This window comes from Pseudomonas sp. TE12234 (assembly GCF_054061835.1).
This window is the reverse complement of record NZ_JBSSEP010000004.1, coordinates 279,330-333,462: the sequence shown is the minus strand read 5'-3', so window position 1 is coordinate 333,462 and position 54,133 is coordinate 279,330. Positions and strand designations below refer to the sequence as shown.

Here is a 54,133-nt window from a genome sequence, read left to right as displayed (position 1 = left end):
GCCTGCTCACGATTGCCTTTAGGCCGACACCACTTTCTTCTCCTGCTGACGCAACGCCGCCAGATCGCGATAGCCACTGCCCGGATGGATATCGGGCAATCGCGGCCCTTCACCAAACAGCTTCTCGCGCAAGGTGCCGGGGGCGTATTCGGTCTTGTAGACCCCGCGTTTCTGCAACTCGGGCACCAGCAGTTCCACGGCATCGATGAAGGTTTCGTGGGTCAGGGCGTAAGCCAGGTTGAATCCGTCCACATCGGTCTCTTCGACCCAGTCCTGCAACAGGTCGGCGACGGTTTCCGGGCTGCCGACGAACAACGGGCCAAAGCCGCCGATGCCCACCCAGTCGGCCAGTTCGTTAGGCGTCCAGACTTTGTTCGGGTCGGCGGTGGAAAACGCTTCCACCGCGGATTGAATGGCGTTGGTGTGCACATGCTTGAGCGGTTCGTCGGGTTTGAACTGGCTGAAATCGATGCCGGTCCAGCCGGAAATCAAGGCCATGGCGCCTTCGTAGCTGACCCAGCTTTTGTACTCTTCAAACTTGGCCCTGGCCTTGGCGTCGGTCTCGCCGAGGATCACCGTCTGCAGGTTGAAAATCAGGATCTTCTTCGGATCGCGCCCTGCCTCGGCCGCACGCCGGCGGATATCGGCCACGGTTTTCTTCAACAGGACTTTCGACGGCGCGGCGACGAACACGCACTCGGCATGTTCAGCGGCGAACTGCTTGCCGCGACTCGATGCGCCGGCCTGATACAGCACCGGCGTCCGTTGCGGTGAAGGCTCGCAGAGGTGAATGCCCGGCACCTGGAAGTGTTTGCCGACGTGCCGGATTTCATGGATCTTGCCCGGATCGCTGAACACCCGCCGCGCACGATCGCGCAGGATGGCGCCCTCTTCCCAGCTGCCTTCCCACAGCTTGTAGCAAACCTCCAGGTATTCCTCGGCGAAGTCGTAACGGGCGTCGTGTTCGGTCTGGGTTTTCTGCCCGAGGTTCTTCGCGCCGCTCTCCAGGTACGACGTGACGATGTTCCAGCCCGCGCGCCCCTTGGTCAGGTGATCGAGGGTCGACAGGCGGCGGGCGAACGGATACGGATGTTCGAAGGACAGCGACGCGGTCAGGCCAAAGCCCAGATGCTCGGTCACCAGCGCCATCGGCGGGATCAGTTGCAGCGGATCGTTGACCGGCACTTGGGCGGCCTGGCGAATCGCCGCATCACCATTGCCGTTGTACACGTCATAGATACCCAGTACGTCAGCGATGAACAAACCGTCGAACTTGCCGCGCTCGAGGATTTTCGCCAGGTCGGTCCAGTACTCCAGGTCCTTGTACTGCCATGAGCGGTCCCGTGGGTGTGCCCACAATCCCGGCGACTGATGGCCGACGCAGTTCATGTCAAAGGCGTTGAGACGAATTTCACGGGCCATCAAACGACTCCCTCTGCGGCGGTTGGAAAACTGGGGGGATGAATGCCATTGAGGCGGAAGTTGCCGATGAGCTGGAGTTTCCAGCGCAGAGGGTCGTGCAGCGAGCCGGGAAGCGCGGTGCGCAAGCCCGTGAGTTCGAACTCAGCGTTGCTCGCGGTGCTCAAGGCCTCGGCGCTGGCCAGGTGGGACTCGGCAACGGCGATGCTGATTTCAATGGCATCCGTGTAACTGGCAAGAAATTCTTCGGCCCGTTCCAGCAACGCGGCGGCGACTTCGATGCGGATGTGCACATCGCCGAAACGGCTGATGAGCAAAGGATCGTCCGTTGGCTGATCGTGCTGGCGGACGAAACCCAGGGTCGCATCGAGCAGGCTGCGGGCGTTGTGCAGGTCGTGCTGACTTTTGGCCAGGGGGTGTGCGGTAGCAATCGATTGGGTCAAGGCGTTCATGCTGTGCTCCTCAGTTCCAGGCGTGGCGCGCAGGTTTCACGCCGTTGAGCAGGTAGTTGCCGATCAAGTGGTATTTCCAGCGCGCCGGGTCGTGCAGGGTGTGGGTCCGGGCGTTGCGCCAGTGACGGTCGAGGTTGTATTTGCCGAGCACCGAGCGGGTCCCGGCCAGTTCTAACAGCTTGCTGCTGGCGAGCAAGGCGATCTCGGCGGACAGCACTTTGGCCTGGGCCACCACCACCGAAGCGTGGGCCACGGTGTCTTCATTGGCGTCGAGCAGCGCGGCATCGATGGCCTGGCCGGCTTTTTTCAGGATCGCTTCAGTGCCATGCACGCGCCATTCGAGATCGCCGATCGCGGCGATGCTGAACGGGTCCTGCCAGCCGTGATCCCGGCCGCTGTCGATCCAGGGACGCGCCTCACGGGCGTAGCGCTTGGTTTCTTCCAGGGCGCCGACGGCGATGCCGGTGTCGACGGCAGCCTGGATGATTTGCGAGATCGGGCCGTCGGCGGTGGGTTCGTCGAAGGCTTTATGGGCCGGGATCACCGCGCTGAGCGGGACCTTCACCGCGTTCAGGGTCACACCGCCGCTGGCGGTGGTGCGCTGGCCGAAACCGTCCCAGCTGTCGATCACGCTCAAGCCGGGGTTGTCACGTTCGATGAAGGCGATGAACGCCTGATTCTGCTCGTTGACCGCCACCGCCGGCACGATGTGCGCGAACAGCGCACCGGTGCAGTAGAACTTCTCGCCGTCGATTTGCGCACTGTCATCGTTGAAACGAATCCGGGTTTCGAAGGCGCCGGCGTTTTTGCTCTTGGCTTCGGAAAAGGCATTGCCGAAACGGTAACCCTGCAGGACCTTGCCGAAGTAGTAATGCTTCTGCTCTTCGCTGGCGGTTTGCAGCAGGATGTCGAGCACGCCGAGGTGGTTTTGCGGGATCTGGCCGAGGGAGGAATCGGCGGCGGAAATGATCTTGATCACTTCGGCCACGGTCACGTAGGAGACGCCGGCGCCACCGTAGGCCTTTGGCACCGTGATGCCCCACAGACCGCTGGCGGAGAACTCGTCGAGTTCGGCGACCGGCAAACGCCGCTCGCGATCGCGCACGCTGGCCTCGACGGCGAAACGCGCGGCGAGCCTGTGGGCGACGGCAATCGCCTCGGCGTCCGAGCCGATCACATGGGCGGGGCTCACATTGGCAGAGCGGGGGGATTGGGCTGAGGCTGTCATGGGCCGACTCCAGGTTCTGGGTGAATGCACCAGAGCTTTTGCAGGAGTCGTGCCTGAAAATTAAGTCTTTATTTATCAGTGAGTTAAATAAAAAACAGAAAACATATAACCATTTGAGAACAGCAAAATGTGTATCCGCTGTTGATCGGCAAACAGTTCAGATCACCACATTGCGCACAAAACGCACCGCCACCGGCCCCTCGTTGCGATAGGAATGCGGCTGGTTGCTGGCGAACATGAAAAACTCCCCGGCGCTGATGCGATGCGGCACGTCACCGACCATCAGGGTCAGGCAGCCTTCGAAGACGTAGAACTGCTCGCTCCAGCCATCTGCATCCGGCTCCGAGGGGTAGTGTTCGCCCGGTTCAAGGCGCCATTCCCAGAGTTCGACTTCGCGGGTGGCGTTGGCCTTGGCCAGCAGCACTGCCTTGCTGCCGGGGATCGTGCCTGCCCAGGCCAGTTCGTTGATGCGGCTGTGATCGCGGACGTCCGGGGCCTGGATCAGGTCGCTGAAGGCCACGTCCAGTGCTTCGGCCACGCGATCGAGGGTAGTCAGGCTGACATTCTTTTCGCCGGCTTCGATGGCCACCAGCATGCGGCGGCTGACGCCGGACTTTTCCGCCAGGGCGGTCTGGCTCATGTCGGCGGCATGGCGCAGGCGTCGGATATTCTGGCTGACGTGCTGCAGGACCGAAGCCCGAGGCGTGGAATCTTTGTGCACTATATTGCTCACTTGGTGGTGTTGCGCAGTATACTGCCCAACTTCGGGCGCATTGTGCGTCCCCCTTCAGGTAGTGCGCAAGATCATGACGTCGCTGAACGCTCCTCAAGCCCCTTCCCGTTTCCTGCGGCTCAGCAAGGCCGAGTGCGTGCTGGTGCTGATCACCATGGTCTGGGGCGGGACCTTTTTGCTGGTTCAGCATGCGATGACGGCCAGCGGACCGATGTTTTTCGTCGGCCTGCGCTTTGCCGCCGCCGCGAGCATCGTTGCCCTCTTCTCCTGGCGCACCCTGCGCGACCTGACCCTGTTCGAGTTAAAGGCCGGCACCTTCATCGGCGTGGCGATCATGCTCGGTTATGGCTTGCAGACGGTTGGCTTGCAAAGCATTCCCAGCAGCCAGTCGGCGTTCATCACGGCGCTGTACGTGCCCTTCGTGCCCCTGCTGCAATGGCTGGTGCTGGGGCGGCGTCCGGGGCTGATGCCGAGCATCGGGATCATGCTGGCCTTTACCGGCCTGATGCTGCTGTCCGGCCCGTCCGGAGCTTCGTTGCACTTCAGTCCTGGTGAAATCGCTACCTTGATCAGCGCCATAGCCATCGCCGCGGAAATCATCTTGATCAGCAACTTTGCCGGCCAGGTCGATGTGAAGCGAGTGACCGTGGTGCAACTGGCCGTCACTTCGCTGCTGTCGTTCCTGATGGTGGTGCCGACCCAGGAACGGATTCCGGATTTCTCCTGGCTGCTGCTGTGCAGTGCCTTGGGCCTGGGTATGGCCAGTGCCGCGATTCAGGTGGCGATGAACTGGGCGCAGAAGAGTGTTTCGCCCACCCGGGCCACGCTGATTTATGCCGGTGAGCCGGTGTGGGCCGGGATTGTCGGGCGGATCGCCGGGGAACGCTTGCCGGCAATTGCGCTGCTGGGGGCGGGATTGATCGTCGCGGCGGTGATTGTCAGTGAGCTGAAGACAAAAGGTAAGGTCGCTGCGGCTGAAGAATCCCTGGAGCGGGAAACCCAAGGTTAAGCGCTGAAATCTGCGGTGTTTGATAATCGCCATCGCAGCAAGTCCGCTCCCGCGGGATTTCGGCACGGCCAAACTGTGGGGGCGTGGCTTGCTCCTGGCGGCGTTCCGACGATGGCGCTCCATCAAACGACTTGATCTTCAGGCCGCCCCGCCCTTGGCCTGCTGTTCCAGATGCACCTGCAGATCCGGGTCGATGTTCAGCGCCGCCGCCAGTTCGTCCAGGTAATTGCGCTCGGCGTCCTGCTGATCGTCGACCAGCATCACGCTGGCCAGGTACATTTCCGCCGCCATGCCGGGGTCGGTGGCCGACTGTGCCACTTCGGACGCATTGAGCGGTTTGGCAACTTCGGCATCAAGCCACTGCTGCAGTTGCGGGTCATCGGTGTGACGGCCGATTTCGGCGCTGATCATCTGTTTTTCGGCATCGTCGATCTGCCCGTCAGCCTTGGCTGCCGCTATCAATGCGCGAAGGATCGCGTGGCTGTGCGCCTCGACTTCCGGACCCGCCAACAAGTCCACCGTGCGGGGTGCCTGTTGCGGCGCGGCGGCCTGGCTGCGTTGCCAGGCTTGATAGGCCTGAAATGCCATCATTCCCAACGAAGCGAGGGCGGCATAGTTAGTGCCACCACCGGAACGCGAGGGGGCCGCACCGCCCATTGGCGAACCGCCGCCGAGCAGGCCACCCAGCAAACCACCCAGCCCTCCCAAGCCACCGCCGCCTGCACTGGCTGCGCCACCACCCCCCAGCAGGCCGCCGAGCAATCCGCCGAGATCCCCAAGCCCACCTTGAGCCGACGCCCCACCCGCGCCCTGTTGCGACATCGAGCCCTGGCCGGCCCGCAGTAATTGTTCGAGCAGATCGCTGGTGTTCATGACGGCGTCCTCATTAATGGGAGTGATCCAGTCAGGCAACGATAGTCCTCGCACCCGATTGCGCCACCACCGTTTGGCCGACACGTCGCCACTGGGTAGCGCAGATTTATCCGCTGTATTTTTTTACGGCGCGGCTAAGATTCATGAGTGGTGAACCTTATTCCCGGATACCCGGTCGATACCTGCAACCCGACCCCGGTTTGCCGCCGCCCGCTAGATGAGGGTGATGACTGGCTTGCTTCACTTTCTGGAGAACGCCCCGTGATATCGACTCTACACATCGCCAGGCTCAAAGCCTGGGGAGCCCATGGCTTTACCGCCACTGGCGTAGTCACTGCCTTCCTCGCGACCCTCGCCCTGCTCGATAACCAGCCGACCCACTGCCTGCTGTGGCTGGGCGTGGCCCTGATCGTCGATGGCCTCGACGGTGCCCTGGCGCGCAAGGTCAATGTGCAGTCGGTGCTGCCGAGTTTCGACGGCTCGATCCTCGACCTGGTGATCGACTACCTGACGTATGTCTTCATCCCGGCGCTGTTCGTCTATCGCTACATTCCGCTGCCCGATTACACCCTGCTGCTGACCGTGTCGCTGATCCTGGTGTCATCGCTGTTCTGCTTCTGCAACGTCAACATGAAAAGCAAGGACAACTACTTTCAGGGCTTCCCTGCCGCCTGGAACGTGGTTGCCCTGTGCCTGTACATCATTGCGCCGTCACCGTGGGTGACCTTCCTTACCGTGATCGGCCTGGCGCTGCTGACCCTGACACGGATGAAATTCCTGCACCCGTTCCGCGTGCGCCGCTTCATGCCGGTCAATATCGCCGTGACGGCCATCTGGTTGCTGTGCAGCTTGTCCCTGGTGCTCAACCACCCGGTCATCAATCCGATGGTCATGGGGCTTTGGCTGTTGATGTCGGCGTACTTTCTCGGGATCTGCCTGTGGCGCACGGCGCTGGAGTGGTTCGACGGCTCGCGGCTCAAGTAGCGCCATGCCCATTCATATCGTGCGCCTGGGCGCCCCGCGCCAACCTGGAGAAGGCCTGCGCCTGGGTACCGTGCGCCGGCCACCGCGGGGCGTACCCAAGGCCGAATTCGCCAGCCGGGATTTCTATGATGTCTGGCAGCCGTTGCTGTCTCCGAGCGCGGAACTGGTGCACGAAGCCAAGGCTGCCGAGGACGAGAAGGCCTGGCACGCCTTCAAACGCAAGTTCAAGGCCGAAATGAACCATCCAGCGCCCAGCCAGTTGCTCGATCTGCTGGCCGCCCTCTCCCATCACACCTCGCTGGCCGTCGGCTGTTACTGCGAGGACGAAGCCCATTGTCATCGTTCGGTATTGCGCGAGTTGCTGGTGGCTCGGGGGGCGAAAGTCATCTAGTCCCCGGACAATCAGTGCAAATACCCTGTGGGAGCAAGCTCACTCCCACAGGGGGTGATGGGTTGTCGACTTAACGCCTGGTGATTACTACCTCCAGATACTCACCCGGCACCACCAGCGACTTTTCCCCTGCCCGGTTCGACCGGTTGATCAGTTCGGTCAGGTCATGTTCCAGGGCCTTGGCACCTTCGGGTGGCAGCGCGGCAAAGGCTTTGTGCATCGGCCCGTACCACGTGCGGAAGGTGTCGATGAAATGCGCCGCCGAGCGATAGCGGAAGTTGAACGTGCGGCGCGTCACCTGAAGCAGGAAGTCGCGCTCGTCGAAGTGCGCGCGCAACCAGGCTTCGGTGCCCCACTGCGACGGCGGCAGCGCGCCGGGCGGTGGCGGCAGGTGTTTACCCAGCGTCTTGAACATCTGGCCGACGAAGCCTTCCGGTGTCCAGTTGGCGAGACCAATCCGGCCTCCTGGCCGACAGACCCGCGCCAGTTCCGCGGCGGCCTTGGGCTGGTCTGGCGCAAACATCACGCCAAAGGTCGAAAGCACAGCGTCAAAACTGGCGTCCTCGAAGGGCAACGCTTCGGCGTCAGCCACTTGAAAGACGACATTGTCATTCAGGCGCTCTGCCCTGACCCGGTCTTCACCGCGTTCAAGCAATGCGGCGACATAGTCCGTCGAGCGCACGATGCAGCCGCGACGCGCCGCCGCCAGCGTGGCATTACCATTACCGGCCGCCACGTCGAGCACCAACTCGTCGCACAGCAGGTCACAAGCTTCGGCCAGTTGCTCACCGACAATCTGCAGGGTGGTACCGATCACGGCGTAGTCGCCACTGGCCCAGGCGGCCATTTGACGGTTTTTCAGGGCAACAAGATCAATGGGTGTACTCATGGATTCCGCTCCGTTGCGGTCAGGAACGCAGCCCGGCTTATTCGGCCGTGGTGGGATCGATGATGTGGGTGACTTCGGAAATTCGATTGGCCGGGAAACCACTCTGCCTGGCGTGCTCCCTGATCAGCTCTTCGCTCGGCGAGATGTACACGCAATAGAGCTTGTCACCGGTGACATAGCTCTGCAGCCACTGCACCTCCGGCAAGTCGCGCAACGTCCGGCAGGACTTTTGCGAAGCGGCTTTCAAATCCCTTTGTGACAGTGTCCCAACACCTTGAATTTCGCGTTCTATGACGAACTTAGGCATGGCAACCTCTCATTCTTGTTATGGATGGCAGGGCCGAGCCCTGTGTGACAACTATCGCGCCGGGCAACGGCGGCGTCCTGCCCGATCGTCGGCCAAGACTGTCCGATCGTCCGGAGGTTTCATGCTTCGCCGCGACAGGCCCACAATCAGCTTTTGACCCACGATCGGCATGGGAAAACCCATCATGGATGCCCTGTCACAAACCCTGCGTGTCGTGCGCCTGGTGGGCGCGATTTTCATCAACGCCCGGTTCACCGCGCCCTGGTGCTACCAGTCGCCGAGCGCGGACAGCGCCGCGCCCTTCCTGGAGCCCAACGCCGAACGGGTGGTGATCTTTCACTTGATCACCGAAGGCGAGTGCTACGTCGAACTGGGCAATGACCCGCCGTTGCGGCTGACGGCCGGCGATGTCGTGGTATTCCCCCAGGGCGATGCCCATCGCATGTGCTCGCAGCCCGGCCTTGCGCCAGCCAGCGGCGCCCGACTGGATGCAGTGCTGGCGCGCCGCCCCCGGCAGTTGAGCTATGGCGGGGGCGGCGCGGTCACGCGCCTGGTGTGCGGCTATTTGGCGTGCGACACGCGGTTGGCGGGAATGCTGCTGACGGGGTTGCCGTCCGTGGTGCGGGTCAATGTACGCGGCTCGGCGGCCGGTATCTGGCTGGAATCTTCGGTGCGTTACGCCCTGGCCGAAGCCCGTTCACCCAGGCCTGGCGGCGAAGGCGTGCTGGCGAAACTGGCCGAGGTGTTGTTCATCGAAGTACTGCGCCTGTACATGCAGGAACAAGGCAAGGGCCGGACCGGTTGGCTGGCCGGCGTGAGCGATCGCATCGTCGGCGCCGCCCTCAACGCGCTGCACGGCAAACCCTGTCACTGCTGGACCCTGGAAGAGCTGGCACGCACCGCCGGCACATCCCGATCGGTACTCGCCGAACGCTTCCAGCAACTGGTCGGGATTTCGCCGATGCAGTACCTGACGCAATGGCGCATGTTGCTGGCGGCCAATCTGTTGCGCAGCAGTAACAGTTCTCTGCTGCGGATCGCCGAAGAGGTGGGATACCAGACGGATACGGCGTTCAGCCGGGCATTCAGGCGTGAATTTGGATCGCCGCCAGCGGCGTGGCGGCGAAGTCAGGAGAATCGGACGGCTCATTGAGCTGTGGATATTACGCCGCAGGCGCAGTTGCCTTCGACTCCTCCAACAACTGCTGGATCATCTTCTCCTGGGTCTCATAGCTGCCCTCACCAAAGTGCGTGTACCGCACCTGCCCCTTGGCATCGATCAGGTAGTGCGCCGGCCAGTACTGGTTGTCGAAGTTGCGCCAGATCGCGTAGTTGTTGTCGATCGCCACCGGGTAGGTGATGCCGTATTCCTTCACCTTGTCCCTGACGTTGTCGATGATGCGTTCGAAGCCGTACTCAGGCGTGTGCACGCCAATCACCACCAGACCGTCCTTCTCGTATTTCTTCGCCCAATCCTTCACGTACGGCAGGGTGTGCTTGCAGTTGATGCAGTCGAAGGTCCAGAAATCCACCAGCACCACTTTGCCCTTGAGCGACTCGTTGCTCAGCGCGGGCGAGTTGATCCATGCCACGGCCCCGGACAGCGACGGCATGGCGCCTTTGGCATTGTCCATGGACGACTCGGCCTTGACCTTGCTGACCAGGTAGTCGACGACCTTTGGCACGGTTTCCAGCAAGCCTTTCTCGACGCTGCTGACCCCTTCCGACGAGGCATTGGCCAGCAGCACGTCATCGGCGCCGGTAGAGATCATCACGGCACCGGCCAGCACCGCCACTCCGGCGCCTCGACGCAGCCAACCGGTTACGGGAATCGAGGGTTTCAGGCGATTGACCAGACCGCGACCGGCGAAGATCAAGGTGCCGAGGGACAACGCACTGCCCGTGCCATAGGCCACCAGCAACAGGCTGGTCGCGGCATTCGCGCCTTGCAGCATGGCGCTGGTGAGAATCACCCCAAGGATCGGCCCGGCGCAGGGTGCCCACAGCAGGCCGGTGGCGACACCGATCATGATCGAGCTCAACGGGCCGGACATTTTGCGGCTGGCCGGGTCGATGCGATTGCCCAGCAGAACGAAGGGCCGTGCCAGCCAATCGCCGACCCGCGCGGAAATCAGCGACAGGGCGAACAGCGCCATCACGATCAGCGCCACTTGGCGGCCGGTGCTGCTGGCCTTGATCACCCATTCACTGCTGACCACCGCCAGGCTGGAAATCAGGGCGAAGGTCAGCACCATGCCAGCCAGGGTCAGGATGATCGACGAGCGCGATCGATGGGCACCGGCGAACAGGAACGGCACGACCGGCAGGATGCAGGGGCTGAGCACGGTCAACAGGCCGCCCAGGAAAGCGATGAGTAACATGGGATCACCTTGAAAATGAGGGTGGCGGTGCACAGACGTTCCCCTGTAGGCGCTGGCTTGCCAGCGCCTACAGGGGATCGTGTTATTCATCAAACTGTCTGGCTATCCTGCTGCTTACCTTGGGGCGTGTGGCTATAACCGTTTTCGGCAACGACTCGTCCCTGCGGCGTACGCCTATAGCCGTCCTCGGCAAGAAAGGCCTTGCCGCCCTTCTGCGCCACGGGCGTCAGTTGAAAGCAGGTGCTGCTGCCGCAGGCGCTTTGTTCTACGGCAGCGTTGGCGTGGGCAGCGGCGCCTGCAACGGAAAAGGCAACGGCGGTCAAGTAGCGGCTGAGATGTTTCATGGTGTTCTTCCTGTATTCAAAGGGGATGGCGGATGGGTAATGGCTGATCGCAGGACTCAGTTGTCCGCGTTGCAGCTGTCAGAAAACTTGCGGTAGTCCAGGACCCGGGTTTTGCTCTGGGAGTCCAGGTAGGTCAGTTGGGCATTCACAATCCCGCAGGACGGCGTGGCGTCCTGTTTCGACGACACCACTTTCTTGATGTCCAGTTGCGTGCCGTAGGTATAGGTTTTAGCGCTGACATCGGCTTCGGCGCGGGCCGACAAGGTGCAGATATTCAGGGCGGCAAACAGGCAAGCGGCGTAGACGGCTTTGGTGTTCATGGCGTTTTCCTCAAGGTTTCAACGGACAGGTCGTTGGTTGGCTAGAGGCGGTTGGGTGTGCCTCGTTGGAACCTATTAGAAGCCCCCGAGGTATCCCGTATGTGTCGGGAAAAAGCGCGGGTAAATCGGTAAGTATCAAAGCCGGGCCGGGATACACAGGGATACAAAACCCCTGAAAATTCGCTTTTTTGCGTCTGTGTGTATCCACCGACTGGCCAGATACACTGCAATACAAAGGGCCAAGGGCGAGCAGACCAGGGCTCGATAGACTGTGCGACACCCCCCCCACTGACAGAGGCAAGTCCCCATGGAACACGTCGATCACATTCTCATCGTTGACGATGACCGCGAGATCCGCGAACTGGTCGGCAACTACCTCAAGAAGAACGGCCTGCGCACCACGGTCGTGGCCGATGGTCGACAAATGCGAACTTTCCTCGAATCCACCCCGGTAGACCTGATCGTGCTGGACATCATGATGCCGGGCGACGACGGCCTGATGCTCTGCCGCGAGCTGCGCTCCGGCAAACACAAGGCCACTCCGGTCTTGATGCTTACCGCCCGCAACGATGAAACCGATCGCATCATCGGCCTGGAAATGGGTGCCGACGATTACCTGGTCAAGCCGTTCGCCGCCCGTGAACTGCTGGCGCGGATCAACGCCGTGCTGCGCCGCACACGGATGCTGCCGCCGAACCTGGTGGTCACCGAAACCAGTCGCCTGCTGGCCTTCGGGCGCTGGCGCCTGGACACCTCGGCCCGCCACCTGCTGGACGGCGACGGCACCCTGGTCGCGCTCAGTGGCGCGGAATATCGCCTGCTGCGAGTGTTCCTCGACCATCCGCAGCGGGTGCTCAACCGCGACCAGTTGCTGAACCTGACCCAGGGCCGCGATGCCGACCTGTTCGATCGCTCCATCGACCTGCTGGTGAGCCGCCTGCGCCAGCGCCTGCTGGACGATGCCCGCGAACCGGCCTACATCAAGACCGTGCGCAGCGAGGGCTACGTGTTTTCCCTGCCGGTGGAAATCGTCGGTGCGCCCTCATGAGTCTCTCGATGCGCTGGCCCCGCACCCTGGCTTCGCGGCTGTCGCTGATTTTCCTGATCGGCCTGATCCTCGCCCAGGCCCTGTCATTCGGTGCGCAGTACTACGAGCGCTATGAAAGCTCGAAAAACACCATGCTCGGCAACCTGGAAACCGACGTCTCGACCTCCATCGCCATCCTCGACCGCTTGCCGGCCAACGAGCGCGCGGGCTGGCTGCAACAGCTGCAACGGGCCAACTACGGCTATCTGCTCAGTGACGGCGAGAATGGCACGCCCATGGACATGGACATGCCGGAGGCGCCGATTGCGATGGCCTCGATCAAGGACGCCATCGGCAAGGATTACCCGATGACCTTCACCGACATTCCCGGGCCGAAAAAACACTTTCAGGTGCACCTGAAACTCTCGGACGGCAGCCCGCTGACCATCGATGTGCGGCCTGCGATGGTGCCGCTGTCGCCCTGGTTGCCCTTCGTGCTGCTTGGACAACTGGCGCTGATGCTGGCCTGCACCTGGCTGGCCGTGCGGATCGCCATTCGCCCCCTGAGCCGCCTCGCCGAAGCCGTCGACACCCTCGACCCCAACGCCCACCCGGTGCTGCTCGACGAAAAAGGCCCGACTGAAGTGGCGCACGCGGCCAAGGCCTTCAACGCCATGCAGGCGCGCATTGCCGCCTACCTGAAGGAGCGCATGCAACTGTTGGCGGCGATCTCCCATGATCTGCAAACGCCGATCACCCGGATGAAACTGCGCGCCGAATTCATGGACGATTCCGCCGAAAAAGACAAACTCTGGAACGACCTCGGCGAGATGGAACACCTGGTGCGCGAAGGCGTGGCCTACGCGCGCAGCATCCATGGCTCCACCGAAGAAAGCCGCCGCACCGACCTGGACTCGTTTCTCGACAGCCTGGTCTTCGACTATCAGGACATGGGCAAGCAGGTTCAGCTCAGCGGCAAGAGCACCACCGTCATCGACACCCGCCCCCATGCCTTGCGCCGGGTGCTGGTCAACCTCACGGACAACGCCCTCAAATTCGCAGGCTCGGCGGAGTTGCTGGTGGAAAAGCAGTCCGACGGCAGCGTGTCGGTGAAAGTCATGGACCGTGGCCCCGGGATCGCCGAAGAGCAGCTGGCCCAGGTCATGGAGCCGTTCTACCGCGTGGAAAATTCACGCAACCGCAGCACGGGCGGCACTGGCCTGGGGCTGGCGATTGCAAAGCAACTGGCGTTGGCGATCGGGGGATCGCTGACGTTGAGTAACCGTGAGGGCGGAGGCTTGTGTGCGCAGCTGAAGTTGCCGGCTCGCTCGGCTTGAAAGACCGGGGTTTGGGATCAATCCGCAACCCCGGCCATAGGCTCAGCGTTAAATGACGAACCGCGACACCAGCGCATTCAGATTCACCGCCAGGCGTGACAGTTCATGGGAGGCGGCGCTGGTCTGGTCGGCTCCTGCGGCGGACTGGGTGGCGAGATCGCGAATGTTCACCAGGTTGCGGTCGACTTCGCGCGAGACCTGGGCCTGTTCTTCGGAGGCGCTGGCAATGACCAGGTTGCGCTCGTTGATCAAATGGATCGACTGCGTGATCTGTTCCAGTGCGACACCGGCGGCACGCGCCATTTCCAGGGTGCTTTGGGTACGTTGATTGCTTTGCTGCATCGACGCCACGGCTTCACCGGTACCGTTCTGGATGCCGGCGACCATTTTCTCGATTTCCTGGGTCGATTGCGCCGTGCGATGGGCCAGCGCCCGCACCTCGTCCGCGACCACGGCAAAGCCGCGTCCGGCTTCACCGGCACGGGCGGCTTCGATCGCGGCGTTCAGCGCCAACAGGTTGGTTTGCTCGGCGATGGCGCGGATCACATCCAGCACCTTGCCGATGTCGCGTCCCTGAGCGGCGAGGCCTTCGATCATCAACGAGGTGGTGTGCACGTCGTGGGTCATGGTCTGGATCGCGTCGACGGTCTCCACCACACGGTTGCGACCTTCGCGGGCGGCCTGGGTCGACTGGTTCGACGCTTCGGAGGTCGATACCGCATTGCGCGCCACTTCTTCCACGGCGGCGGTCATTTCGTTGACGGCCGTCGCCGCCTGTTCGATTTCGTTGTTCTGTTGCTGCAGCCCGCGGGAAGCGTCTTGCGTCACGGCGCTGAGCTCTTCGGCGGCGGCCCCCAACTGCGTGGCGGAACCGGCGATCTGTTCGATGGTTTTGCGCAGATTGGCCTGCATGTTCGCCAAGGCACCGAGTAACCGCCCCGGCTCGTCCTGGCCATCGGCCTCGATGGTTTCGCTTAGATTGCCGTCAGCAATGGTCTGCGCTGCCTGCAATGCACGGTTCAGCGGCGTGACGATGCTGCGGGTCAGCAGCCAGGCCAACAGAATGGTCATCAGCGCGGCCATCACGGCGGCGACCACAATGCCGAGAATGGCGCTGCTGTAGTTGTCGCCCGCTTCGGCCGAGGCGGTTTTGGCATAGCCGGTGTTGAGTGCCACCAACTTGTTGAGCTGCTCGCCCATCTGATCGGTACCGTCCTTGATCCGCGTATTGATCAGCGCGCGCATTTCATCGAGCTTGTTCTGCCGCGATAACTCCAGCATCTGCTCCTGGTCGCGCATGTAGCTGTCCAGGGTGGCGGTGAACGACTTGTACAGCTGCGCCTCTTCGGGCTGGAATGGCAACGCGGCATAGCTGGCCTGGGCGCTGCGCACCTTGTCCACCAGCACACCGATACGCGTCTGTGCTTCCTGCAACGCCGCCGGATCACGGTTGACCAATACGCGGAACGACAGGATGCGCATGCGCAGTACGTTTTCCGTCATGTTGCCGAGATAACCGACGCTGGGCAGTTGATTGGTTTCCATGTCCAGGGAAGCCTGGCGGATGATGCTCATGCGATTCACCGCAAACACCCCCAGCACGATGACCAGCAGGGCAATGAAGGCAAAACCCAGGAAAGCTCGAGGCGCGATACTCAGATTACGCAATGACATAGGATGACTCTCGGGTGGTGGTGGCTACGAGCATCCTTGCGTGATCACTGAATGGCAGACAGGCGCAGGCCCTTTCAGCGGGGCGCTATTGTTGTCGTGGGTTTGTGTGCGCCTGCTCTTTGTATCGGCCAGGCTTGAGGTTTATTTCGGGGATCGAGCAAAAAAATTTCAACGACTTACAAGTGTTTCATCACTGAAACACCTGGGGCAAAGTGACAGCATCGCCCCGGAAAACTCCGCACTCTCGACTATCCTTGAAGATGTCCGGCCCAGGGCGCGTACCAATGAATTTCGCCTGTCCCCGGCTTCAGCCGGATGGCCGTCAACACTCAACGGTGCTGCATCCAAGGCTGAGGGAGCTACGTATCATGCCCAGGTCGAACTCGCCCGCTGACGCCACGCCCTTACTGGTCGCCCATGCAACGTTACGTACCGGTGAAGCCCGTATTCCCGGTCATTACTCCAGGCAACTGGATGTATGGGTGGTCGACCATGCACAAGGCGCCATGCCCCTCGTCGAATGCCGGCAAATTCCCGAGATTCTGACCAAGACACACGCTCGAGTGGAGGAAGATGACGACACGCCGTTCGTCATGATGGAAGCGGTCAGCCAATACCCGCTCGAACTGCTCACCAAAACCCTTGCTGCGCCTGAGCAAGACGATCCCTCGCTGGATTATCTGCTTGAGTTGATCACCAAGACCAACGCTGTCGCGGAGAAGGATGACACTACAGACTCGACGCTGGACCCTGAATGCGTCGATGTCTCGGCGCCGGACGTGCCACGCTGATGCTGCTTTTAGTGACCAATCAACGGGACATTACGACGGACTTTGTCGTGCTCGAATCAAGGCGGCGGGGCATCGATTTTTTCCGGCTCAACACCGAACTGCTGCCCTCCATGGCGTGCAGCTTTTCGGATCGCATCCTCGACGACTGGACGCTGACACTCGATGGCAGGACGGTCTGCGGCTCGCAGGTTTCGGGCGCTTACTTCAGGCGGCCGGGCAAGCCTCGGATTTGTGAAAACATCATCGACGATGCCGCACGCCGCTACGCGGAGTCGGAGTGGGCCAGCTTGCTGAAAAGCCTGTATACCCGCCTTGAGGGGCGCTGGCTGAACTCGCCGACTCAAATTGTCCTGGCGGAGGACAAGCCGCGACAGTTGCTGCTTGCCCATCGCCTCGGGTTTGACGTGCCGGCGGCTCGTATCACCAACGACCTGCAAACGGCGCAACAGATCACCAAGCACTTCAACGCCATTGCCAAGCCCCTTAGAGAATCCCTGCTGACGGGCGAGCGCGAGAGCGTGATGTTCACCACTCGCCTTGATGGTCTCTGTGCGGCGGATGCCCCCGCCCTGGCCCTGGCGCCGATCATCGTCCAACAAGAGATCGCCAAGCAGTACGACGTACGTGTGACCGTGGTTGGACAGCGGGTATTTGCCGTTGCGATCGGGTCCCAGGCGCATGCCGAGACGACGGTGGATTGGCGTCGCGGCTCCCATGCCGACCTCAAGCATGAACTCATCCAGTTGCCGGAACGCCTGCAACAGCAGTGCATCGAGCTGACCCGTGCCTTGGGTTTACGCTTTGGGGCGATTGATTTGATCTGTGATCAGGATGATCGATTCTGGTTTCTGGAAATCAACCCCAATGGCCAGTGGGCCTGGCTGGAAAACATGACCGGCGCGCCGATCACCAGTGCCATTGTGGACGAGCTTCAAGGGATGGGTCGTCCATGGACTTGATAGAACTGATCTGGCCTGCAATGGAGCCGCTCACTTCGCAAGAGCTCAAGCTGCAGGACGCCCGGCATAAGCAGGACATCGCCAAAATCAATATCGCCCGCTGGTCAGTCGACACCGACGCCGCCCTGGAGGAAGCGCGGCGCCTGGATGACGCCGAATCGGACCGCCGGAAAACGGCAGACAGCAAGGCCAGCATCTATCTGGCGGCCGTGACGGCGCTTACACCGGTGCTGGCTTCTCTGCTGCCGAGCATCTGGAGCGACAAATCAACGATCAGCTTCAGCGTCTGTTCGCTGGCCATCTTCTTTTTGGCCACGTTGTACCTGTTCAGGGCCGGCATATGGGCCTTCGAAACGCTCAGGGTTTCAACCTCCAGCCGTGTCGATGCAACGGACCTGGCCAGCCTGTGGAGCGCGGCCACCCCCAAGCCCGAACTGGTCAAGAAGCTGCTTATCGCCGTCAGGTACAACCACGCCGGGGCCAATCGCAAAGTGTCCTGCATCAAAATGACCCACGCCTTTCTGCTCAGGGCATTTTTGGCGTTCATCCTCCTGCTGATCGTCCAGGTGGCGTGGACACCGGCGGGCCAACTGATTGCGCTGGTGATCGCGACGGTGCGTTGCTTCAACTGAAGCGCCCTGGCCGTCTGCTAAACGACGGGACCCTACTGCCTCACGCCCACCACCCCTTCCCCATGCAGCTGACGGATCAACGCCAGGCCGTCATCGAAGAAGGTCGACGACACGGACCCACCCGCCTCCAGCGCCAGCCCCCGCAATTGCGCACGGCCGTCCAGCTCTGGACATTCGTCGATGCGTTGCAACAAGCGCCAGGCCAACGGGCTCAGTTCGGAGAACTTCACCTGCCAGTCTTCGGCCCGCCGCACCAGCAGCAATGTCGGCTGAGCTGGCGCGGCGTCCGGCTGATAATCCGGCCCCAGCAAGTGCACCGGCCAGGCATAAGCCAACGGCCAGGCCAGCGGCGAAACGCGCAACGGGCGACTCGGCAACTGCTCGGCGTCGCCCGCTGGCAACAGCTCGGCTTCGGATTGTTGCAGCGCCATTTCGACCCATTCGTAGTGCGCCAGCTCGACCATGAACGGCGGCCAGGAACCTTCGGCCAATGTCTGCGGTGCAGACGCCAGGAACTCGACAAATTCCTCGGCGATTTCACCGAATTTCGGCGTGTGGGCACGGTAGTCGCGCAGAAAAATCCGCACCAGCGCACGCCACTGTTCATCACCGAGGATTTGCACCAGTACCCGGAAGGTGCCGCTGATCAATGACGACAGGTTGGCGAACACCAGGTCGCGGTAAATCCGTGCCCGCGCCGGGTCCATTTCCGCGGGCGGCGCGCAGTGCTCCGGGTCGCGCAGATAACGGCCCATGCTGCTTTGTTGTTCGTGCAACGAGCGATTAGCCACGGCTCACCTCCCTGGCCTGCAAACGGCGAATGGTCTGCAACTCGGCGACCAGTTCGCTGAACGCCGGAAAATTGAAATCCCGCTCCAGCAATGTCGGCTGGGCGCCGAACCGGGCATAGGCCTCGGCCAGCAACGACCACACCGCCGGTTTGACCGACGCACCGTGGGTATCGATTTTCAAGGTGTTGGACTCATCGAAATGCCCGGCGATGTGCATGGCCACCACCCGGTCCGAATCGATACCGGCGAGAAAGGTGTGTGGATCGAAACCGTGGTTGATCGAGTTGACGTACACATTGTTGACGTCCAGCAGCAGGTCGCAATCGGCTTCGCGCAACACGGCGTTGGTGAACATCACCTCGTCCATGTCCTGCTGTGGCGCGGCGTAATAGGAGACGTTTTCCACCGCCAGGCGCCGGCCCAGAATGTCCTGGGCCTGACGAATGCGCGCGGCGACGTGGTGCACCGCCTCTTCGGTAAACGGCAAGGGCAACAGGTCGTACAGATGACCGTCATCGCTGCAATAGCTCAGGTGCTCGCTGTACAGCGGCACGTTGTAACGGTCGAGAAAAATCCGCACTTCTTGCAGAAAGCCGACGTCCAGCGGCGACGGCCCGCCCAGGGACAACGACAACCCGTGGCAGGACAGCGGATAGCGCTCGGCCAGGACTCGCAGCGCCGCGCCATGGGCGCCGCCGATGCCGATCCAGTTTTCCGGTGCGACTTCGAGAAAGTCGAACTGGCCCGCCGGGGCAGCCTGGAGGTCCTTGAGCAGACCGCGACGCAAGCCGAGCCCGGCGCTGGCCTTCGCTGAAATGATGGGGGTTTGCATGGTGGCGATTCCTGGGGTTGTCAGTACGCAATCACAGTTAATCGAATCGATGTATCGGGTCTGTGTTGCGTACCGACGGAAAACGGCAGTGCTTGTATCGCCAGCGGGTCTGTACACACTTCGGTACAAACCCGTCGGTCAGGGTCAAGCCAGGTCGTACTTCTCACGCACCAGATGACCGATGCCAATGCGATCGAGCACCTCCATCGGGCACAGGAACGTCACCCGCACCGTGCCCGGCAGGCGGCTGATGTCGATCGAACCGGTGAGGGTGGCGCGGTTGAGCACTTCGTCATACGGCAGGCCCGTGACCTGTGCGGCACGCGTCAAGCCGTTCTCTACCGCCAGGTTGAGATTTTCGCCGCTGCCGATAAAGGTGACCGGACCGCTCTGCTCGATCTCGTGCTGGCCCCAACGGGCGCCCAGCTCACGGACCTTCGCCCGTTGTTCAGCGTTCATTGGCCGCGCCATCGGCGGCAAGTCGTCGAGGTTCTGCAGGAGGATCGGCCCGTCCAGCGTCAGGTTTTTCACCACCTCGACCACCACTTCGGTTTCCCCGGAGCAATCGGTGGCATGCCCGGCGATTTCGCCGTTGCCCTGCTGGGCGTGCATGTCGCCCATGTACACCCCGGCCCCGGGGACTTTCACCGGACAGATCAATACGCAGCCCTCGCGGATCGAATTGGTGTCCATGTGCCCGTCGGTCTTGGCCGCATGCAGTTCTTCACGGGTCATGCCGAAACGGTGCGGTGCGTTGATCAGATACTGGCCGAAATCGGCACAGTTGTGGGAATCAGGCAAATCGCGGGACGGCATAGTGCCGATGTTGCCGAGGAACGGTCGCATGTGCGCGGCGACGCCAGGCATGTCGGCACGGGCCAGGGACAGGATCGAATGCTGGGCGGCGAATTCCGGCAGCGCTGACATTTCGGATGCCTGGCCGGCCAGTTGATTGGCGATGTCCTGGTTGACCGTCAGGCTGACCTGATTCTGCGCATCGAACACGATCACATAGCCGTGGCTGAAGCGAAACGCGCTGACTTCGGCGCCGCAGTGGTTACAGCGAATCGAGTCTTCGCCGATGCCGTCGACATGGCTGGCCGGATGTTCGGTGCCGCACTTGGCGCAGAACTTGGAGACGAACGGATCGCCGTTGTAACGACCCTCAACAAAGGTCATGACCCCGGACGAAGTCGCCAGCGAGGTCACGCGCATGCTCTTGATCTTGATGGCGACCGCATCGCCGACTTGCGCACCGGCGATGGCCACCGGTTGCGTGACTTCATGGCCGCCTTCAAAGGCCGGGGTGATCATCGGCCCCCAGCAACCCGGCGGCGTTCCGGTGATCAGGGTGCCGCCGTCGGCCAAAGGCCCCAGCATCGGCAGGCTGGGGCCGATGATGCCGTGGGTGTAATGATCGACCCGCAGGCGATCGACCGGCGTGGCGTTGAGATTGACTTGCGACACAAGCGTTGTCATTGGGTCCCCTTGACCGCATCAGGCGCGGAACAGTGTCAGGAGCGAACGGCCGCCGGTTGCGACGGCCAAGGAAAGGGTCTTGGCCGCCAAGGTTCAGGGCGCCAAAACGGCCTGCACAGTTCAGCGCAGATTTGTATCTGCTCTGTGTTCGGCGGTGGCCCTGAATTGAGGGGGACTGTATCGGGAAGGCCGTTAGATACAGTGGGATACATGCGCAGGCAGTGCTGGCCAAAATGTCTCTGGGAGCGGCGGTGCGACCATTCGGCTTGCCCGCGATGAGGCCGGCAGATCTGGCCCATCTGTTGTCTGACACTGCGCTTTCGCCGGCAAGCCCGCTCCCACAGGTACCTTCGTCGCCAGCAAAGGCGGCTTTCGACCCGCGAACTAAACTTATTTCACTCAGGACATGCAAATCGTCCTGTTCATCCCCCACGACCACCGCCCAGTCGCGCGAGTCCTACACACCCGGCCTCTGGACCGTGATCCTTTCTGAAGGAGCACACGTGATGGACGAGGCCAGACTCAATGACTTCATGGGCAAACTGGTGAATGACATGGGCGGCGCGGCGATGCTCGCCAACGTCATTCTCGGCGAAGAACTCGGGCTGTACCGGGCCATGGCCGACAGTCAGCCAGTCACCCCTGAAACACTCGCCGGCAAGACCGGCTGCAACCCACGCCTGGTGCGCGAATGGCTCAGCGCCCACGCCGCCTCCGGCTATATGGAACACATCGACGGGCAGTTCCGCCTGCCCGAAGAACAGGCCCTGGCGCTGGCCATCGAGGACTCGCCGGTCTACATCGCCGGTGGTATCGGGGTGGTCGCGTCGTTTTTCCATGACAAGGACAAACTGGTCAACGCCATGCGCGGCGACGGCGCCCTGCCCTGGGGCGATCACCATCCCTGCATGTTCAGCGGCACGGAGCGGTTCTTCCGCCCAGGCTACAAGGCCCATCTGATCGCCGAATGGCTGCCGGCACTTGAAGGCGTGGTGGCCAAGCTGGAAGCCGGCGCGAAAGTCGCGGACATCGGCTGCGGGCATGGCGCCTCCACCGTGATCATGGCCCAGGCCTTCCCCGAGTCGCGATTTGTCGGGTTCGACTACCATGCGCCGTCTGTCGCCGTCGCCACCCAGCGTGCCGAAGAAGGTGGCGTGGCCGGACGGGCGCGATTCTTCCAGGGCACGGCAAAGAGCTACCCCGGCAACGACTATGACCTGGTCTGCTATTTCGATTGCCTGCATGACATGGGCGACCCGGTCGGCGCGGCCAGACACGCCTACGAGTCGCTGAAACCGGACGGCACGGTGCTGTTGGTCGAGCCATTCGCCAACGACACGCTCGATGAAAACATCAACCCGGTCGGACGTTTGTTCTATGCCGCCTCGACTTTCATCTGCACGCCGAACTCGCTGTCCCAGGAAGTCGGCCTCGGCCTCGGTGCCCAGGCGGGCGAAGCGCGGTTGCGCAAGGTGTTCACCGAAGCCGGGTTCTCCAGTTTCCGCCGGGCGACGCAAACGCCGTTCAACCTGATTCTTGAAGCACGCAAGTAAACCCGGCTGCCTTTGGTAGGAGCCCGCTTGCTCGCGATGGTGTATCAGATACATTGATGTCGACTGACACACCATCGCGAGCAAGCTCGCTCCTACAGGTTTCCCGACATGTTCGACAGCCTTATCCACGAACAACTCGACCGTCTCCAACAGCTTATGGCCGACGAACCGTTCGTGGTCCTGACCGGTGCCGGGATCAGCACCCCGTCGGGTATCCCGGACTATCGCGACAATCAGGGCGTACGCCGTGGCCGGCAGCCGATGATGTATCAGGAATTTCTTTCGGCACCCGAGTCCCGCCGACGTTATTGGGCGCGGGCGATGCTCGGCTGGCCACGGGTGCGCCAGGCGCGGCCGAACGTGGCTCACGACACCCTGGCCCGCTTGCAGAGTACCCGGCAGATCAGCGGCCTGATCACCCAGAACGTCGACACCCTGCACGATCAGGCCGGCAGCCATGACGTGATCGAACTGCACGGCAGCCTGCAACGGGTGCTGTGCCTGGACTGCGCGAAACGCAGCGAACGGGATTCGATCCAGCAACTGATGGAAGCGCAAAACCCCTATCTGGCCGGTGTGGATGCCGTACAGGCGCCGGATGGCGATACCTTGCTGGATACCGCCTTCGAAGCCCGCTTTCAGGTGCCGCGTTGCCCGTACTGCGCCGGTGAACGGATGAAACCGGACGTGGTGTTCTTTGGCGAAAACGTTGCACAGGAAACCGCCGCCAAAGCGATGGCTGCGGTGGAAAAGGCCGCCGGGCTATTGGTCGTCGGCTCGTCGTTGATGGCCTATTCGGCATTTCGCCTGTGCCGCACGGTGGTGGATCAGGGCAAGCCGTTGCTGGCGATCAACCTGGGCAAGACCCGGGCCGATGACCTGCTGGATTTGAAGATAGAGATGTCCTGCGAGCAGCTGTTGCCGTTATTGGCGCAGCGCCTCACTCACCACTGATGCGACCCAATCCTCGTAGGAGCGAGCCTGCTCGCGATGGACGTCAACGATGACGCGGGCTATCTGAATGCCCGCGGTGTCCTGGTGTCCATCGCGAGCAGGGTGATCAATGTCCGACTGCCTGCCAACCCAGGCTTTCTTCTTTAAGCACATCAAACAACGCCTGCGCCGCCGCCGACAGCTCCCCTCCCGGCAACGTCAGCACGCCCAGCGCCCGCTCCACCACCGGGTCGCGCAAGGTGATACAACGCGCGCCCAGTTCGCGCATCTGCCCGGCGCACAAGGCCGGCACCGCGCTCACGCCCAGCCCGCTGGCGACCATCCGACCGACCGTCGACAACTGATGGCTTTCAAACTCCACCGGCAATTTCATGCCCCGCGCCTGCAAGTGTTCCTCCAGCATCACCCGCACCGTCGAGGGGCGCTGCAAGGTAATGAACGGTTCCTTGAGCAAGGTCAGCCAGTCGATGTCATTGAGTATGGCCAGCGGCGAGTCATGGGGCACGACCGCCACAAAGCGGTCAACGTACAGCGGCGTGAAATGCAGCGACGAACTCTGGGTCGGCTCAAACGCCACCCCCAATTCCACCTGGCGATCACGAACCATTTCCAGCACCTGCTCGTTGATCACGTCGTTCACCGTGACGTTGACTTTCGGGTAGCGCGCGCGGAAGGTCTTGAGGATCGGTGGCAGCAGGTTGCCGGCGAACGACGGCATCGCCGCCAGGGTCACGCGTCCGCGCTGGAGGGTGAAGCGCTGGCGCAATTCATCTTCGACATTGTCCCAGTCCGCGATCAATCGACGGGCCAGCGGCACCAGCGCTTCGCCTTCGGCGGTCAGCGCGACGTTGCGCGTGTTGCGGGTGAACAAGCGCCCGCCCAGGCCCTCCTCCAGCGCCTTGATGGTCAGGCTCAAGGCCGACTGTGACAGGTGCAGGCGTTCGCAGGCCACGGCGAAGCTCAGGCTTTGGGCCACCGCCAGGAAGGCGCGGATCTGCTTGACGGTCATAGGTCGCTTCGCTCCGTTTGCAAGCGGCAAATTTCAAGCCGCGGGGTAAAATCAACAGCCAAGGAACTGTAGATACTCTGTTCCCGGTCAAGCTTTCAGCAGGTGCTTATCGCTGGCAAGCCGGCGCGTACAGGATGACTGTTTAATGAAATTAATCAATTAATCCAGCCAAAAAAACAACTTAACAAATCAATCTTGCAGCGAGACACTCCATCCCATACGGCTAGCCAGCCGCCCACAAAGAATAAAAGAGGTGCATATGGCAGGTTTCGACAAGCGCGTGAGTTCCTACGAGGAAGCTCTGGCAGGTCTTGAAGACGGCATGACCGTGATCGCCGGCGGCTTCGGCCTGTGCGGGATCCCGGAAAACCTGATCGCCGAGATCAAGCGCAAGGGCACACGCGACCTCACCGTCGTCTCCAACAACTGCGGCGTCGACGGTTTCGGGCTCGGCGTATTGCTGACCGACCGCCAGATCAGCAAAGTCGTGGCCTCCTACGTCGGCGAAAACAAGCTGTTCGAAGAACAACTGCTCAAGGGCGAAATCGAAGTCATCCTGACCCCGCAAGGCACCCTCGCCGAAAAAATGCGCGCAGGCGGCGCCGGCATCCCCGCGTTCTTCACCGCCACGGGTGTCGGCACTCCGGTTGCCGAAGGCAAGGAAGTGCGCGAATTCCATGGCCGCAAGTACTTGATGGAAGAATCCATCACCGGTGACTTCGCCATTGTCAAAGGCTGGAAAGCCGACCATTTCGGCAACGTGATCTACCGCCACACCGCCCAGAACTTCAACCCGCTGGCCGCCACCGCCGGCAAGATCACCGTGGTCGAAGTCGAGGAAATCGTCGAGCCCGGCGAGCTGGAGCCGTCGCAGATCCACACCCCTGGCATCTACGTCGACCGGATCATTTGCGGCACGTTCGAGAAGCGCATCGAACAGCGCACCGTGCGTAAGTGATCCCCTGCCCCCGGACCGAATGAAGGAATAACAACAATGGCACTTTCCCGCGAACAAATGGCTCAACGCGTCGCCCGCGAAATGCAGGACGGCTTCTACGTGAACCTGGGCATCGGCATTCCGACCCTGGTCGCCAACTACATCCCCGAAGGCATGGAAGTCATGCTGCAGTCGGAAAACGGCCTGCTCGGCATGGGTCCTTTTCCCACTGAAGAAACCATCGATGCCGACATGATCAACGCCGGCAAACAAACCGTGACCGCCCGCATCGGCGCTTCGATCTTTTCCTCGGCCGAGTCCTTCGCGATGATCCGCGGTGGCCATGTCGACCTGACGGTGCTGGGCGCCTTCGAAGTCGACGTACACGGCAACATCGCCTCCTGGATGATTCCCGGCAAACTGGTCAAGGGCATGGGCGGCGCCATGGACCTGGTGGCCGGTGCAGAAAACATCATCGTCATCATGACCCACGCGTCCAAGGACGGTGAGTCCAAGCTGTTGTCCCAATGCAGCCTGCCGCTGACCGGCGCCGGTTGCATCAAGCGCGTGCTGACCGACCTGGCCTACCTGGAAATCGAAAATGGCGCTTTTGTCCTCAAGGAACGCGCTCCAGGCGTCAGCGTCGAAGAGATCGTTGCCAAAACCGCCGGTAAACTGATCGTGCCGGACCACGTTCCGGAAATGCAGTTCGCTGACCAGTGAGGAATCATCCCATGCAAGAAGTCGTCATTGTTGCCGCCACACGCACCGCCATCGGCAGTTTCCAGGGTTCCCTGGCAAACGTCTCCGCCGTTGACTTGGGCGCGGCGGTGATCCGTCAGTTGCTGGCGCAAACCGGTCTGGACCCTGCCGAAGTCGATGAAGTGATCATGGGCCAGGTGTTGACCGCCGGCGCCGGGCAAAACCCTGCGCGCCAGGCGTCGATCAAGGCCGGCCTGCCCTTCGCCGTGCCCGCCATGACCCTTAACAAGGTCTGCGGCTCCGGCCTCAAGGCCCTGCATCTGGGCGCCCAGGCCATCCGTTGCGGCGACGCCGAGGTGATCATCGCTGGCGGCCAGGAAAACATGAGCCTGTCCAACTACGTCATGCCCGGCGCTCGCACCGGCCTGCGCATGGGTAACGCGCAGCTCGTCGACACCATGATCAGTGACGGTCTGTGGGATGCGTTCAACGATTACCACATGGGCATCACCGCCGAAAACCTGGCCGAGAAGTACAGCCTGACCCGCGAGCAGCAAGATGCATTCGCCGCCGCTTCTCAGCAGAAAGCCACCGCTGCCATCGAAGGCGGGCGTTTTGTCGATGAGATCACGCCGATCCTGATTCCCCAGCGCAAGGGCGATCCGCTGTCCTTCGCCACCGATGAGCAGCCACGGGCCGGCACCACCGCCGAATCCCTGGGCAAGCTCAAACCCGCCTTCAAAAAGGACGGTTCGGTGACCGCCGGTAACGCTTCGTCGCTCAACGACGGTGCCGCCGCCGTGATCCTGATGAGCGCTGAAAAAGCCAAGGCCCTGGGCCTGCCGGTGCTGGCGAAAATCGCGGCCTACGCTAACGCTGGCGTGGACCCGGCGATCATGGGCATCGGCCCGGTGTCGGCGACCCGTCGTTGCCTGGACAAAGCCGGCTGGTCCATCGACCAGCTTGACCTGATCGAAGCCAACGAAGCCTTCGCCGCGCAATCCCTGGCAGTGGCCAAGGACCTGGAATGGGACCTGAACAAGGTCAACGTCAACGGCGGCGCCATCGCTTTGGGCCATCCGATCGGTGCGTCGGGTTGCCGGGTACTGGTGACGCTGCTGCACGAAATGATCAAGCGTGACGCCAAGAAAGGCCTCGCCACCCTGTGCATCGGTGGTGGTCAGGGCGTGGCTCTGGCGATCGAACGGGCGTAAAGCGTTCAACAGGCTGCGCGGGGACCCACGAAGAACCGTTGCAGCCTGGTAAAACACCCGGTGTGACTCAGGTCGCACCGGGTTCTTTTTGCCCGGGTTTCAGGCAAATCTGACCAGGTTCAAGATCGGCAAAGGTCCGCCCGGAAACTGCGCCAGCCTGGCCCCGACACTCAGCGTCCCCAGATCGATCCCGAAAAACCCCACTCGCTCGATCAAGTCCACCACCTGCGCTTTGGCGTCGGCATCGTCACCCGAGACAAACAGCACTCGCCGTCCGCCCTCTGCTGCCGGATCACGCTCAAGCAATCCCGCCGCCAGGTGATTGAAAGCCTTGACCACCCGCGCACCGGGCACCCACTCGGCGAACACTTCGCTGGACATACGGCCTTGCAGATCTATTGCCTTGAACGTTGGTGCCTCTATCGAGTTGTTGGCATCGATCACGATCCGCCCGTCAAACGCCGGCAGACCCGCCAGCGCGGCAGGCAATTTCGACCAGTTCACGGCTACCAGCACGATAGGCTGGGCGGCCGCCTCTTCACGGGTGCCGGCGCGAGCGGTCGGTCCGAGTTCTGCCACCAGTGACGCCAGGCTTTCAGGGCCGCGACTGTTGGCGATGACCAGTTCAATGCCTTGACGCGACAGTGCTCTGGCAAATGCTGCGCCGATTGCGCCGGCGCCGATGATTCCGATGGTGCTCATGGTTTTTCACTCCGAGGGGTGGTGGTTGGAGTGAATACTGCACTTGCCATTAGCGCTTGATTAGCCGGTAATAAATTGAATGATCTTCAAGCATTGCTATCAGGTGTCGCCCCATGGAAACCCTCGCCAACCTTGAATCCTTTGTGCGCAGCGCCGAAACGGGGAGTTTTTCCGCCGCCGCGCGGTTGCTCGCACTGACGCCTGCGGCGGTCAGCCGCAATGTGGCAATACTCGAGCGCAACATCGGCGTACGGCTGTTTCAGCGCTCGACGCGCAAATTGTCCCTCACGCAAGCCGGCGAACGTTTTCTGGCCGACATCGGCGGTAATCTGGAGGCACTGCAAACGGCGATCAGCGCCGTGAGCAGCGACCGTGGCGAACCCGCCGGCGTGCTCAAGGTGAGCCTGCCGCCGACGTTTGGCATCAGCCATGTGTTGCCATTGCTTCCAGCCTTTCTCGCGCGTTACCCATTAATCCGCCCCGAATGGCACTTCGAAAATCGCCAGGTGGACTTGATCGCTGAAGGCTATGACGCCGCCATCGGTGGGGCCTTCGAGCTAACGCCAGGGGTCGTGTCAAGGAAACTCGCGGTGGCGGATATTGTGGCCGTGGCCTCCCCTGCGTACCTGGCAGGGCAACCCCTGCCGGGCCACCCTTCAGAGTTGTCACGACTCAATGGCATCGTGATGCGCGGCAGCCGCACCGGACGCATTCGCCAATGGCTCATGCAAGATGGCGCCGGCAATGCAGCCACAGCCAGCCTGAACGAGAACATCGTGCTCAATGACCCGGCGGCCATGCGCGAAGCGGCAATTCTTGGCTTGGGCGTCACCCTGCTGATCCTGCCCGACGTACAAGCGCCTATTCAGCGCGGCGAACTGGTACGCGTGCTGCCGGACTGGCATGCCGATGCGGGGGCTATTTCACTGTATTACCCGAGCCGGACGCTGATGCCGGCCAAGACGCGGGTGTTCATTGACTACATGGTCGAGGCGTTTCACCGCGACAGCGTGTGAGGGTTCATCGCCAGGACCATAGAACCTTTGTTCACTGTCGGCACAACGTTGCTGTCACTCACCCCAGAAACTGCAGGATCAACCAGGCGTTCGCCCCGCTGATCAGCACAAACAACTCCCACGCCAAGTCGGGTTGTTGGCGATGAAGTGGCTGCCTCCGATTAGGGTGTTGATGAGGGTAAAGCTTTCGCTGGCAAGCCAACTCCTAAAGGGGTGTGAGAGGGTCAGATGAAAAGTTGTATACAATAATTCTAACTCTATAGAGCAATCCACTGTTCGCAATGCTAACGTTGCCGCCTGAAACAGATTGGAGATGTGCGTGTGCTGATGCTCAAACTGCTGGTCATTCCGGGATTTCTGCTGCTCATTTCCCTGGCCGGTAAACGCTGGGGGCCGAGCGTGGCCGGTTGGCTGTCCGGATTGCCGGTGGTGGTCGGGCCGATTCTGTTCTTCCTCGCCATCGAACAAGGGATCGCCTTCGCTGCGCAATCGGCCACGGCGGCCCTGTCGGCGATGTTCGCGATGATCGCCTTCTGTGTGACCTACGCACAGGTTGCCCAACGCACGGGATGGCCGCTGGCGCTAGGGGCTTCGCTGCTGGTGTGGGCCACGGCGGCGGTGCTGCTGTCGTTGATCCCGCCGTCGCTGCCATTGTCAGTGATCGCCGCCGCAACGGCACTGCTGGCCGCGCCCTACCTGTTCCCGTCGGTACAGCCGATCGTGTCAGGCCCGGCACCGAAGTCCGACAAACTGCTGCTGCGCATGATGGCCGGCGCCTTGCTGACTCTTGCGGTCACCTTGCTCGCCAGCACCGTGGGCGATCGCTGGAGCGGCTTGCTCGCCGTGTTCCCGGTGCTGGGCAGCGTGATGGCGGTGTTTTCCCAGCAAACCCGTGGTCCGGCGTTTACCGCTGCCCTGCTGCGGGCGACGGCAACCGGGATGTACTCGTTCTCGGCCTTTTGCCTGGTCCTGGCGCTGGCATTGCCTGAACTCGGGATGCACGCATTCACCCTTGGAGTGGCGGTATCGGTGGCGATGCTGGGGGTGACCAAACGCTTGCTGGCGCGGCCCGTCGGCCCGATGGCGGCGGAGGCTGGACGAACCGCGATCAAGCGCTAAGCTGCATCTGGTCATCGGGCAAGGAAGTCGCCCGTTCAACGACCTGAAGGAACAGACATGACCACGTCTCGCGTCCGTACTGCTCACGCCGCCACAGCGGTCGGCGTGATTGCGATCTTCCTCTGGTCCTGCCTGGCGTTGTTGACCACCCTCACCGAAGGCATCCCCCCCTTTGAATTGCTGACACTGAGTTTCGCCGTGGCCTTTGCCGCGAGCCTGATGATTCTCGGCCGTCGGGGCCTCAGTGGTTTCAGGAGCTGGCGCCAACCCTGGGCTGTATGGGCGACGGGCTTTGTCGGCATTTTCGTTTATCACGCGCTGTATTTTTTCGCGCTCAAATCCGCGCCAGCGGCCGAAGCCAGTCTGATCAACTACCTGTGGCCACTGTTGCTGGTGCTGCTCTCGGCGTTTGCCGCCGGAGAAAAACTGCACAAGCGACAGGTGCTCGGCGCGGTGCTGGGCCTGGCCGGCACGGCCTTCATCATGCAACAACGCGGCACGGAGACGTCCGCCGCCACGCCCTTCGCCGGCTACCTGGCGGCGTTCGGCTGTGCAGTAATCTGGGCCGGATACTCCGTGTTCAATCGACGATTCAGCGAAGTGCCCAGCAGCACCATCGGCGGCATCTGCGGCATGTCCGCAGCAGCGGGGCTGGTTTGCCATTGGGTGCTGGAAACCACTATTTGGCCGAATGCGAGCCAATGGACAGCCATTATCGTCCTCGGCCTGGGGCCGGCGGGGCTGGCGTTCTTTGCCTGGGACCACGCGACCAAACACGGCAGTCTGGCCACGCTGGGGGCGCTGTCTTACCTGGCGCCGCTGATTTCCACCGTGCTGCTGATTCTGATCGGGCGCAGCCATGCCAGCCCGATCCTGATGATCCCCGCCTTACTGATCATTGCTGGCGCGGTGATCGCCACGTCGCAACCCCTCGGCAAATCCCCTGCAACACCTTCGATGGTTTCGCACGACTAGAGCAAAAACCTCGTACGTCATTCGAACGGGTTTCATCCAACATCAGCCTCAGTTCACAACCCACCACTGACTGAGGCCTACACCATGAAATTCTTTTTCCACCCTTCGCCCAACCCGATGAAAGTCGCCCTGCTGCTCGAAGAACTGCAAACGCCTTATGAATTGATCGGCGTCGATACCTTCAAGGGCGAGCAACATCTGGCGGACTTTCTGGCGATCAACCCGAACGCCAAGGTGCCAGCCCTGGTCGATGGCGACGCCACGGTTTTCGACTCGCAAGCGATCCTGCTGCACCTGGCGCAAAAACATCAGCGCTTCCTGCCCACCACCGCTGCCGGCAATGCCGAACTGCTGTCGTGGCTGATGTTCATCGCCACCGGCCTCTCGCCGTTCTCCGGCCAGGCCGTGCACTTTCTGCACCACGCACCGGAAGACTTGCCTTACGCGAAAAACCGCTACCTCAAGGAAGTCGAGCGTCACTACCGCGTGCTCGACCAGCGCCTGGCCAATCACCCGTACCTGGCCGGCGACACCTACAGCATCGCCGACATGGCACTCTGGGGCTGGGCCAATTACGCGCCGTACATCCTGGGCGAAAACGGCCTGGCCGCCTACCCGAACGTCAAGCGCCTGTTCGATGAAATCAGCGCCCGCCCCGCAGCCCAACGTGCTCACGGCCTGAAAGCTCAACTGGTGCTGAAAGCTGAATTCGACGAAGAAACCCGCCGCAACCTGTTCCCGCAGAACCAGGCTCAATAACCCGATCCCCTCTGGAGGTGATCAAAAGCTATCCGGTGCGCCGGGAGGCTTGACTGCGCCAGACCTTGTGGCGAGGCCCCCACCATGTACTGGCTTCATCCCCCTGCGACGGATGATTCGTAGAACGAACAGGGAAATTTCCGACGGCATTTCAAGGTTGGCCGTCGGAAGCCCGGGAACTACGATTTGCCCGGGCGGGAGTCGTCAACCGGCACTTTGGCAAGGTGTACTTCATCCAGACAGCAACGACAACTCGCCACATACCCATTAGACTGACAAGCATTGATTCCGGAGGCCACCATGAGCGCCGAACTTTCCCCCATCGTTTCAGAATTCGAAACCGAAGAGCAGGCCGCCAGCTACGACCGTTGGTTCCGCGCAAAGGTGCAGGCTTCATTGGATGATCCACGCCCAAGTATCCCGCACGATCAAGTGATGGCTGAAATGCGAGCCCTTATCGAATCGAAGCGCAACAAGCGCGATGCTGGTTGAGTGGCGGCCTGAAGCGCGGGCCGAACTCTGGCAAATCCTTGATTACATTGGCGAACGTAACGTGGCAGCAGCGATCGACCTGTCCCAAGCCATCGAGACTGCGACTTCAGCCCTTCCTGAACACCCCTATCTCTATCGATTTGGCCGAGTGCCCGGTACCCGGGAAATTGTTGTGCACCCCAACTACCTGGTGGTTTATCAAGTAACGGATCGAATCGAGATCGTGAGCGTTTTACACGCCAGGCAGGAATACCCCTGACCATCAGTGACCGTCCGTTAGTCCGCACTGGAACCCGCCATAACCTCCATGGGATGATCGCCGCCCCATCGCGCGACCATCCCTGGAGATTCCGAATGTCACTGTTGAGTAAAAAAGCCGTTGTTCTGTTGCTGGCAGCGGTGGCCAGTCTGGGGGCTTTGAATGCGCAGGCCGCCAAGGCCACTGCCAAGGAGACGGCATCGACGCAGAAAGTCTCGATGCTCGGCGGCAAGTTCACCTTCACCCTGCCCAAGGGCTTCATCGCCAACCCGCTGCCGACCAGTCCCACCGGCGCGAGCGGCACCATGTACAGCAACGAAACCACCAAGACCGTGGTGATCGCTGCTGAAAACAGCCTGCCGGAAGGCGTCCAGGTCAAGGACAACGACGGCGCATTTCTCGACGGCACCGTGGCCGACTTCGACGCTGCCCAACGCAAGGCCCTGCCGGATTACAACAAACTCAGTGAAAAAAGCCTGACCCTGAAAGGTAACGGGCTGGGCTTGCGCCAGGTCGACAGCACCGCCACCCAGGGTGGTGGTCAGACCCTCAATACGACGTTGATGGCAGCGTCCGGCAGTCACATGACCGTGGTCCAGGTGATTTCCCGTCCCGGCGACATGGCTGCCCACGAAAACCTGATCAAGCAGATCGTCAGCGGCAAATAAGCATCAAGGATTGAGCCGCTGCAACCAGGCACTCAAGTCCTGCACCTCGTCGGCGCTGATGTTGTGGCCAACCCCTTGGTAGGCATGAAACTCGGGTTCGAGTGACACGCTCTTGAGCAGGCGCTCGGCGTCGGTGCCGTCACTGAACGGCAGACGTTTATCCGCCGTGCCATGCCCGATGAAAATCGCCAGTGACTGGCGTTTTTCATCGGGTTGCAGCTCGGACTCGAGCACCGGCAGAATCCGCCCGCTCAACGCCGCGATCCCGCCCACCGCGTCGGGGTGGCGCAGGCCGACCTCATAAGACATGATCGCCCCCTGGCTGAACCCCACCAGAAACACCTTGTCAGGCCCGGTGTGATATTTCGTCGCCGCCTGGGCGATGAAGTCCAGGAGCAATTGAGCGCTGGACTTCAGATCATCGGTTTCGCCGTTATAGGCACCCTCGCCCTTCTTGCGAAACCACTGGTAACTGCCCTCTTCCATCGCCATCGGCGCACGGACCGACAGGTAGGTGTATTGCGCGGGCAAGTCGTCCTTGATGCCGAACAGATCCTGCTCGTTACTGCCGTAACCGTGGAGGAAAATCACCAGGGGCTGATCGCGGGAGTCGATGCTGGCCTGCTCCAGGTACTTGAGCGGCAGATCGGTGTGCAAAGGGGTTTGAGCGTGGACAGCGGCGGACGCCAGCAGCGTGAGCAGAGCAAGAAATCTCAACATGGACCTTCCTTCACAGTGCGCAGGATTCGGGACAGAGCCTAACATCTCTTCCCGGCTACGCACTCCCCTGTAAAAGCGTTGGCTTGCCAGCGATGGCGATCTCAACGACCCCATCACTGGCAAGCCAGCGCTGCCGAGGTGAATCGGCTCAGTCGTTGATCAGCTTGCCCGCCCGAATCGGATCGCGCCCGGCGACTTTCGCCTGCCAGGTACCCGGTTGGGTGTAACGTCCGCGGTCGATGGCGAACAACACGCCGCTGGTGCCGGCGCGAACGGTGGTGACCTTGTCGTTCAGCGGGTCGACCACTTCAAACAGCGCGTCGCCCTTCTCCACCCACTCGCCGGCATCGCGCAGGAAGCTGACCACGCCGTGATGCGGCGCGAACAGGTATTCAGTGCCTTCGAACGGCATGCCTTCACAGCATTGCGCCGGCGCCGCTGGCCAGGTGCCCTTGATGAAGCCCTGTTCGGCGAGGAAGCCGAGAATAGCCTCGCAATTGGCTTGGGCCTGATCGACGCGAGTGTCGCCCATGCTGCCCAGCTCCAGCGTGGTCGCCAGGTTGGCTGGTGGAATGGCAGCCTCGGGGAACGCCCTGGCCAGACGCAACCACGGCGAGGAACACGACTCGTCGAACGAGCTGCCACCAGAGTCTTCACACAGCAACGCGACGCCGGCCTTCAGGCGCGCGGCCAGGGATTGCCACTGTGGCCAGTGTTGCGGCAGGGCGTAAATGTGAATCGCCGCGTCGAAATCGCAATGCAGGTCCAGGGTGATATCCGCGTCGCAAGCATGGCGCAGCAACAGGCGATGCATGGCTTCCAGCTGCGAAGCCGGGCTTGGCAGACTGTCGAGCACCTGCCCCATGGTCTGGCGAATCAGCGCGATGTTGGCCTCGGCATCCCCGCCCAGGCGATCACCGATCAACTGCGCCACCGGTGCGCTGAGCTCGACGAACGAGCGGTTGAAATTCTTGCCGCTGCCCAGCTCGAAGCGGCCCATGTGGCTGCCTTGCAGGTGCTGATCCAGACCAATGGGGTTGGCCACCGGCACCAGTTCGATCACACCTTGCAACTGGCCCTGGCTTTCCAGCTCGGTCAGGCGCTTTTTCAGTTCCCAGGCGGTACGCATGCCCGGCAGCTCGTCGGCGTGCAGGCTGGCCTGGATGTAGACCTTGCGAGTACCCGCGCCATAACGGAACACGCTGAGGGTGCGTTCCGTTCCCAGATGGCTCCAGGGCAGAGAGTGGTTGATGCGTTGCATGGGGCGCTCCGATATCAGCGGCATCAAGATCCCTTGTGGGAGCGAGCTTGATCGCGAAGAGGTCGGCACATTCAACATTGATGTTGCCTGACACAACGCCTTCGCGAGCAAGTTCGCTTCCACAAGAGACCGCGGCCTGATTGCAAATCATAAAAAAATGGCAGCCGCGTCAACGGCTGCCATTTTCCTGGAACGGCTCGGTTATTCCTTGCCGTAAACGTCAAACTTGAAGTACTTGTCCTGCACTTGCTTGTACTTGCCGTTGGCGCGGATTTCGGTGATAGCGGTGTTGAACTTGTCCGCCAGTTCCTTATCACCCTTGCGCACGGCAATACCGGCGCCGCCACCGAAGTATTTCGGATCGTTGTACTCAGGGCCTACGAACGCGAAACCTTTACCGGCGTCGGTTTTCAGGAAACCGTCGTCCAGGTTGACCGAGTCGGCCAGCAGCGCGTCAATGCGTCCCGATACCATGTCCAGGTTGGCTTCCTGCTGGGAACCGTAGCGAACCAGGTCGATTCCGGCCGGTACCAGCACTTCAGTGGCAAAGCGGTCGTGGGTACTGGCGCGCAGCACACCGACTTTCTTGCCTTTGAGTTCGGTCAGCGGGTCCTTCACATCGGTGCCTTCCTTCATCACGAAGCGCGCCGGGGTATGGTAGTACTTGATGGTGAAATCGACGTTCTTCTTGCGGTCGTCGGTGATGGTCATGGACGACAGGATGGCGTCGATTTTCTTGACCTTCAGTGCCGGGATCAGGCCGTCGAACTCTTGCTCGACCCAGGTGCACTTCACTTTCATCTGTTCGCACAGGGCGTCGCCAATGTCCACGTCAAAACCGGTCAGTTTGCCGTCCGGGGTTTTCATCGAGAACGGTGGGTAGCCGGCTTCGATACCGATACGGATCGGCTTGGCGTCTTCGGCCACGGCGGTCAGGGACAGCATCGACAGTGCCAGGGCACCGAACATCACTAGCTTCTTCATTTATAACTCCTGTGTGCGGAGGCTTTTATTGGCAGCTTTCGATTATCAGCTTTCGGTCGGTAGCTTTTGGCTGGTAAAAACCGAAGTGGCCGGCAGTCTAGAGTGGCTTCAGGAGGGCAAATTGTGCTGAAGCGACAAATACTTACAGAAAAGTGGCCACAGGAAAGAAGGCCATTGTGGTGTGCGCCATCGCGGTGCAAAGACTGTCAGATAATCCGCTAATTGGGAAAATACCTACAAGGAATTGACTGTTTTCCGACCCAAGAGTCGCGCTGGCGACACAGCACTTTTTGCGGCACATTGGCCGCCCACCCGCCCCTGAAGAGATGCGTGATGCCTTCCTTGAATCTGATCCAGCACCATCCCGCCGAAGGTCCCGGCGCTATCGCCCTGTGGGCCGAATCCCGTGGTGTGACGCTGAACGTTTTTCGCGCCGACCTGGGTCAACTGCCGCCCGTGAGCGCCGCGCCGCTGATTTTGCTGGGCGGGCCTTTCGAGTCCAACGCCGGTCCGGCATGGCTGGCGGCCGAACGGCAGTGGCTGGCAGCCAGCCTGGACCAAGGCGCGGCGGTGTTCGCCATTTGCCTGGGTGCCCAATTGCTGGCGTTGAGCCTGGGCGGGAATGTGCGGCGCATGGAGCGTACCGAGACCGGATGGACCACCGTGCACTTCGTCGATGGCCGGAGCCTGAACGTGTTGGAGTGGCATGAAGACGCCATCGACCTGCCGGCGAATGCGCAGTTGCTGGCCAGCAGCGAGCAGTGTGAACAGCAGATGTACCGCGTCGGGCCGACGCGGCTGGGCCTGCAGTTTCATCCGGAGTGGAATGCCGAATCGGTGGCGGTTCTGAATGAGTATTTTGCGGATGAATCGCCATTGCCGCGGGGTCAGCAGGACAGCGCCGCCCATGCAACCGTATTCGAGTGGTTGCAGGGGACGCTGGATGGGTGGTGGGAGGCATCTTCAGGCACACGCTGAACCGGTGAACCTGAGTACGCGATCGTCAAAAGAATTGAGTCGACTGATTTGGGGCCGCTTCGCGGCCCAGCGGGAGCAAGCTCCCTCGCCACAGTTGATCAGCATTCACACCCTATCGTCGCTTTGGCTGGACGTTGCACTGTGACGCTCAATTCAAACCCCTCATCCAGCCACCCGGTCACGCCACCGATCATCTCCTTGACCGGATAACCCAGCGCCGCCAGTTTCACCGCCGCCTTGTTCGCGCCGTTGCAGTGAGGGCCGGCGCAATAGACCACGAACAGGGTGTTTTTCGGGTAAGCCGCCAGGCCTTCAGCACTGAGCAAGCGCCCTGGAATATTGATCGCTCCGGGTACATGCCCGCGCTCGAACGCCAGCGGCCCGCGCACGTCCAACAGCGTGAAATCAACTTCGCCAGCGGCCTGACTGCCATGGACGTCGGAACAATCGGTTTCGAACGTCAGGCGATTGCTGAAGTGCATCAGGGCAATGGCCGAAGGGGCGGCGGGAATTTCGCGAACCAGGCTGGTCATGGGCAGTACTCCTAAGTGTCGTTGGGTGTGAGCAGACTTTATCCGCCTGCCCATTCTCGCTAAAGTGGCGTACAAGACACTCACCGGGAATTTTCCGCCAAATGCAACCCACCCCTGGATTGGTCGCCATTCTGGCCTACGACGGCCTCTGTACATTCGAGTTCGGCATCGCCGTCGAAATCTTCGGCCTGGCGCGGCCGGAGTTCGAATTCCCTTGGTACGAGCACAGCATCGCCGCTGTCGATCAGGGCCCGATGCGCGCCATGGGTGGCATCCAGGTGCTGGCCGACGGCGGCCTGGAACTGCTCGAACAGGCCCGGACCATCATCATCCCCGGCTGGCGTGATCGTCAGGCAGCGGTGCCCGAGGCATTGCTCGCCGCCCTGCGCCAGGCCCATGCCCGGGGCGCACGGCTGCTGTCGATCTGTTCCGGAGTATTCGTGCTGGCCGCCACCGGTTTGCTCGATGGTCACCGTGCGACCACGCACTGGCGTTACACTACGGAGTTGGCGGAACGCTTCCCGAACATTCGGGTGGACCCCGATGTGCTGTATGTCGACTCAGGCCAGTTGATTACCTCAGCCGGCAGCGCTGCCGGCATCGATGCTTGCCTGCATCTGGTGGCTCGGGACTTCGGCACACAAGTGGCCAATTCGGTGGCACGGCGGCTGGTGATGTCGCCGCAACGCACCGGCGGCCAGGCGCAATTCATTCCGATGCCGGTCAGTCCTGCGCCGCGCAGTGATCTTTCCCGCGTCATGCAGTGGGCACGCGAGCGCCTGCATGAACCGCTGGAAGTGCGTGATCTGGCCAGCGAAGCGGCGATGAGCGAGCGGACATTCCTGCGCCGCTTCACCGAAGCCAGCGGCCAGTCACCCAAGGCCTGGCTGCAACATGAACGCCTGGGCCGCGCCCGCGAACTGCTGGAAAGCACCGATCAAAACACCGAGCAGATTGCCTTGCGCTGTGGTTATCGTTCGGTGGAAAGCTTCCGGGTGGCGTTTCGCAGCGTGGTCGGCGTACCGCCGTCGGTGTATCGGGAGCGCTTTGGGCGTGGGGTCAAGGCGCTTTCTTGAAGTGGCCTTGCGGGCCACGAAGCGGCCCGAACAGACAAGGTAATGCTCAAGGCTTACGCAACAGATAGGTGTCCATGATCCAGCCATTGGCCAGGCGCGCCGCCTTGCGCACCCGTTCGATTTCATCGGCCACGTCCTTGAGCCGGCCGCTGATCAGAATCTCATCCGGCGTCCCCAGGTAGGCGCCCCAGTAAATCTCGGTCTCCTGATCCGCCACCTGTCGGTAAGCGTCCTGGGCATCGAGCATCACCACCAGGCTGTCGGCCTCGCTCACCTGCCCGGCGGCGAGGCGCCGACCCGTGGTGATCTCAACCGAGCGGCCAATCTGATTGAGCGCCACCTTGTGCTGCGCCGCCAACGCCTGAACGCTGGTAATGCCCGGGATCACCTCGTACTCGAACGTACAGGCACCTGAAGCCAGAATCGCCTGCAGGATGCGCAGGGTGCTGTCGTACAACGCCGGGTCGCCCCACACCAGGAAAGCGGCACACTCCTCGTCAGTCATTTCCTCGTTGATCAGCCGTTCGAAGATCCGCTGCCTGGCCTGGTTGAGGTCATCGACACTGGCCCGGTAGTCCGCATCATCGCGATCGCGTTCAGGGCTTCGGGCTTCGACAAAGCGGTAGTGGCGATCCGTGATGTAGCGCTCGCAGATATCGCGGCGCAGGTCGATCAGTTTGTCCTTGCTCCGGCCCTTGTCCATCAGGAAAAACACGTCGACCTTGTTCAACGCCTTCACCGCCTGAATGGTGATGTAGTCGGGATTGCCGGCACCGATGCCGATGACCAGTAGCTTTTTCATCAATACCCTTCCTCGAGGTCGGCTCCCGCCAGGCGAAGTCGCCAGCAACCCTGGAACCTCAGTTCGACGGTCGACAGCGGCTCAACATCTATCAGATTGAACGCTGAACCTTGCAGCACATGCGTCAGCGCGGCGCGGATGACAAACGGATGCGTCACCGCGACCACTTGACCCGGTGTCGCCTGCAGTGTGTCCAGCCAGGCCACCACGCGTTCAGTCACTTGACTCACCGATTCACCACCGTGAGGCGCCGAATCGGGGTCGGCAAGCCAGGACTGGAGCCGTTCGCCTTCGGTTTTTTGCACATCGTTGATTCGCTGACCGCTCCAGCGCCCGAAATCGCAGTCCCGCAGGGCCATGACCACGTCTGCGGCGCTCCCGAACAGTTCGGCGGTCTGCCGGGTACGCTCTTCCGGGCCGCACAACAGTCGCGCATGCTTGAATCGGGCACCACGAGAACCCCGCGCCGATTGCCAATCCATTTCCAGGGATTCGTTCGTGGGAAATCGCGCCAATTTCTGTGCGACGGTTCGAGCGTGGCAGATCAGGGTCAAACGGGTCGCCTGCACAAAGGTTCACTCTGTCGATGGAAAGTCAGTACGGCGCCTCGCCGTCGGTGGTTGTGCAATTGTGCCGCAAGAAAGATTGCCTTGTGGGCCTTTCACTTCGTATTAAAAGCCATTTCCGGCTTGTTTATAGGCAATGCCCTACAAGATGTCCTGACATCCATGTAGCCACCGCCGTACGGACATTTCGCCCTGTTTTCGTGCGTAGAAAAACCCCTCGAAAATTAACTAGACATGCAGTGCGCCTTAAATAAATACTGCTTTCAACGGACTATTAATCCCCCATCCAGCAGGAGCCCGGATGCCTTCTTTCAAAGACCCGAACATCGATTCCCGTCTGGACAGCCCACCGTCCACACTCAAAACACCATGCAATCTGATCAATCCCTGCCGCCGTAATGACCCGGGGTTGATAGCGCGCGCGGCCAACCTCGAGTAGCGACTGAAGACAGTGCGGACCTGGCAAGGCAACCGCCGATTCAATGCGTGGAAACCGACAGCGATAGTCAGGTTCGGTGCAAGCCGCCGGGCCTTTTGATACAGGAGTGCATCCATGCTGGTCTTGCGTCCAGTGGTGTTAACCGACCTGCCCCAATTGCAGCGACTGGCTCGCGAAAGCCTGGTAGGCGTCACGTCCCTGCCGGACGACAGCGAACGCTTGCGCGATAAAATTCTCGATTCCTGCACGTCGTTCGAGCAAACCGTCCAGAGCCCGGGTCCGGAGAATTACTTCTTCGTGCTGGAAGACTCGACGACGCGGCGTCTGGCGGGCTGCTCGGAAATTGTTGCCAGCGCGGGGTTCAGTGAGCCGTTCTACACCCTGCGCAACCGCCACTTCAACAGCGCTTCGCGGGAGCTGAACATCGAACATGGCGTGCCTGCACTGTCGCTCTGCCACGACCTCAACGGCCACACCTTGCTACGCGGCTTTCATATCGATCCACAGCTGGTGCGCACGGCCTATTCCGAATTGTTGTCACGGGCGCGACTGCTGTTCATCGCCGCCCACGCGCCGCGCTTTGCCGACGCGGTCATCACCGAAATCGTCGGTTTCAGCAGCGATGACGGGCATTCACCGTTCTGGGATGCCGTGGGCAAGCACTTCTTCGATTTGCCCTATGTCGAGGCCGAGCGACTCTGCGGACTTGAGAGTCGTGGGTTTCTCGCCGAATTGATGCCGCAGTACCCGATCTACGTGCCGATGCTGCCCCAGGCCGCGCAAGACTGCATCGGCCGAATCCATCCCGATGGCCAGGAGGCCTTCGATATTCTCGAGCGCGAAGGCTTCGAAACCAACAGTTATGTCGATCTCTTTGACGGGGGCCCGACGCTCCATGCACGCACCCGTGGCATCCGTTCCATCGAGCAGAGCCACATCGCTGAAGTGCGGACCGGCTCAGCCATCGACGCCCGTGGCCGCTATCTGGTGAGCAATGACTCGCTGGAAAACTACCGCGCCATCGTCGCCGAACTGGACTACAGCGCCGGGCAGCCCGTGACCCTCGATGCCGCGATGTGCACGGCCCTGAAGGTGAACGAAGGCAGCCTGATCCGGCTGGTTGCCTTGTGATCATTGTCCATGGTCGCGCCCAACGACGATGCCCCGGCAAGCCCGCAGAAGGAGTTGCAGCATGATTGTTCGTCCGGTCCAGCCGACCGACCTGCCCGCCTTGCTCGCCCTGATCCGGCAGACCGATTGCGGATTGACGTCGCTGCCGGCCAGCGAAGAGCGCCTGAACCATCGCTTGCGCTGGGCGCAAAGAACCTTCGCCGAACAAGTCGAGCGCGCCGACGCCGATTACCTGTTCGTACTCGAAGACGACGACCAGCAGGTGCTGGGCGTCAGCGCCCTGACCGGGGCCGTGGGCCTGCGCGAACCCTGGTACAACTATCGGGTCGGGTTGACGGTCAGTTCATCACCGGACCTGGGTATCGAGCGACACATCCCGACCTTGTTCCTGAACAATGAAATGACCGGTCAATCGGAACTCCGCTCGCTGTTCCTGCGGCCCGATCGACGCCAGAGCAGACACGGCCGGTTGCTGTCCCTGGGACGCTTGCTGTTTGTGGCCGAGTTCCCACACCTGTTCGGCGACAAGCTGATCGCCGAACTGCGCGGCCGTGCCGACGAACAAGGCTGCTCACCCTTCTGGGACAGCGTCGGCCGCCACTTTTTCAAGATGGACTTCAAGCACGCCGACCACTTGTCGGGGTTGGGCAACAAGGCGTTCATCGCTGAACTGATGCCACGCCAGCCGCTGTACACCTGCCTGCTGACCGAACAGGCCCGGGCGGTGATCGGCAAGCCTCATCCGAAGACCGAGCCGGCGCTGAAGATCCTCAGCGCCGAAGGTTTTGCCCACAAGGGCTACATCGACATCTTCGACGCTGGCCCGGTGATCGAGTCCGCCGTTTCGAGCATTCGCCTGGTGCGCGACAGCCAGTTACTGGAGCTGGCCATCGCCCCCCTGGACGACCAGGCCCCGATGTGGCTGATCCACAACCGTCGCCTGGAAAACTGTCGCATCACCGCCACTCCGGCGCGCCTGGTGGATGAGCGCCTGATCGTCGACCGCCTCACTGCCAAGCGCCTGCAACTGCAACCCGGCGACTCGGTCCGTGCCGTCCCCTTGCACCCGCAACAGCCGCAGGCGGTGGCAGCGTAAGTGCCTGCCGGCTCACCACCAGCTGAGCGCCCATCCGCCATCGCCGACAAATTCGTCATCATTCTCGACTGCCCCGCGTGATAGCCTTTTACATCTTCGGCGTTGACACTTTTGCTCAAGCCCTTCCATTTCCATTGGTGGAACTCATATGTCCAGGCTTTCTCATCAAGATTTACGCCGCAACTTTCGCCAACTGTTCGCTTCCAACACCTGCTATCACACGGCGTCGGTCTTCGACCCGATGTCGGCGCGCATTGCGGCCGACCTGGGATTTGAAGTCGGCATTCTCGGTGGTTCGGTCGCGTCGTTGCAGGTGCTCGGCGCCCCCGATTTTGCCTTGATCACCCTCAGCGAGTTCGCCGAACAGGCCACCCGCATCGGCCGTGTCGCCCAATTGCCGGTGATCGCCGACGCCGACCATGGTTACGGCAACGCCCTCAATGTCATGCGCACCATCGTCGAGCTCGAACGTGCCGGCGTGGCGGCCCTGACCATCGAAGACACCTTGCTGCCGGCGCAATTCGGCCGCAAGTCCACGGACCTGATCACCGTTGCCGAAGGCGTCGGCAAGATTCGCGCGGCATTGGAAGCCCGGTGTGACTCGGAAATGGCCATCATCGCCCGCACCCACGCAGGGATTCTGCCGGTACAGGAAATCATCAGCCGCACCAAGCAATACCAGGCTGCCGGCGCGGATGGCATCTGCATGGTGGGCGTGAAGGATTTCGACCACCTGGAACAGATCGCCGAACACCTGAACGTACCGCTGATGCTCGTGACCTACGGAAACCCGTTGTTGCGCGACGACAAACGCCTGGCCGAACTGGGCGTGCGCGTCGTCATCGACGGCCACGGCGCCTACTTCGCCGCGATCAAGGCCACCTATGACAGCCTGCGCGAGCAACGCCAAATCTTCACCCAGGCCGCCGACCTGAGCGCGACGGAACTGACACACACCTATACGCAGCCGGCGGAGTACATTCGTTGGGCTGAAGAGTTCATGCACGTTAAAGAGTGAGGGTGAGCAAACGCTAATTGCGTGAAACCCCATCCCCTGCTCGCGATGGACATCGACGATGACGCAGGCTGTCTGATTGCCCGCGTTGCCCGGACGTTCATCGCGAGCAGGCTCGCTCCTACATTGGATAGGGTGCACCTGCGGGTGATTGGTCGGCTGTCAGGCCGCCTTCGCTGCGGTGCGGCGCCCCGATAAGCCAGCTCCCACAATAGACCGGGTACACCTTCCCACAGTCGATCGGGCTACACCTGCGAGCAACCACCCACCCTCACTCCCCCTGCCCCTCAGGATCCACCTTGTTCTGCGTCAGGTAGCGATCCAGCGTCGCATTGGTGTCCGGCGAATTGTCCCCGGCCACCTGCCACAAACGCCGCTCAATGCCCTGGGCCAGCAAATGCCCCACCGCCGCCTCGATCGCCGACAACACACACAACTGCGCCGGTTCGTTGGTGGTGTAGCCCACTTCAGCCTCAAGCAACTTCTTGAACTCGATGAACTTGAACACCCCGGCACTGCGGCCCACGGAGTAGATGGTCTTGCTGGTCATCACGTTGGCCAGCACCTGCCCGCTGCGCACGTCCACCGCCCGCAGGTTGACCGTGACCTGATCCACGCGATACTCCCGGGAAATGTCGATGCCCAGGTAGCGCGCCCCTTCCCCGCCGCTGCGCACGTTGGTGTCGTACGCAATGATGCCGCCCTCGAGCATCATGTTCGCCGCCTGCAATGGCGGCAGCTCGCCCTGAATGTTCACCGGGGTGTTCGGCTTCTTCTGCGAGGCGCGGATGATCTTGCGCTCGGTCAGCAGGTTCTGCAGCCCTTCACGCTCCAGCACCACAAACCAGCCACTGGCCTGCAAGGCGTCCATCAGCATGCTCGCCGCGCCCTGGGTCACGCTGGTGGAAAAAGAACTGGCCGGGGTCGGCTTGTACTGCCCGGTCTGATCGCGGAAACCATAGACCACGGCCATCAACCGGCCCTTGGGTCGTGGCATGTTCAACAAGTCGTAGTAGGTCGAGGCCCTGGGGGTCAGGGTCGGGGTTTCGGTGTCCTGCTCGGCCGACATCGGCTCGCGCAGACCGCACCCTTGTAATGCCGCCAAGATCAGCCCCAGCACAATTATTTTTTTCATGTCCCTAACTCCCCATCGACCCAATCCCTATCAGTTCAGGCCATTCACCTTGATTTCCGAGAGCTCGCCAGTAGCCCGGTCGGTCACTTCAATCGTCAATTGCCCTGAGTCGTCGACGACGTTGACGATAAAGGCGTCGGTGGACAGGCTTCCCGTATTGCCGGTGGAGATGTTGTCCAGCAGTTGCCCCAGCAACCTCGATTGCAATTGACTGGTGAACCGCTCCAGGGCCGATGTCCCGGCCGCGGTGGTGCGGCTCTTCAAATCCGGATCGTCGAAATCGTTTTGCGCCTGGGCGTTGTTGAGCAGCCAGGTGCCGTTCAACGGGTTGCCGCCAAACGACGGGTTGATCGGCGTGTACACCAGTTCGGTGGCCTGGACCAACCCACAACTTCCCAGCCCGAGCAACCAGAGCCCGAGGTGCCGCGAGACAGTGTTCGTTTTCATAGTTCGTCCCTCTCAAGGTCCGTGGTGTCCTGCAACAAGGCTTCCAGCTTGCGCTGGACAACCTGCCCGCGTACCCAGTCGGCGGCGGCATAGGCGTCGTCCTTGAGGTCCACGGTGTTCGGCGGCAGGAAGCGCCGATAAACCAAACGCTGTTGATATTCCACGGTCACCAGGCTGCCCCAGCGAGCCGAAGGCCGTTCGCGTACCACCAGGTTGAAATCCATCGGGCTGGTGGCGCGCAGGCGTTCACTGAACGCGTAGTAAAAGTCGTGGCCGATGTGCGAGATCGTGTCGTCGACGATGAAACCGAGCATTTCGTCCTCCTCGCCGGCCGAAGCGACAGCGCTGCTCAGCAGCAGGATCAAGGCCAGGCACAAGCGCTTCATGGCTGCAACGCCTGAGGGGCTTTGCTCTGGCCTTTGGCCGGCCCCGAGGTGCCATCGAGGAAGGCCTTCTCGGCCACGAACTGCCAGTCCTTGTAGCTGGCCATGCCGTTGAAGTCCGACCACTGGCTGGGGAAATTCGCCTGTTTCAGCGGTTTTTCCGTGGAGGCGCTGCTGAGGCCGGTGATGCGCCCGTCGAAGCCGCGCATCAGGGCCCACTCGCCGCCGCCGATCGGGTCCGGATACAGCTGACGCAGATGGTGTTTCGGGTTGGGAAAGCGCTCGTCCTGCAGCAGGTCGGCGAGTTCTTTGGGGTACTGGGCCACACCGGGCGAACTGCGGTAATAGCTGCGCAAGGCCTGGGCGTACTGCGTGCCGACCCACAGCAACTGGCGTTCACGGTCGCGGCGCGAGGCGGTGGCCCACATCTCGCCGGCACTGGCCAGGCCCATGCCCATCACCATGATCAGCAGCAGCACACCCAGGTAGGTGAAACCGCCCTGAGCAGCAGGCTTACCACTCGGAATAGAGGCTGCCATCACGCGCCCTCCCGGTGGCTCCGCTCTTGATGTCGGCCACACCGCCCTGTACGCCATCGGGCGGCGCGACCAGGACCCAGGCGTCCTTGCGTTCGGCAATCGGGTCCATAGGCTGGTTGCGCAAGTAGCGCTGCTCGACCATTTGCTCGATGGAATCGGGATAACGCCCGGTGTCGCCGTAGTAGTGATCGAGGGCTTCGCGCATGGCCGAGAGGCTCTGGCGCAAGGTGGTCTCTTTCGACGCTTCGAGGCTGTTGAAATAACGCGGCAAGGCAATGGTCATCAGGGTCGCGATGATTGCCATGACCACCATCAACTCCAACAGGGTAAAACCCTTTTCCCGACGCATAGATTCACCACTCCCGGTAGGCGATGCCGTTGAGACCCTTGCCCCGGGCCCTGGAGTAAACGTCGTAGACGTCTACACCCTCCCGCGGGTTTTGAGCCGTGCTGTCATAGGCGCGCAAACCCCAGCCACCGTCGTCGTCACGCTTGCTCGGAGCCAACGGATCGTGGGGCACCCGCCGCAGGAAATAGAACTTCGCCCCCTTGGCGCTGCGCACGTCACGCACGCCCTCCACCAGCACTTTCAGGTTCGGCGGATAGCCGCTGCTGTCGAGGGATTTTTCGATGTACCCGGCGTCGAACGCCCGTTTGTAGGCGTCGATGGCATCGCGGATCTGGTACAGCGCGGTGCGCAGTTCCTGCTCTTTGCCCCGGCGCACCACGGTCTCGGTCAGCGGCGCGGCCAGGCCGGCCAGAAGGCCGACCAGGGCGAGCGTCACCACGACTTCGATCAGGGTAAAACCGCGTTGCGAGGCGTTCATGATCAAGGCTTCCCGACGGTTACGGTGGTCGCGATCGGTGCGTCCATGGTCCCGGACTGAACCGACGACGTGCTCATCGAACGGTCCGGTGCCTGGATGTGCATGCTGGTTTCGGTGCCGGTGCTGAACTCCATGTCCGACGGGCTCTGGTACGGCAGGTTGCGCACGATCCGCGGGGTGATCGACAGCACCAGCTCGGATTTGCTGATGTCGTCCTTGTTGCTGCCGAACAGGCGGCCCAGGCCCGGGATGTCGCCAAGACCGGGGATCTTGTTGCCGGTGCTGCCATGGTCGTTACGCACCAGGCCGGCAAGGATCTGGGTTTCGCCGTCATGCAGACGCAGCGTGGTCTGGGCGTTGCGGGTATCGACCTGGACCGGGATGGTGCCCTGGCGCGTCGGCTCCAGCGGCGTGGCGTTGCTGACTTCCAGGGCGACCTTGATCGCCACCTCGTTGTTCAGGTGCACGGTCGGCTGAACTTCCAGCTTCAAACCGACGTCGAGGTACGTCACGCTTTCGGTGATCACCGGTCCCTGGGTCGAAGGCACCGAGGTGGCGCTGATGATCGGCACTCGCTGACCGATGTGAATGCGCGCCTGCTCACGGTTGCTCACGCGGATCACCGGGCTGGCCAGGGTATTGATGTCCTTGTCCTGGGCGTTGATCTTGGCCTGTGGCGACGGATTGATGGTGATCCGGCTGGAGTCGATGCCCTTGAGCTGATCGAGAATGGTCACGGGCGAGCCGTCGCCGTTGACCACGCCAAAGGTGTTGGGCCATTGCAGGCCGAGGTCGAGGATGCGCTGGCGGGCGACTTCCATCACTTCCACTTCCAGCACCACCTCGGGGTTGGACTGATCCTGGGATTGCAGGAGTTTTTCCGCCATGCGGATGGCGTCCCCGGTGTCGCGCATGGTCAGGGTATTGAGGCGCTCATCGACGAACACGTCGCGGGTCTTGAGCATGGTCTTGACCATGTTCAGCGCCGTGTTGGCATCGATGCTGGTCAGGTAGAAGGTGCGCATCACCAACTCCTGGTAATCCTTGAGCTTCTGCGGCGAATCCGGGTAGATCAGCAGGGTGTTCTCGTTCACCACTTTCTGATGCAGCTGGTTCTGTTGCAGCAGCAGTTCCACGGCGTCTTCGATGCGCACGTCACGCACGAAGATCGTGGCTTTCATGTCCGGGCGCAGGTCCTTGTCGAAGATGAAGTTCAATCCGGCGACCTGGGACAGCACCTCGAAAATGGTCTTGAGGTTGGCATCGCGAAATTCCAGGGTCACCGGCCGGTCCAGGCGGGTCCGCAGTTGCGGATAAGGCACCACGTTGCGGCTCTGCACCAGGCGGATATTGCCTTGCAGTTCCAGGGCGCCTTCGTTGTTCGGGTCCAGTTCGAGGATCTGTTTGACCTGGCGTTCGGCACCATAGATGTCGCCGCGACGCAGGTCGCCACGGGCCAGTTCGAGTTTTTCATCGAGGCTGCGCATGTGCTCCAGCTGACGCAGCGCGTCCTGCGCCCGACGGTTGTTCGGCTCGATGGTCAACACCCGGCCGTACGCCATGCGAGCCGAGGCGAAATCACGCTGGGTGCGATCCATATCGCCCTGGGTCAGCAGCGCCGTCACCGCCCGGGCGCGACCGTGATTGAGCGCCAGGTGCAGCTCGGTATCACGAGGGTTTTCCCGCAAGCCCTCCTCGATCCTCGCAAGACCGGCTTCGTACTGGCCCGACTCCATCAGTTGGGTCGCCTCTTCCCTGGCAATCTGTGCCGAGCTGCACGCCGCCAGACCTGCACAGAGACAAAAGCTCATCAGCAAACGGGATTTGTTCATTGCGCGCTCCCCACAGACAGCGTCTGGGACAAATGCAGAGGCAGATAGACCAGGCTCAGTTCCCTGTCGGAAATCCCCTCGATCTTCCATGTTTCGTCGATCACATCCCCTTTGCGTACGACGTATATTTTTTCGCCGTTCTGCAAGAACACTTGCAGGTCGCTGCGATCATCCAGCCGACCAATGAACTGGAAAGGCAAAGCCGGTGCAGTGGGGGCCTGGACCACCGGGGCGACGTTGACCGCTGTTTCAGTGACGCTGGCGAGTGTCGGCGCCGGTTTCCAGCTGCGGGCGGCGAACAGATCGCCGGCCGGGCTCAGGTCCTTGATGGCGCTCGATACGCCAGCGGCCTGGGTGGCTGACGACGCGCCACGGGCTTTGCCTCTGGCGGGCGTGGTCACGGCGGCCACGTCTGCCCCGGTGTCGTCGGCCGATTTGAAGTAATCGGGCAACCAGGCCAGCGCCGCCGCCACGGACAAGAACGCTACCCAGCCCACTGCGCGTTTGTTGTTCATCATGACCTCGACAGGTAAAGGGTCATGCGGATCCGCCCGGTCAGGTCGGTGTCGGCGATTTTCTTGCGCTGGAACTCCACGTCCTCCAGCACCACCGCCGGCAACTGGCCGAGCAAGGCGTGCAGGAAGCGCCGCAGTTGCGGGTAGCTGCCCCGCACCGGCAGCAGGATCTGATAGCGCGCCAGGTGGGTTTTCGGATCGATGCCCAGGGAATACTCACCCCGGGCCAGGGTGATGTGTTCCTGGGCGGCCAGCGCGTAGATCTTGTCGATGGCCACCGTGGCCTGGGGCTGGGTCGGCAACTTGCTGCGGAAATCATCCAGTTGCCGTTGCGGCACCACCGGCGCGGCCACCGTGCCGTCCTCGACCCTGGCCAGGTATTCGCTGGCTTCGCGGGTCTGCTGGCTGAGCTGCTGCACGGACTGCCAGTCCGGCAACAGCCCGGCCAGGCCATAGGTCAGCGCCAGCACCACCATCGCCAGCCCTGCCAGACCCGGCACGCCGAGGCTTTGCAGGTACTCATGGACGATCAATCTAGGGATTTGCATCGCCAATCTCCCAGGTAGCCGACAAGTTGAATTGCACCGGGTGTTCCGGCACGTTGGCGACGATTTCGTGGCTGAGCAGCGACACGTCGGACAGCTCGTCGCTGGCTTCGAGGCGGCGGTGAAAGTCGAGCATGGCGTCCAGATCCCGCGCCTCGGCGCTGATCCGCACCTGGCCCTTGCGGGCATCCGGGGTCAGGGTCAGCAAGGCAATGTTGTCCCGGGGCATGGCTTCTAGGGTGGCGAACAACTGCTCCCAGGGGCGGCGCAATTGCTGGGACACCTTGCGCATCTCGGCCAGGTTCTGCGCCTGTTCGCGGGTTTCCGCCGGGGTCAGGCTGACCTTGCTGCCCGTGTCGCCAGTGAGCACGCGCTGGGCGGTCTGCAGGTGACCTTGCTGTTGTTCGGCCTCCTCGCTGAGGTGTTGCTGGATCACGATGCAGGTCAGCACCAGCACCACACCACCGGCCAGCAGGCTCCAGCCCAGCGCGCTCGCGCGGCGACGCGGTTGAAAGTCGAGCATCAGGGCGCGCATGTCAGGCCACCGCCCGAGACATGACGTACAGGCAATCGTGTACGGCTGTCCGGTCCTCTTCAAGGGTGCGCAGGTGCACACCGGGAACGTCGGGGTGTGAGTCGATACGGGCCGGCGCATGCAGGTAAACGCTCAGGGGCCGTTCACTGGTGGAGGCCTGCAACTGGCTTTCGCGACCGATCAGGGCAGTCAGCGCGGCATCGCTGTCACTGCTGCCCACCGAGCGCACCGCCGCCCAGCGCCCTTCGCGCGCCAGCAGCAACACGCTGCGCACCGGCTCGGCGACCACGAACAGGAAGTCCCCGGCGTCGAAGCTCTTGTCGAAATGATTGAACGCGGCCATCAGGTACGGCTGCACCGACCTCAGTTTCAGGCCGCGACCGCTGACCAGCGTGCGCAGGCGTTCGAGCAAGTCCTGCGGCAGCGCGCTGGCGATGCGGTCGTAGCCGGCCGGTTCGGCCGAGAGCACCAGGCTCCAGGGTTGGCTCGGTACGCCGTAGAGGTCTTCGAAGCACAGTTGGGCAAACCCGCGCAGTTCTTCGGGGCTGCTGATCTGATCGCTCCAGGGCACCAGGCAGAACCGGCTGAAGTGCCCGGAGATCACCACGGTCAACTCCGCACCGGCGCGGGCATGCTCGCCCAGCAGCCGGTCGAGGGTTTCCAGGGCCACGGCCCAGGCATGAAACCCTTCATCGATGAAGCCGACACTGCCCAGCCAGCGGGTTTCACTGCCCTGGCGCTGGCCGAGGCCGACACCGCTGGCACCGAGGACGGCGATATAACGCTCACGAGATAAAAGTGACACGATTGATCTCCTCGAGAGTGGTCCGGCCGTGTTGCACCAGTTCCAGCGCCGACTCGCGCAGCAGGCGCAAGCCACGTTTGCAGGCGTGGGCCTTGATTTTCGAAATGGGTTGGCGCTCGACGATCATCTGCCGCAGTTCATCGTCCAGGTGCAGCAGCTCGGCAATCGCGCTACGACCGCGATAACCGGTGCCACGGCAATGGCCACAGCCCTTGCCGTGCACGAAGTGGTAGTGATCGACCTGCTGCGCATCGAGCCCCGAGGTTTGCAATTCCTCTTCAGTCGGGGTGTACGCCGTGCTGCAGCTGCCGCAGACCAGGCGAATCAAACGCTGGGCCAGCACCGCGTTGAGGGCGCTGACCAGGCTATAGGGGTCGATTTCCATCTGGGTGAAGCGACCGATCACGTCAAACACGTTGTTGGCGTGAATGGTGGTGAACACCAGGTGCCCGGTGAGTGCCGATTGCACGGCGATTTGCGCGGTGTCGGGGTCGCGGATTTCCCCGACCATGATCTTGTCCGGGTCGTGGCGCAGGATCGAGCGCAGGCCTCGGGCGAAGGTCAGGCCTTTCTTTTCGTTGACCGGGATTTGCAGCACGCCCGGCAGCTGATATTCCACCGGGTCTTCAATGGTGATGATCTTGTCCACGCCGTGGTTGATCTCGGTGATCATCGCGTACAGCGTGGTGGTCTTGCCGCTACCGGTGGGGCCGGTGACCAGCACCATGCCGTAGGGTTCGGCCGCCAGCCGGCGCAGTTGGCGCAGGGTTTCGTCTTCGAAGCCCAGGGCTTGCAATTGCACGCCGCAGACCTTGTCCGCCAGGTCCTGTTTGTCGAGCACCCGCAGCACGGCGTCCTCGCCGAAAATGCTCGGCATGATCGACACCCGAAAGTCGATCTGCCGCCCGCTGATACCGATCTTGAAGCGACCGTCCTGGGGCACGCGTTTTTCGCCGATGTCCAGTTCGGCCATGACCTTGACCCGGGAAATCACCTGTTCGGCGAACTCGTTGCCCTGGATCTTGCTGATGTTGTTCAACACCCCATCGATCCGGTACTTGATCACCAGCCCGCTGCCGGTGGTGCCCAGGTGGATGTCGCTGGCGTGCATTTTCAGCGCGTCGTACAGGGTCGAGTTGACCAGTTTGACCACCACGCTGGAGTCTTCGCTGATGCTGGTCAGGGACAGGCTTTGCAGGTTGTCGATTTCGCTGCCGGCGTCGGCCTGGGCGTTGAGCGATTCGACCGCGTGGAAGCTCTCTTCGTGGCGCGCCAGGTAAGCCTTGAGGTCGTCGGCATGCACCAGGTACAGCGGCGCGCCGTGCAGGCAATCATCGATCCAGGCCAGGCGAGCCGTGTCGAAGGGGTCGGCGAAGACACCGATGACCGCCTCGTTGTGACGCAGCAGGGTGAATTCGCGCTTGAGGCATTGGGCCAGGGTGACCCGGTCGAACACCGGGGTGGCTTGAAACAGGCTGTCGGTGTCGAGCACCGGATAATGCAGGGTCGCGCCGAGGCACTGGATGAAGGGCATGGGGGCCAGTTCGCAGAGCTCCCCGAGGGCGTCCAGTATCCGTTCACCGGAACTGGCGGCCAGCGCCCGCGCCTGGGCTAATTGCTCACTGGAAAAACGGCTGGGTAGAGACTCCGACGGCGACGGCTCGACAACAAGGGATAGACGGTCCATGGCTTGCTCTCCAACGCCCGGGGCTTTGAGCCCTGTCGGCGCGGCGAGCTGTTTCGGCGGGGACCGGAACCTCTTGTCGCGCCACTACTCCCCGGTGAGCAATTGTTCGTCGTCTGGCGCCTTGGCGGCCGCTGAACTTCGTCGGCGATCGGCCAGCACCCAACTACCGTCGTACAACTGCAGCGGGAAACTTTCGGTCCTGCTCTGGCGTCGTTCGACGAATCCTTCGGATTGGCTTGCACCTGCTTTGGGTTCGCGCTTCATCCCCAGAAGATCGCAGACTGCACGGGCCAATTCCGCCAAGGGAAAGGGTTTGAACAGGATATGGCTGACTCCCAGTTGCCGGGCCCGCTCGCAAACCTCTGCGGTGGGGTGCCCCGTGATCAGCACAAAATGACACTTCCTGTTCTGGCGGACGGCATCGAGCACCTCAAAACCTTCCATATCGGGCAAGCGGTAATCGAACACCATCACATCGGGTGAAAAGCGTTCGGCTTCGCCAATCGCCGTCTCACCGTTGTGCGCTATCCGGACTTCCAGCGCTTGCGCCTGCAGGTAACCCTGGAGGTTTTCCGCAAGGAGCTGTTCGTCGTCAACAACCAGTACTTTGTTTAACAAGGTGGACTCCTTGAAACCGCAGGGCCGAATACCGAACCTGGTGGAGTGCGCGCCTTCAACAGGTCTAACGCACACTTCATGCCAGGCTGAGCGCCGGTCGTTTTATCGCTTCATGTCCTTGAATTTAAAAACAATGCCTTTTCGTCCACTGACCGCTCCCCCCAAAAACGGGGGAAAGCGAACGGATTTACATTGAATCGATTCCCCACTTTTGGGGAAACGCTCAATCATCGTCAACCCGTTCGATCCGATTACCGGAACGCAATTGCGCCAGTGCCTGCAGACGAGCCTGAACCTGTTTCTGTCGGGCAAGGTACGCCCTAACCATGTCAAGTCCTTGCTCCTCTGTGACATCGGTTGCCTCCACTCGGTTCTCTAACAGGATCAAATGCCAGCCCACTGCCGTGCGCACCGGCTCGCTGACGGCTCCCGGCGCCAGGGCAAAGGCTGTCG

61 protein-coding genes and 1 pseudogene (1 of these 62 running past the window's edge) are annotated in these 54,133 nt (G+C 61.8%); 26 read left to right on the top strand and 36 right to left on the bottom strand.

Going from position 1 to position 54,133, the window contains the following annotated elements; all coding sequences use genetic code 11:
• Positions 1–18: 18 nt before the first annotated feature.
• The 4 genes from ACVWYU_RS09795 to ACVWYU_RS09780 all read right to left on the bottom strand — a co-directional run bounded on the left by ACVWYU_RS09795 (position 19) and on the right by ACVWYU_RS09780 (position 3,820).
• Positions 19–1,422: an LLM class flavin-dependent oxidoreductase gene (locus ACVWYU_RS09795; RefSeq protein WP_457372593.1), complete on the bottom strand. Its 1,404-nt coding sequence runs from the start codon at positions 1,420–1,422 to the stop codon at positions 19–21.
• Entirely contained in the window at positions 1,422–1,871 is a 450-nt protein-coding gene (locus tag ACVWYU_RS09790) for an acyl-CoA dehydrogenase (protein ID WP_457372592.1), read from the bottom strand. The genes ACVWYU_RS09795 and ACVWYU_RS09790 overlap by 1 nt, the downstream gene beginning before the upstream one ends.
• A gap of 10 nt (positions 1,872–1,881) precedes the next feature.
• Positions 1,882–3,099 (bottom strand): SfnB family sulfur acquisition oxidoreductase, encoded by a 1,218-nt coding sequence (locus ACVWYU_RS09785; protein WP_457372591.1) that lies wholly within the window; start codon positions 3,097–3,099, stop codon positions 1,882–1,884.
• Positions 3,100–3,256: 157 nt separating this feature from the next.
• The gene (locus ACVWYU_RS09780; protein WP_090319475.1) at positions 3,257–3,820 is read right to left on the bottom strand and encodes a helix-turn-helix domain-containing protein; all 564 of its coding nucleotides are present in this window, start codon (positions 3,818–3,820) and stop codon (positions 3,257–3,259) included.
• Here ACVWYU_RS09780 and ACVWYU_RS09775 point away from each other — a divergent pair.
• Positions 3,815–4,841 (top strand): annotated as a pseudogene (locus ACVWYU_RS09775) (DMT family transporter). The gene ACVWYU_RS09780 and the pseudogene ACVWYU_RS09775 overlap by 6 nt on opposite strands.
• A 138-nt stretch (positions 4,842–4,979) precedes the next feature.
• Here ACVWYU_RS09775 and ACVWYU_RS09770 read toward each other — a convergent pair.
• Positions 4,980–5,714: a tellurite resistance TerB family protein gene (locus tag ACVWYU_RS09770; protein ID WP_457372590.1), complete on the bottom strand. Its 735-nt coding sequence runs from the start codon at positions 5,712–5,714 to the stop codon at positions 4,980–4,982.
• Positions 5,715–5,975: 261 nt separating this feature from the next.
• Between ACVWYU_RS09770 and pcsA the strand changes: the two genes are divergently transcribed.
• Together pcsA and ACVWYU_RS09760 are read left to right on the top strand one after the other, a co-directional pair.
• Complete coding sequence (pcsA, locus tag ACVWYU_RS09765; RefSeq protein ID WP_247254331.1) at positions 5,976–6,698, top strand: phosphatidylcholine synthase; 723 nt, start codon at positions 5,976–5,978, stop codon at positions 6,696–6,698.
• A gap of 4 nt (positions 6,699–6,702) precedes the next feature.
• Positions 6,703–7,089, top strand: a complete 387-nt coding sequence (locus ACVWYU_RS09760) for a DUF488 domain-containing protein (protein ID WP_247254330.1) — start codon at positions 6,703–6,705, stop codon at positions 7,087–7,089.
• A gap of 70 nt (positions 7,090–7,159) precedes the next feature.
• Here the strand turns inward: ACVWYU_RS09760 and ACVWYU_RS09755 are convergent, their stop codons facing one another.
• Together ACVWYU_RS09755 and ACVWYU_RS09750 are read right to left on the bottom strand one after the other, a co-directional pair.
• Positions 7,160–7,978, bottom strand: a complete 819-nt coding sequence (locus tag ACVWYU_RS09755) for a class I SAM-dependent methyltransferase (RefSeq protein ID WP_457372589.1) — start codon at positions 7,976–7,978, stop codon at positions 7,160–7,162.
• A gap of 37 nt (positions 7,979–8,015) precedes the next feature.
• Complete coding sequence (locus tag ACVWYU_RS09750; RefSeq protein WP_247254328.1) at positions 8,016–8,285, bottom strand: DUF4242 domain-containing protein; 270 nt, start codon at positions 8,283–8,285, stop codon at positions 8,016–8,018.
• A 184-nt stretch (positions 8,286–8,469) separates the two neighbouring features.
• On the opposite strand from ACVWYU_RS09750, the gene ACVWYU_RS09745 reads away from it, so the two are divergent.
• Positions 8,470–9,438 (top strand): AraC family transcriptional regulator, encoded by a 969-nt coding sequence (locus tag ACVWYU_RS09745; RefSeq protein WP_090319454.1) that lies wholly within the window; start codon positions 8,470–8,472, stop codon positions 9,436–9,438.
• A 10-nt stretch (positions 9,439–9,448) separates the two neighbouring features.
• Here the strand turns inward: ACVWYU_RS09745 and ACVWYU_RS09740 are convergent, their stop codons facing one another.
• From ACVWYU_RS09740 to ACVWYU_RS09730, 3 genes are all read right to left on the bottom strand, one after another.
• Positions 9,449–10,666: a cytochrome c biogenesis protein DipZ gene (locus ACVWYU_RS09740; RefSeq protein ID WP_457372588.1), complete on the bottom strand. Its 1,218-nt coding sequence runs from the start codon at positions 10,664–10,666 to the stop codon at positions 9,449–9,451.
• 89 nt (positions 10,667–10,755) lie between these two features.
• On the bottom strand, positions 10,756–11,010 hold the full coding sequence (locus ACVWYU_RS09735) for a hypothetical protein (RefSeq protein ID WP_457372587.1): 255 nt from the start codon (positions 11,008–11,010) through the stop codon (positions 10,756–10,758).
• A 56-nt stretch (positions 11,011–11,066) separates the two neighbouring features.
• Positions 11,067–11,330, bottom strand: coding sequence for a DUF2790 domain-containing protein (locus tag ACVWYU_RS09730; RefSeq protein ID WP_247254325.1), 264 nt, complete (start codon positions 11,328–11,330; stop codon positions 11,067–11,069).
• Positions 11,331–11,637: 307 nt separating this feature from the next.
• On the opposite strand from ACVWYU_RS09730, the gene ACVWYU_RS09725 reads away from it, so the two are divergent.
• Positions 11,638–12,378, top strand: coding sequence for a response regulator (locus ACVWYU_RS09725; RefSeq protein WP_390955416.1), 741 nt, complete (start codon positions 11,638–11,640; stop codon positions 12,376–12,378).
• Positions 12,375–13,694, top strand: a complete 1,320-nt coding sequence (locus tag ACVWYU_RS09720; RefSeq protein ID WP_457372586.1) for an ATP-binding protein — start codon at positions 12,375–12,377, stop codon at positions 13,692–13,694. The genes ACVWYU_RS09725 and ACVWYU_RS09720 overlap by 4 nt, the downstream gene beginning before the upstream one ends.
• A gap of 48 nt (positions 13,695–13,742) precedes the next feature.
• Here the strand turns inward: ACVWYU_RS09720 and ACVWYU_RS09715 are convergent, their stop codons facing one another.
• Entirely contained in the window at positions 13,743–15,368 is a 1,626-nt protein-coding gene (locus tag ACVWYU_RS09715) for a methyl-accepting chemotaxis protein (protein ID WP_457372585.1), read from the bottom strand.
• Between the two features lie 368 nt (positions 15,369–15,736).
• Between ACVWYU_RS09715 and ACVWYU_RS09710 the strand changes: the two genes are divergently transcribed.
• The 3 genes from ACVWYU_RS09710 to ACVWYU_RS09700 are packed head-to-tail and all read left to right on the top strand — an operon-like array spanning position 15,737 to position 17,750.
• On the top strand, positions 15,737–16,159 hold the full coding sequence (locus ACVWYU_RS09710) for a hypothetical protein (protein WP_247254322.1): 423 nt from the start codon (positions 15,737–15,739) through the stop codon (positions 16,157–16,159).
• On the top strand, positions 16,123–17,118 hold the full coding sequence (locus ACVWYU_RS09705) for a hypothetical protein (protein WP_457372584.1): 996 nt from the start codon (positions 16,123–16,125) through the stop codon (positions 17,116–17,118). The genes ACVWYU_RS09710 and ACVWYU_RS09705 overlap by 37 nt, the downstream gene beginning before the upstream one ends.
• The gene (locus ACVWYU_RS09700; protein ID WP_248914163.1) at positions 17,109–17,750 is read left to right on the top strand and encodes a hypothetical protein; all 642 of its coding nucleotides are present in this window, start codon (positions 17,109–17,111) and stop codon (positions 17,748–17,750) included. The genes ACVWYU_RS09705 and ACVWYU_RS09700 overlap by 10 nt, the downstream gene beginning before the upstream one ends.
• A 32-nt stretch (positions 17,751–17,782) precedes the next feature.
• Here ACVWYU_RS09700 and ACVWYU_RS09695 read toward each other — a convergent pair whose 3' ends face one another.
• The 3 genes from ACVWYU_RS09695 to ACVWYU_RS09685 form a co-directional block, all read right to left on the bottom strand.
• Positions 17,783–18,505: an HvfC family RiPP maturation protein gene (locus ACVWYU_RS09695; protein ID WP_457372607.1), complete on the bottom strand. Its 723-nt coding sequence runs from the start codon at positions 18,503–18,505 to the stop codon at positions 17,783–17,785.
• Between the two features lie 28 nt (positions 18,506–18,533).
• On the bottom strand, positions 18,534–19,373 hold the full coding sequence (locus ACVWYU_RS09690; protein ID WP_457372583.1) for an HvfB family MNIO-type RiPP peptide maturase: 840 nt from the start codon (positions 19,371–19,373) through the stop codon (positions 18,534–18,536).
• A gap of 144 nt (positions 19,374–19,517) precedes the next feature.
• A complete protein-coding gene (locus tag ACVWYU_RS09685; protein ID WP_457372582.1) occupies positions 19,518–20,852 on the bottom strand; it encodes an acetamidase/formamidase family protein in 1,335 nt (444 codons plus the stop codon).
• A 506-nt stretch (positions 20,853–21,358) separates the two neighbouring features.
• Here ACVWYU_RS09685 and ACVWYU_RS09680 point away from each other — a divergent pair.
• Together ACVWYU_RS09680 and ACVWYU_RS09675 are read left to right on the top strand one after the other, a co-directional pair.
• On the top strand, positions 21,359–22,405 hold the full coding sequence (locus tag ACVWYU_RS09680) for a class I SAM-dependent methyltransferase (RefSeq protein ID WP_248914160.1): 1,047 nt from the start codon (positions 21,359–21,361) through the stop codon (positions 22,403–22,405).
• A gap of 108 nt (positions 22,406–22,513) precedes the next feature.
• Complete coding sequence (locus ACVWYU_RS09675) at positions 22,514–23,359, top strand: NAD-dependent protein deacetylase (protein WP_457372581.1); 846 nt, start codon at positions 22,514–22,516, stop codon at positions 23,357–23,359.
• Positions 23,360–23,465: 106 nt separating this feature from the next.
• Here the strand turns inward: ACVWYU_RS09675 and ACVWYU_RS09670 are convergent, their stop codons facing one another.
• On the bottom strand, positions 23,466–24,368 hold the full coding sequence (locus tag ACVWYU_RS09670; RefSeq protein ID WP_090319411.1) for a LysR family transcriptional regulator: 903 nt from the start codon (positions 24,366–24,368) through the stop codon (positions 23,466–23,468).
• Between the two features lie 259 nt (positions 24,369–24,627).
• Here ACVWYU_RS09670 and ACVWYU_RS09665 point away from each other — a divergent pair, with 259 nt between their 5' ends.
• Genes ACVWYU_RS09665 through ACVWYU_RS09655 form a run of 3 tightly spaced genes read left to right on the top strand, consistent with a single transcriptional unit; the run spans position 24,628 to position 27,221 of the window.
• Positions 24,628–25,326, top strand: a complete 699-nt coding sequence (locus ACVWYU_RS09665; protein WP_047530551.1) for a CoA transferase subunit A — start codon at positions 24,628–24,630, stop codon at positions 25,324–25,326.
• Positions 25,327–25,362: 36 nt separating this feature from the next.
• A complete protein-coding gene (locus ACVWYU_RS09660; RefSeq protein WP_247254316.1) occupies positions 25,363–26,028 on the top strand; it encodes a CoA transferase subunit B in 666 nt (221 codons plus the stop codon).
• Positions 26,029–26,039: 11 nt separating this feature from the next.
• Positions 26,040–27,221, top strand: a complete 1,182-nt coding sequence (locus ACVWYU_RS09655) for an acetyl-CoA C-acetyltransferase (RefSeq protein ID WP_090319405.1) — start codon at positions 26,040–26,042, stop codon at positions 27,219–27,221.
• Between the two features lie 99 nt (positions 27,222–27,320).
• On the opposite strand, the gene ACVWYU_RS09650 is transcribed toward ACVWYU_RS09655, so the two are convergent.
• On the bottom strand, positions 27,321–27,923 hold the full coding sequence (locus ACVWYU_RS09650) for an NADPH-dependent F420 reductase (protein ID WP_090319402.1): 603 nt from the start codon (positions 27,921–27,923) through the stop codon (positions 27,321–27,323).
• A gap of 113 nt (positions 27,924–28,036) precedes the next feature.
• Here ACVWYU_RS09650 and ACVWYU_RS09645 point away from each other — a divergent pair, with 113 nt between their 5' ends.
• From ACVWYU_RS09645 to ACVWYU_RS09615, 7 genes are all read left to right on the top strand, one after another.
• Positions 28,037–28,939, top strand: a complete 903-nt coding sequence (locus ACVWYU_RS09645; RefSeq protein ID WP_457372580.1) for a LysR family transcriptional regulator — start codon at positions 28,037–28,039, stop codon at positions 28,937–28,939.
• 321 nt (positions 28,940–29,260) lie between these two features.
• A complete protein-coding gene (locus tag ACVWYU_RS09640) occupies positions 29,261–30,058 on the top strand; it encodes a hypothetical protein (RefSeq protein WP_457372579.1) in 798 nt (265 codons plus the stop codon).
• 57 nt (positions 30,059–30,115) lie between these two features.
• Positions 30,116–31,033: an aromatic amino acid exporter YddG gene (gene yddG / locus ACVWYU_RS09635; RefSeq protein WP_457372578.1), complete on the top strand. Its 918-nt coding sequence runs from the start codon at positions 30,116–30,118 to the stop codon at positions 31,031–31,033.
• A gap of 84 nt (positions 31,034–31,117) precedes the next feature.
• Positions 31,118–31,792, top strand: a complete 675-nt coding sequence (locus ACVWYU_RS09630) for a glutathione S-transferase family protein (protein ID WP_457372577.1) — start codon at positions 31,118–31,120, stop codon at positions 31,790–31,792.
• Between the two features lie 300 nt (positions 31,793–32,092).
• The gene (relB, locus tag ACVWYU_RS09625; protein ID WP_248914154.1) at positions 32,093–32,284 is read left to right on the top strand and encodes a type II toxin-antitoxin system RelB family antitoxin; all 192 of its coding nucleotides are present in this window, start codon (positions 32,093–32,095) and stop codon (positions 32,282–32,284) included.
• Positions 32,274–32,543 carry a type II toxin-antitoxin system RelE/ParE family toxin gene (locus tag ACVWYU_RS09620; RefSeq protein ID WP_457372576.1) on the top strand — a complete coding sequence of 90 codons (270 nt, stop codon included), beginning with the start codon at positions 32,274–32,276 and terminating at the stop codon, positions 32,541–32,543. Before relB ends, ACVWYU_RS09620 begins: the two co-directional genes overlap by 11 nt.
• A gap of 95 nt (positions 32,544–32,638) precedes the next feature.
• Positions 32,639–33,211, top strand: a complete 573-nt coding sequence (locus ACVWYU_RS09615) for a hypothetical protein (RefSeq protein WP_457372575.1) — start codon at positions 32,639–32,641, stop codon at positions 33,209–33,211.
• Positions 33,212–33,214: 3 nt separating this feature from the next.
• On the opposite strand, the gene ACVWYU_RS09610 is transcribed toward ACVWYU_RS09615, so the two are convergent.
• The 3 genes from ACVWYU_RS09610 to ACVWYU_RS09600 form a co-directional block, all read right to left on the bottom strand.
• Positions 33,215–33,931: an alpha/beta hydrolase gene (locus tag ACVWYU_RS09610; RefSeq protein WP_457372574.1), complete on the bottom strand. Its 717-nt coding sequence runs from the start codon at positions 33,929–33,931 to the stop codon at positions 33,215–33,217.
• A 148-nt stretch (positions 33,932–34,079) separates the two neighbouring features.
• The gene (locus tag ACVWYU_RS09605; RefSeq protein WP_390955400.1) at positions 34,080–35,192 is read right to left on the bottom strand and encodes a succinylglutamate desuccinylase/aspartoacylase family protein; all 1,113 of its coding nucleotides are present in this window, start codon (positions 35,190–35,192) and stop codon (positions 34,080–34,082) included.
• Positions 35,193–35,393: 201 nt separating this feature from the next.
• Complete coding sequence (locus ACVWYU_RS09600) at positions 35,394–36,176, bottom strand: ABC transporter substrate-binding protein (RefSeq protein WP_090319378.1); 783 nt, start codon at positions 36,174–36,176, stop codon at positions 35,394–35,396.
• A 333-nt stretch (positions 36,177–36,509) separates the two neighbouring features.
• On the opposite strand from ACVWYU_RS09600, the gene ACVWYU_RS09595 reads away from it, so the two are divergent.
• Positions 36,510–37,154 (top strand): type 1 glutamine amidotransferase, encoded by a 645-nt coding sequence (locus tag ACVWYU_RS09595; RefSeq protein ID WP_457372573.1) that lies wholly within the window; start codon positions 36,510–36,512, stop codon positions 37,152–37,154.
• A 98-nt stretch (positions 37,155–37,252) separates the two neighbouring features.
• Here the strand turns inward: ACVWYU_RS09595 and ACVWYU_RS09590 are convergent, their stop codons facing one another.
• Entirely contained in the window at positions 37,253–37,687 is a 435-nt protein-coding gene (locus ACVWYU_RS09590) for a rhodanese-like domain-containing protein (protein ID WP_090319374.1), read from the bottom strand.
• 101 nt (positions 37,688–37,788) lie between these two features.
• Here ACVWYU_RS09590 and ftrA point away from each other — a divergent pair, with 101 nt between their 5' ends.
• A complete protein-coding gene (ftrA, locus tag ACVWYU_RS09585) occupies positions 37,789–38,763 on the top strand; it encodes a transcriptional regulator FtrA (RefSeq protein ID WP_457372572.1) in 975 nt (324 codons plus the stop codon).
• A 46-nt stretch (positions 38,764–38,809) separates the two neighbouring features.
• Here ftrA and cobF read toward each other — a convergent pair whose 3' ends face one another.
• A complete protein-coding gene (gene cobF / locus ACVWYU_RS09580) occupies positions 38,810–39,565 on the bottom strand; it encodes a precorrin-6A synthase (deacetylating) (RefSeq protein ID WP_457372571.1) in 756 nt (251 codons plus the stop codon).
• A complete protein-coding gene (locus ACVWYU_RS09575) occupies positions 39,565–40,134 on the bottom strand; it encodes a histidine phosphatase family protein (protein WP_457372570.1) in 570 nt (189 codons plus the stop codon). Before ACVWYU_RS09575 ends, cobF begins: the two co-directional genes overlap by 1 nt.
• Positions 40,135–40,684: 550 nt before the next feature.
• Here ACVWYU_RS09575 and ACVWYU_RS09570 point away from each other — a divergent pair.
• From ACVWYU_RS09570 to ACVWYU_RS09560, 3 genes are all read left to right on the top strand, one after another.
• Complete coding sequence (locus tag ACVWYU_RS09570; protein ID WP_457372569.1) at positions 40,685–41,701, top strand: arginine N-succinyltransferase; 1,017 nt, start codon at positions 40,685–40,687, stop codon at positions 41,699–41,701.
• 61 nt (positions 41,702–41,762) lie between these two features.
• Entirely contained in the window at positions 41,763–42,797 is a 1,035-nt protein-coding gene (gene astA / locus ACVWYU_RS09565) for an arginine N-succinyltransferase (RefSeq protein ID WP_390955395.1), read from the top strand.
• Positions 42,798–42,945: 148 nt separating this feature from the next.
• Entirely contained in the window at positions 42,946–43,815 is an 870-nt protein-coding gene (locus ACVWYU_RS09560) for an isocitrate lyase/PEP mutase family protein (RefSeq protein ID WP_090319354.1), read from the top strand.
• A gap of 268 nt (positions 43,816–44,083) precedes the next feature.
• On the opposite strand, the gene ACVWYU_RS09555 is transcribed toward ACVWYU_RS09560, so the two are convergent.
• The 14 genes from ACVWYU_RS09555 to ACVWYU_RS09490 all read right to left on the bottom strand — a co-directional run.
• Complete coding sequence (locus tag ACVWYU_RS09555) at positions 44,084–44,947, bottom strand: CsgG/HfaB family protein (RefSeq protein ID WP_457372568.1); 864 nt, start codon at positions 44,945–44,947, stop codon at positions 44,084–44,086.
• A gap of 30 nt (positions 44,948–44,977) precedes the next feature.
• Entirely contained in the window at positions 44,978–45,394 is a 417-nt protein-coding gene (locus tag ACVWYU_RS09550) for a curli assembly protein CsgF (protein ID WP_457372567.1), read from the bottom strand.
• Positions 45,391–45,780 (bottom strand): curli production assembly/transport protein CsgE, encoded by a 390-nt coding sequence (gene csgE, locus ACVWYU_RS09545; RefSeq protein WP_090319264.1) that lies wholly within the window; start codon positions 45,778–45,780, stop codon positions 45,391–45,393. Before csgE ends, ACVWYU_RS09550 begins: the two co-directional genes overlap by 4 nt.
• Positions 45,777–46,316, bottom strand: coding sequence for a type II secretion system protein (locus tag ACVWYU_RS09540; protein ID WP_457372566.1), 540 nt, complete (start codon positions 46,314–46,316; stop codon positions 45,777–45,779). The genes csgE and ACVWYU_RS09540 overlap by 4 nt, the downstream gene beginning before the upstream one ends.
• Entirely contained in the window at positions 46,291–46,665 is a 375-nt protein-coding gene (locus tag ACVWYU_RS09535) for a type II secretion system protein (RefSeq protein ID WP_047530667.1), read from the bottom strand. Before ACVWYU_RS09535 ends, ACVWYU_RS09540 begins: the two co-directional genes overlap by 26 nt.
• A gap of 4 nt (positions 46,666–46,669) precedes the next feature.
• On the bottom strand, positions 46,670–47,143 hold the full coding sequence (locus ACVWYU_RS09530) for a type II secretion system protein (RefSeq protein WP_457372565.1): 474 nt from the start codon (positions 47,141–47,143) through the stop codon (positions 46,670–46,672).
• Positions 47,144–47,145: 2 nt separating this feature from the next.
• Positions 47,146–48,975 carry a secretin N-terminal domain-containing protein gene (locus ACVWYU_RS09525; protein WP_457372564.1) on the bottom strand — a complete coding sequence of 610 codons (1,830 nt, stop codon included), beginning with the start codon at positions 48,973–48,975 and terminating at the stop codon, positions 47,146–47,148.
• Positions 48,972–49,490: a hypothetical protein gene (locus ACVWYU_RS09520; protein WP_457372563.1), complete on the bottom strand. Its 519-nt coding sequence runs from the start codon at positions 49,488–49,490 to the stop codon at positions 48,972–48,974. Before ACVWYU_RS09520 ends, ACVWYU_RS09525 begins: the two co-directional genes overlap by 4 nt.
• On the bottom strand, positions 49,490–50,038 hold the full coding sequence (locus ACVWYU_RS09515) for a pilus assembly protein PilO (RefSeq protein ID WP_457372562.1): 549 nt from the start codon (positions 50,036–50,038) through the stop codon (positions 49,490–49,492). Before ACVWYU_RS09515 ends, ACVWYU_RS09520 begins: the two co-directional genes overlap by 1 nt.
• Positions 50,025–50,570 carry a PilN domain-containing protein gene (locus tag ACVWYU_RS09510; RefSeq protein WP_457372561.1) on the bottom strand — a complete coding sequence of 182 codons (546 nt, stop codon included), beginning with the start codon at positions 50,568–50,570 and terminating at the stop codon, positions 50,025–50,027. Before ACVWYU_RS09510 ends, ACVWYU_RS09515 begins: the two co-directional genes overlap by 14 nt.
• 1 nt (position 50,571) lies before the next feature.
• Positions 50,572–51,375 carry a hypothetical protein gene (locus ACVWYU_RS09505; RefSeq protein ID WP_457372560.1) on the bottom strand — a complete coding sequence of 268 codons (804 nt, stop codon included), beginning with the start codon at positions 51,373–51,375 and terminating at the stop codon, positions 50,572–50,574.
• Positions 51,356–53,062 carry a GspE/PulE family protein gene (locus ACVWYU_RS09500; RefSeq protein ID WP_457372559.1) on the bottom strand — a complete coding sequence of 569 codons (1,707 nt, stop codon included), beginning with the start codon at positions 53,060–53,062 and terminating at the stop codon, positions 51,356–51,358. Before ACVWYU_RS09500 ends, ACVWYU_RS09505 begins: the two co-directional genes overlap by 20 nt.
• Positions 53,063–53,146: 84 nt before the next feature.
• The gene (locus tag ACVWYU_RS09495) at positions 53,147–53,680 is read right to left on the bottom strand and encodes a response regulator (protein WP_457372558.1); all 534 of its coding nucleotides are present in this window, start codon (positions 53,678–53,680) and stop codon (positions 53,147–53,149) included.
• 223 nt (positions 53,681–53,903) lie between these two features.
• On the bottom strand, positions 53,904–54,133 hold the end of the coding sequence (locus ACVWYU_RS09490) for a peptidylprolyl isomerase (RefSeq protein WP_457372557.1). 724 nt of this gene lie beyond the right edge of the window; the window shows 230 of its 954 coding nt (coding positions 725–954); its start codon lies off the right edge, out of view — the gene reads right to left on this strand; its stop codon occupies positions 53,904–53,906.

Bases quoted from the DNA above. Each gene is read 5' to 3' on its own strand.
- ACVWYU_RS09795 (WP_457372593.1), bottom strand. From the start codon at position 1,422: ATGGCCCGTGAAATTCGTCTCAACGCCTTTGACATGAACTGCGTCGGC.
- ACVWYU_RS09790 (WP_457372592.1), bottom strand. From the start codon at position 1,871: ATGAACGCCTTGACCCAATCGATTGCTACCGCACACCCCCTGGCCAAA.
- ACVWYU_RS09785 (WP_457372591.1), bottom strand. From the start codon at position 3,099: ATGACAGCCTCAGCCCAATCCCCCCGCTCTGCCAATGTGAGCCCCGCC.
- ACVWYU_RS09770 (WP_457372590.1), bottom strand. From the start codon at position 5,714: ATGAACACCAGCGATCTGCTCGAACAATTACTGCGGGCCGGCCAGGGC.
- ACVWYU_RS09760 (WP_247254330.1), top strand. From the start codon at position 6,703: ATGCCCATTCATATCGTGCGCCTGGGCGCCCCGCGCCAACCTGGAGAA.
- ACVWYU_RS09755 (WP_457372589.1), bottom strand. From the start codon at position 7,978: ATGAGTACACCCATTGATCTTGTTGCCCTGAAAAACCGTCAAATGGCC.
- ACVWYU_RS09750 (WP_247254328.1), bottom strand. From the start codon at position 8,285: ATGCCTAAGTTCGTCATAGAACGCGAAATTCAAGGTGTTGGGACACTG.
- ACVWYU_RS09745 (WP_090319454.1), top strand. From the start codon at position 8,470: ATGGATGCCCTGTCACAAACCCTGCGTGTCGTGCGCCTGGTGGGCGCG.
- ACVWYU_RS09740 (WP_457372588.1), bottom strand. From the start codon at position 10,666: ATGTTACTCATCGCTTTCCTGGGCGGCCTGTTGACCGTGCTCAGCCCC.
- ACVWYU_RS09735 (WP_457372587.1), bottom strand. From the start codon at position 11,010: ATGAAACATCTCAGCCGCTACTTGACCGCCGTTGCCTTTTCCGTTGCA.
- ACVWYU_RS09730 (WP_247254325.1), bottom strand. From the start codon at position 11,330: ATGAACACCAAAGCCGTCTACGCCGCTTGCCTGTTTGCCGCCCTGAAT.
- ACVWYU_RS09725 (WP_390955416.1), top strand. From the start codon at position 11,638: ATGGAACACGTCGATCACATTCTCATCGTTGACGATGACCGCGAGATC.
- ACVWYU_RS09720 (WP_457372586.1), top strand. From the start codon at position 12,375: ATGAGTCTCTCGATGCGCTGGCCCCGCACCCTGGCTTCGCGGCTGTCG.
- ACVWYU_RS09715 (WP_457372585.1), bottom strand. From the start codon at position 15,368: ATGTCATTGCGTAATCTGAGTATCGCGCCTCGAGCTTTCCTGGGTTTT.
- ACVWYU_RS09710 (WP_247254322.1), top strand. From the start codon at position 15,737: ATGCCCAGGTCGAACTCGCCCGCTGACGCCACGCCCTTACTGGTCGCC.
- ACVWYU_RS09705 (WP_457372584.1), top strand. From the start codon at position 16,123: ATGCGTCGATGTCTCGGCGCCGGACGTGCCACGCTGATGCTGCTTTTA.
- ACVWYU_RS09700 (WP_248914163.1), top strand. From the start codon at position 17,109: ATGGACTTGATAGAACTGATCTGGCCTGCAATGGAGCCGCTCACTTCG.
- ACVWYU_RS09695 (WP_457372607.1), bottom strand. From the start codon at position 18,505: ATGGGCCGTTATCTGCGCGACCCGGAGCACTGCGCGCCGCCCGCGGAA.
- ACVWYU_RS09690 (WP_457372583.1), bottom strand. From the start codon at position 19,373: ATGCAAACCCCCATCATTTCAGCGAAGGCCAGCGCCGGGCTCGGCTTG.
- ACVWYU_RS09685 (WP_457372582.1), bottom strand. From the start codon at position 20,852: ATGACAACGCTTGTGTCGCAAGTCAATCTCAACGCCACGCCGGTCGAT.
- ACVWYU_RS09680 (WP_248914160.1), top strand. From the start codon at position 21,359: ATGGACGAGGCCAGACTCAATGACTTCATGGGCAAACTGGTGAATGAC.
- ACVWYU_RS09675 (WP_457372581.1), top strand. From the start codon at position 22,514: ATGTTCGACAGCCTTATCCACGAACAACTCGACCGTCTCCAACAGCTT.
- ACVWYU_RS09670 (WP_090319411.1), bottom strand. From the start codon at position 24,368: ATGACCGTCAAGCAGATCCGCGCCTTCCTGGCGGTGGCCCAAAGCCTG.
- ACVWYU_RS09665 (WP_047530551.1), top strand. From the start codon at position 24,628: ATGGCAGGTTTCGACAAGCGCGTGAGTTCCTACGAGGAAGCTCTGGCA.
- ACVWYU_RS09660 (WP_247254316.1), top strand. From the start codon at position 25,363: ATGGCACTTTCCCGCGAACAAATGGCTCAACGCGTCGCCCGCGAAATG.
- ACVWYU_RS09655 (WP_090319405.1), top strand. From the start codon at position 26,040: ATGCAAGAAGTCGTCATTGTTGCCGCCACACGCACCGCCATCGGCAGT.
- ACVWYU_RS09650 (WP_090319402.1), bottom strand. From the start codon at position 27,923: ATGAGCACCATCGGAATCATCGGCGCCGGCGCAATCGGCGCAGCATTT.
- ACVWYU_RS09645 (WP_457372580.1), top strand. From the start codon at position 28,037: ATGGAAACCCTCGCCAACCTTGAATCCTTTGTGCGCAGCGCCGAAACG.
- yddG (WP_457372578.1), top strand. From the start codon at position 30,116: ATGACCACGTCTCGCGTCCGTACTGCTCACGCCGCCACAGCGGTCGGC.
- ACVWYU_RS09630 (WP_457372577.1), top strand. From the start codon at position 31,118: ATGAAATTCTTTTTCCACCCTTCGCCCAACCCGATGAAAGTCGCCCTG.
- relB (WP_248914154.1), top strand. From the start codon at position 32,093: ATGAGCGCCGAACTTTCCCCCATCGTTTCAGAATTCGAAACCGAAGAG.
- ACVWYU_RS09620 (WP_457372576.1), top strand. From the start codon at position 32,274: ATGCTGGTTGAGTGGCGGCCTGAAGCGCGGGCCGAACTCTGGCAAATC.
- ACVWYU_RS09615 (WP_457372575.1), top strand. From the start codon at position 32,639: ATGTCACTGTTGAGTAAAAAAGCCGTTGTTCTGTTGCTGGCAGCGGTG.
- ACVWYU_RS09610 (WP_457372574.1), bottom strand. From the start codon at position 33,931: ATGTTGAGATTTCTTGCTCTGCTCACGCTGCTGGCGTCCGCCGCTGTC.
- ACVWYU_RS09605 (WP_390955400.1), bottom strand. From the start codon at position 35,192: ATGCAACGCATCAACCACTCTCTGCCCTGGAGCCATCTGGGAACGGAA.
- ACVWYU_RS09600 (WP_090319378.1), bottom strand. From the start codon at position 36,176: ATGAAGAAGCTAGTGATGTTCGGTGCCCTGGCACTGTCGATGCTGTCC.
- ACVWYU_RS09595 (WP_457372573.1), top strand. From the start codon at position 36,510: ATGCCTTCCTTGAATCTGATCCAGCACCATCCCGCCGAAGGTCCCGGC.
- ACVWYU_RS09590 (WP_090319374.1), bottom strand. From the start codon at position 37,687: ATGACCAGCCTGGTTCGCGAAATTCCCGCCGCCCCTTCGGCCATTGCC.
- ftrA (WP_457372572.1), top strand. From the start codon at position 37,789: ATGCAACCCACCCCTGGATTGGTCGCCATTCTGGCCTACGACGGCCTC.
- cobF (WP_457372571.1), bottom strand. From the start codon at position 39,565: ATGAAAAAGCTACTGGTCATCGGCATCGGTGCCGGCAATCCCGACTAC.
- ACVWYU_RS09570 (WP_457372569.1), top strand. From the start codon at position 40,685: ATGCTGGTCTTGCGTCCAGTGGTGTTAACCGACCTGCCCCAATTGCAG.
- astA (WP_390955395.1), top strand. From the start codon at position 41,763: ATGATTGTTCGTCCGGTCCAGCCGACCGACCTGCCCGCCTTGCTCGCC.
- ACVWYU_RS09560 (WP_090319354.1), top strand. From the start codon at position 42,946: ATGTCCAGGCTTTCTCATCAAGATTTACGCCGCAACTTTCGCCAACTG.
- ACVWYU_RS09555 (WP_457372568.1), bottom strand. From the start codon at position 44,947: ATGAAAAAAATAATTGTGCTGGGGCTGATCTTGGCGGCATTACAAGGG.
- ACVWYU_RS09550 (WP_457372567.1), bottom strand. From the start codon at position 45,394: ATGAAAACGAACACTGTCTCGCGGCACCTCGGGCTCTGGTTGCTCGGG.
- csgE (WP_090319264.1), bottom strand. From the start codon at position 45,780: ATGAAGCGCTTGTGCCTGGCCTTGATCCTGCTGCTGAGCAGCGCTGTC.
- ACVWYU_RS09540 (WP_457372566.1), bottom strand. From the start codon at position 46,316: ATGGCAGCCTCTATTCCGAGTGGTAAGCCTGCTGCTCAGGGCGGTTTC.
- ACVWYU_RS09535 (WP_047530667.1), bottom strand. From the start codon at position 46,665: ATGCGTCGGGAAAAGGGTTTTACCCTGTTGGAGTTGATGGTGGTCATG.
- ACVWYU_RS09530 (WP_457372565.1), bottom strand. From the start codon at position 47,143: ATGAACGCCTCGCAACGCGGTTTTACCCTGATCGAAGTCGTGGTGACG.
- ACVWYU_RS09525 (WP_457372564.1), bottom strand. From the start codon at position 48,975: ATGAACAAATCCCGTTTGCTGATGAGCTTTTGTCTCTGTGCAGGTCTG.
- ACVWYU_RS09520 (WP_457372563.1), bottom strand. From the start codon at position 49,490: ATGAACAACAAACGCGCAGTGGGCTGGGTAGCGTTCTTGTCCGTGGCG.
- ACVWYU_RS09515 (WP_457372562.1), bottom strand. From the start codon at position 50,038: ATGCAAATCCCTAGATTGATCGTCCATGAGTACCTGCAAAGCCTCGGC.
- ACVWYU_RS09510 (WP_457372561.1), bottom strand. From the start codon at position 50,570: ATGCGCGCCCTGATGCTCGACTTTCAACCGCGTCGCCGCGCGAGCGCG.
- ACVWYU_RS09500 (WP_457372559.1), bottom strand. From the start codon at position 53,062: ATGGACCGTCTATCCCTTGTTGTCGAGCCGTCGCCGTCGGAGTCTCTA.